Origin of the sequence: Lactiplantibacillus sp. C232 (genome assembly GCF_023806725.1) — a bacterium.
In the GTDB taxonomy this organism is placed as follows: Bacteria; Bacillota; Bacilli; order Lactobacillales; family Lactobacillaceae; genus Lactiplantibacillus; species Lactiplantibacillus plantarum.
The window spans coordinates 230,686-288,356 of record NZ_JAMSKZ010000001.1 but is presented as its reverse complement, the minus strand read 5'-3'; the positions used below and the strand labels follow the sequence as shown (position 1 = coordinate 288,356).

The 57,671-nt window shown below is 45.0% G+C and carries 60 protein-coding genes, 1 tRNA gene and 1 other annotated feature (1 of these 62 running past the window's edge); of the genes, 16 read left to right on the top strand and 45 right to left on the bottom strand.

The genetic code is table 11. The features are described 5' to 3' along the window. Positions 1–238, bottom strand: the 5' portion of a protein-coding gene (locus MZO41_RS01430; protein ID WP_003645165.1) for a TetR/AcrR family transcriptional regulator. The gene continues 392 nt to the left of window position 1, outside the view; 238 of the gene's 630 nt are visible here — the first part of the coding sequence; it begins with the start codon at positions 236–238; the stop codon falls past the left edge of the window. A gap of 403 nt (positions 239–641) precedes the next feature. Here MZO41_RS01430 and MZO41_RS01425 point away from each other — a divergent pair, with 403 nt between their 5' ends. Further along, positions 642–797: a hypothetical protein gene (locus tag MZO41_RS01425; RefSeq protein ID WP_003640341.1), complete on the top strand. Its 156-nt coding sequence runs from the start codon at positions 642–644 to the stop codon at positions 795–797. A 90-nt stretch (positions 798–887) separates the two neighbouring features. Here MZO41_RS01425 and MZO41_RS16755 read toward each other — a convergent pair whose 3' ends face one another. Then, entirely contained in the window at positions 888–1,013 is a 126-nt protein-coding gene (locus tag MZO41_RS16755; RefSeq protein WP_015380266.1) for a hypothetical protein, read from the bottom strand. A gap of 476 nt (positions 1,014–1,489) precedes the next feature. Here MZO41_RS16755 and MZO41_RS01420 point away from each other — a divergent pair. The 3 genes from MZO41_RS01420 (at position 1,490) to MZO41_RS01410 (ending at position 2,590) form a co-directional block, all read left to right on the top strand. Further along, positions 1,490–1,563, top strand: a tRNA-Arg gene (locus MZO41_RS01420). Between the two features lie 430 nt (positions 1,564–1,993). After that, complete coding sequence (locus MZO41_RS01415; RefSeq protein ID WP_003640338.1) at positions 1,994–2,194, top strand: hypothetical protein; 201 nt, start codon at positions 1,994–1,996, stop codon at positions 2,192–2,194. Positions 2,195–2,251: 57 nt separating this feature from the next. Beyond that, positions 2,252–2,590 carry a hypothetical protein gene (locus tag MZO41_RS01410; RefSeq protein WP_003644310.1) on the top strand — a complete coding sequence of 113 codons (339 nt, stop codon included), beginning with the start codon at positions 2,252–2,254 and terminating at the stop codon, positions 2,588–2,590. Between the two features lie 47 nt (positions 2,591–2,637). On the opposite strand, the gene MZO41_RS01405 is transcribed toward MZO41_RS01410, so the two are convergent. The 7 genes from MZO41_RS01405 to MZO41_RS01375 form a co-directional block, all read right to left on the bottom strand. Then, positions 2,638–3,177 carry a dUTP diphosphatase gene (locus MZO41_RS01405; protein WP_003644309.1) on the bottom strand — a complete coding sequence of 180 codons (540 nt, stop codon included), beginning with the start codon at positions 3,175–3,177 and terminating at the stop codon, positions 2,638–2,640. Between the two features lie 16 nt (positions 3,178–3,193). Then, complete coding sequence (locus tag MZO41_RS01400) at positions 3,194–4,150, bottom strand: hypothetical protein (protein WP_003640335.1); 957 nt, start codon at positions 4,148–4,150, stop codon at positions 3,194–3,196. Beyond that, positions 4,140–5,075: a hypothetical protein gene (locus MZO41_RS01395; RefSeq protein WP_003640334.1), complete on the bottom strand. Its 936-nt coding sequence runs from the start codon at positions 5,073–5,075 to the stop codon at positions 4,140–4,142. The genes MZO41_RS01400 and MZO41_RS01395 overlap by 11 nt, the downstream gene beginning before the upstream one ends. 134 nt (positions 5,076–5,209) lie before the next feature. Next, complete coding sequence (gene glnA, locus MZO41_RS01390; RefSeq protein WP_003640333.1) at positions 5,210–6,556, bottom strand: type I glutamate--ammonia ligase; 1,347 nt, start codon at positions 6,554–6,556, stop codon at positions 5,210–5,212. 43 nt (positions 6,557–6,599) lie between these two features. Continuing rightward, positions 6,600–6,980 carry a MerR family transcriptional regulator gene (locus MZO41_RS01385; RefSeq protein WP_003644308.1) on the bottom strand — a complete coding sequence of 127 codons (381 nt, stop codon included), beginning with the start codon at positions 6,978–6,980 and terminating at the stop codon, positions 6,600–6,602. A gap of 111 nt (positions 6,981–7,091) precedes the next feature. After that, positions 7,092–8,027, bottom strand: a complete 936-nt coding sequence (miaA, locus tag MZO41_RS01380; protein ID WP_013355494.1) for a tRNA (adenosine(37)-N6)-dimethylallyltransferase MiaA — start codon at positions 8,025–8,027, stop codon at positions 7,092–7,094. A 4-nt stretch (positions 8,028–8,031) separates the two neighbouring features. Then, on the bottom strand, positions 8,032–8,766 hold the full coding sequence (locus MZO41_RS01375; protein ID WP_003644307.1) for a glycerophosphodiester phosphodiesterase: 735 nt from the start codon (positions 8,764–8,766) through the stop codon (positions 8,032–8,034). A gap of 99 nt (positions 8,767–8,865) precedes the next feature. Here MZO41_RS01375 and MZO41_RS01370 point away from each other — a divergent pair, with 99 nt between their 5' ends. Beyond that, entirely contained in the window at positions 8,866–9,042 is a 177-nt protein-coding gene (locus MZO41_RS01370) for a DUF3042 family protein (protein ID WP_003640329.1), read from the top strand. 49 nt (positions 9,043–9,091) lie between these two features. Here the strand turns inward: MZO41_RS01370 and MZO41_RS01365 are convergent, their stop codons facing one another. The 8 genes from MZO41_RS01365 to MZO41_RS01330 all read right to left on the bottom strand — a co-directional run bounded on the left by MZO41_RS01365 (position 9,092) and on the right by MZO41_RS01330 (position 15,554). Continuing rightward, the gene (locus tag MZO41_RS01365) at positions 9,092–9,505 is read right to left on the bottom strand and encodes a rhodanese-like domain-containing protein (RefSeq protein WP_003644306.1); all 414 of its coding nucleotides are present in this window, start codon (positions 9,503–9,505) and stop codon (positions 9,092–9,094) included. A 227-nt stretch (positions 9,506–9,732) separates the two neighbouring features. Then, complete coding sequence (locus tag MZO41_RS01360; protein WP_033098974.1) at positions 9,733–10,368, bottom strand: Type 1 glutamine amidotransferase-like domain-containing protein; 636 nt, start codon at positions 10,366–10,368, stop codon at positions 9,733–9,735. A gap of 270 nt (positions 10,369–10,638) precedes the next feature. Continuing rightward, positions 10,639–11,601, bottom strand: coding sequence for an ROK family glucokinase (locus tag MZO41_RS01355; protein ID WP_003644304.1), 963 nt, complete (start codon positions 11,599–11,601; stop codon positions 10,639–10,641). Between the two features lie 17 nt (positions 11,602–11,618). Further along, a complete protein-coding gene (locus MZO41_RS01350; protein ID WP_003644303.1) occupies positions 11,619–11,840 on the bottom strand; it encodes a YqgQ family protein in 222 nt (73 codons plus the stop codon). Positions 11,841–11,858: 18 nt separating this feature from the next. Continuing rightward, complete coding sequence (locus MZO41_RS01345; protein WP_003645172.1) at positions 11,859–12,542, bottom strand: rhomboid family intramembrane serine protease; 684 nt, start codon at positions 12,540–12,542, stop codon at positions 11,859–11,861. Next, complete coding sequence (locus MZO41_RS01340; RefSeq protein ID WP_003645173.1) at positions 12,529–13,095, bottom strand: 5-formyltetrahydrofolate cyclo-ligase; 567 nt, start codon at positions 13,093–13,095, stop codon at positions 12,529–12,531. Before MZO41_RS01340 ends, MZO41_RS01345 begins: the two co-directional genes overlap by 14 nt. A 147-nt stretch (positions 13,096–13,242) precedes the next feature. Continuing rightward, a complete protein-coding gene (gene rpmG, locus MZO41_RS01335) occupies positions 13,243–13,392 on the bottom strand; it encodes a 50S ribosomal protein L33 (protein WP_003638573.1) in 150 nt (49 codons plus the stop codon). A gap of 125 nt (positions 13,393–13,517) precedes the next feature. Next, positions 13,518–15,554, bottom strand: a complete 2,037-nt coding sequence (locus MZO41_RS01330) for a peptidoglycan D,D-transpeptidase FtsI family protein (protein WP_013355492.1) — start codon at positions 15,552–15,554, stop codon at positions 13,518–13,520. Between the two features lie 199 nt (positions 15,555–15,753). On the opposite strand from MZO41_RS01330, the gene MZO41_RS01325 reads away from it, so the two are divergent. Beyond that, complete coding sequence (locus MZO41_RS01325; RefSeq protein ID WP_003640320.1) at positions 15,754–18,399, top strand: YfhO family protein; 2,646 nt, start codon at positions 15,754–15,756, stop codon at positions 18,397–18,399. A 116-nt stretch (positions 18,400–18,515) separates the two neighbouring features. Here MZO41_RS01325 and MZO41_RS01320 read toward each other — a convergent pair whose 3' ends face one another. Next, on the bottom strand, positions 18,516–18,818 hold the full coding sequence (locus tag MZO41_RS01320) for a HesB/YadR/YfhF family protein (protein WP_003644301.1): 303 nt from the start codon (positions 18,816–18,818) through the stop codon (positions 18,516–18,518). 184 nt (positions 18,819–19,002) lie between these two features. Here MZO41_RS01320 and MZO41_RS01315 point away from each other — a divergent pair, with 184 nt between their 5' ends. Both MZO41_RS01315 and MZO41_RS01310 read left to right on the top strand, forming a co-directional pair. Then, on the top strand, positions 19,003–19,458 hold the full coding sequence (locus MZO41_RS01315; protein WP_003640318.1) for a LytTR family DNA-binding domain-containing protein: 456 nt from the start codon (positions 19,003–19,005) through the stop codon (positions 19,456–19,458). Further along, positions 19,459–20,181: a LiaF transmembrane domain-containing protein gene (locus MZO41_RS01310; RefSeq protein WP_003640317.1), complete on the top strand. Its 723-nt coding sequence runs from the start codon at positions 19,459–19,461 to the stop codon at positions 20,179–20,181. 1,063 nt (positions 20,182–21,244) lie between these two features. Here the strand turns inward: MZO41_RS01310 and greA are convergent. From greA to MZO41_RS01270, 8 genes are all read right to left on the bottom strand, one after another. Next, complete coding sequence (gene greA, locus MZO41_RS01305; RefSeq protein WP_003640314.1) at positions 21,245–21,727, bottom strand: transcription elongation factor GreA; 483 nt, start codon at positions 21,725–21,727, stop codon at positions 21,245–21,247. Positions 21,728–21,837: 110 nt separating this feature from the next. Next, complete coding sequence (gene udk / locus MZO41_RS01300; RefSeq protein WP_003640313.1) at positions 21,838–22,467, bottom strand: uridine kinase; 630 nt, start codon at positions 22,465–22,467, stop codon at positions 21,838–21,840. Between the two features lie 18 nt (positions 22,468–22,485). Then, positions 22,486–23,691, bottom strand: coding sequence for an endolytic transglycosylase MltG (mltG, locus tag MZO41_RS01295; RefSeq protein ID WP_003640312.1), 1,206 nt, complete (start codon positions 23,689–23,691; stop codon positions 22,486–22,488). A gap of 146 nt (positions 23,692–23,837) precedes the next feature. After that, a complete protein-coding gene (gene pheT / locus MZO41_RS01290; RefSeq protein ID WP_003644300.1) occupies positions 23,838–26,255 on the bottom strand; it encodes a phenylalanine--tRNA ligase subunit beta in 2,418 nt (805 codons plus the stop codon). A gap of 8 nt (positions 26,256–26,263) precedes the next feature. Then, positions 26,264–27,310, bottom strand: a complete 1,047-nt coding sequence (locus MZO41_RS01285) for a phenylalanine--tRNA ligase subunit alpha (protein ID WP_003644299.1) — start codon at positions 27,308–27,310, stop codon at positions 26,264–26,266. Positions 27,311–27,363: 53 nt separating this feature from the next. After that, positions 27,364–27,591 (bottom strand) — a binding site (T-box leader). 46 nt (positions 27,592–27,637) lie between these two features. Beyond that, positions 27,638–27,997 carry a winged helix-turn-helix transcriptional regulator gene (locus MZO41_RS01280; protein ID WP_003638562.1) on the bottom strand — a complete coding sequence of 120 codons (360 nt, stop codon included), beginning with the start codon at positions 27,995–27,997 and terminating at the stop codon, positions 27,638–27,640. Between the two features lie 22 nt (positions 27,998–28,019). Continuing rightward, positions 28,020–28,529, bottom strand: a complete 510-nt coding sequence (locus MZO41_RS01275; protein ID WP_003640309.1) for an HD domain-containing protein — start codon at positions 28,527–28,529, stop codon at positions 28,020–28,022. Positions 28,530–28,629: 100 nt separating this feature from the next. Then, positions 28,630–29,397 (bottom strand): TrmH family RNA methyltransferase, encoded by a 768-nt coding sequence (locus MZO41_RS01270; protein WP_003640308.1) that lies wholly within the window; start codon positions 29,395–29,397, stop codon positions 28,630–28,632. A gap of 231 nt (positions 29,398–29,628) precedes the next feature. Between MZO41_RS01270 and MZO41_RS01265 the strand changes: the two genes are divergently transcribed. Next, a complete protein-coding gene (locus MZO41_RS01265) occupies positions 29,629–29,901 on the top strand; it encodes an acylphosphatase (protein WP_003640307.1) in 273 nt (90 codons plus the stop codon). Between the two features lie 63 nt (positions 29,902–29,964). Next, positions 29,965–30,888, top strand: coding sequence for a membrane protein insertase YidC (yidC, locus tag MZO41_RS01260; protein ID WP_003640306.1), 924 nt, complete (start codon positions 29,965–29,967; stop codon positions 30,886–30,888). A 147-nt stretch (positions 30,889–31,035) separates the two neighbouring features. Here yidC and MZO41_RS01255 read toward each other — a convergent pair whose 3' ends face one another. Next, positions 31,036–31,614: an SdpI family protein gene (locus MZO41_RS01255; protein ID WP_003640305.1), complete on the bottom strand. Its 579-nt coding sequence runs from the start codon at positions 31,612–31,614 to the stop codon at positions 31,036–31,038. Between the two features lie 370 nt (positions 31,615–31,984). Between MZO41_RS01255 and MZO41_RS01250 the strand changes: the two genes are divergently transcribed. Then, positions 31,985–33,166, top strand: coding sequence for an exonuclease SbcCD subunit D (locus MZO41_RS01250; RefSeq protein WP_003640304.1), 1,182 nt, complete (start codon positions 31,985–31,987; stop codon positions 33,164–33,166). A gap of 2 nt (positions 33,167–33,168) precedes the next feature. Beyond that, entirely contained in the window at positions 33,169–36,354 is a 3,186-nt protein-coding gene (locus tag MZO41_RS01245; RefSeq protein ID WP_013355488.1) for an AAA family ATPase, read from the top strand. A 134-nt stretch (positions 36,355–36,488) separates the two neighbouring features. Here the strand turns inward: MZO41_RS01245 and MZO41_RS01240 are convergent, their stop codons facing one another. The 5 genes from MZO41_RS01240 to gnd form a co-directional block, all read right to left on the bottom strand. Beyond that, a complete protein-coding gene (locus MZO41_RS01240) occupies positions 36,489–37,457 on the bottom strand; it encodes a UbiA family prenyltransferase (RefSeq protein ID WP_003640302.1) in 969 nt (322 codons plus the stop codon). 370 nt (positions 37,458–37,827) lie between these two features. After that, on the bottom strand, positions 37,828–39,471 hold the full coding sequence (locus MZO41_RS01235) for a HAMP domain-containing sensor histidine kinase (protein ID WP_003640301.1): 1,644 nt from the start codon (positions 39,469–39,471) through the stop codon (positions 37,828–37,830). Then, a complete protein-coding gene (locus MZO41_RS01230) occupies positions 39,471–40,157 on the bottom strand; it encodes a response regulator transcription factor (protein ID WP_003638551.1) in 687 nt (228 codons plus the stop codon). The genes MZO41_RS01235 and MZO41_RS01230 overlap by 1 nt, the downstream gene beginning before the upstream one ends. Before the next feature lie 190 nt (positions 40,158–40,347). Continuing rightward, complete coding sequence (locus MZO41_RS01225; RefSeq protein WP_003640299.1) at positions 40,348–41,697, bottom strand: replication-associated recombination protein A; 1,350 nt, start codon at positions 41,695–41,697, stop codon at positions 40,348–40,350. Between the two features lie 168 nt (positions 41,698–41,865). Then, positions 41,866–43,302 (bottom strand): NADP-dependent phosphogluconate dehydrogenase, encoded by a 1,437-nt coding sequence (gene gnd / locus MZO41_RS01220; RefSeq protein ID WP_003640298.1) that lies wholly within the window; start codon positions 43,300–43,302, stop codon positions 41,866–41,868. A 394-nt stretch (positions 43,303–43,696) separates the two neighbouring features. Here gnd and MZO41_RS01215 point away from each other — a divergent pair, with 394 nt between their 5' ends. Next, on the top strand, positions 43,697–44,659 hold the full coding sequence (locus tag MZO41_RS01215) for a cation diffusion facilitator family transporter (protein WP_003640297.1): 963 nt from the start codon (positions 43,697–43,699) through the stop codon (positions 44,657–44,659). Between the two features lie 114 nt (positions 44,660–44,773). On the opposite strand, the gene MZO41_RS01210 is transcribed toward MZO41_RS01215, so the two are convergent. The 11 genes from MZO41_RS01210 to MZO41_RS01160 all read right to left on the bottom strand — a co-directional run bounded on the left by MZO41_RS01210 (position 44,774) and on the right by MZO41_RS01160 (position 52,135). Further along, positions 44,774–45,358: a PepSY domain-containing protein gene (locus MZO41_RS01210; protein ID WP_003644295.1), complete on the bottom strand. Its 585-nt coding sequence runs from the start codon at positions 45,356–45,358 to the stop codon at positions 44,774–44,776. Positions 45,359–45,648: 290 nt separating this feature from the next. Further along, positions 45,649–45,828, bottom strand: a complete 180-nt coding sequence (gene rpmF / locus MZO41_RS01205; protein ID WP_003638547.1) for a 50S ribosomal protein L32 — start codon at positions 45,826–45,828, stop codon at positions 45,649–45,651. A 59-nt stretch (positions 45,829–45,887) separates the two neighbouring features. Beyond that, positions 45,888–46,442, bottom strand: a complete 555-nt coding sequence (locus MZO41_RS01200; RefSeq protein WP_003640295.1) for a YceD family protein — start codon at positions 46,440–46,442, stop codon at positions 45,888–45,890. Positions 46,443–46,566: 124 nt separating this feature from the next. Beyond that, entirely contained in the window at positions 46,567–47,718 is a 1,152-nt protein-coding gene (locus MZO41_RS01195) for a nucleotidyltransferase (RefSeq protein WP_003640294.1), read from the bottom strand. Between the two features lie 14 nt (positions 47,719–47,732). Further along, positions 47,733–48,467, bottom strand: a complete 735-nt coding sequence (locus MZO41_RS01190) for a class I SAM-dependent DNA methyltransferase (RefSeq protein WP_003640293.1) — start codon at positions 48,465–48,467, stop codon at positions 47,733–47,735. After that, entirely contained in the window at positions 48,464–48,820 is a 357-nt protein-coding gene (gene rsfS / locus MZO41_RS01185; protein WP_003645187.1) for a ribosome silencing factor, read from the bottom strand. Before rsfS ends, MZO41_RS01190 begins: the two co-directional genes overlap by 4 nt. A gap of 17 nt (positions 48,821–48,837) precedes the next feature. Then, complete coding sequence (gene yqeK / locus MZO41_RS01180; protein ID WP_003640291.1) at positions 48,838–49,455, bottom strand: bis(5'-nucleosyl)-tetraphosphatase (symmetrical) YqeK; 618 nt, start codon at positions 49,453–49,455, stop codon at positions 48,838–48,840. Continuing rightward, positions 49,439–50,074: a nicotinate-nucleotide adenylyltransferase gene (locus tag MZO41_RS01175; RefSeq protein ID WP_003640290.1), complete on the bottom strand. Its 636-nt coding sequence runs from the start codon at positions 50,072–50,074 to the stop codon at positions 49,439–49,441. The genes yqeK and MZO41_RS01175 overlap by 17 nt, the downstream gene beginning before the upstream one ends. Positions 50,075–50,086: 12 nt before the next feature. Beyond that, the gene (gene yhbY, locus MZO41_RS01170) at positions 50,087–50,401 is read right to left on the bottom strand and encodes a ribosome assembly RNA-binding protein YhbY (protein ID WP_003640289.1); all 315 of its coding nucleotides are present in this window, start codon (positions 50,399–50,401) and stop codon (positions 50,087–50,089) included. 70 nt (positions 50,402–50,471) lie between these two features. Beyond that, a complete protein-coding gene (yqeH, locus tag MZO41_RS01165) occupies positions 50,472–51,608 on the bottom strand; it encodes a ribosome biogenesis GTPase YqeH (RefSeq protein WP_003640288.1) in 1,137 nt (378 codons plus the stop codon). Then, positions 51,605–52,135, bottom strand: coding sequence for a YqeG family HAD IIIA-type phosphatase (locus MZO41_RS01160; RefSeq protein ID WP_003640287.1), 531 nt, complete (start codon positions 52,133–52,135; stop codon positions 51,605–51,607). The genes yqeH and MZO41_RS01160 overlap by 4 nt, the downstream gene beginning before the upstream one ends. Positions 52,136–52,827: 692 nt before the next feature. Here MZO41_RS01160 and MZO41_RS01155 point away from each other — a divergent pair. After that, positions 52,828–53,310, top strand: a complete 483-nt coding sequence (locus tag MZO41_RS01155; RefSeq protein WP_003644293.1) for a hypothetical protein — start codon at positions 52,828–52,830, stop codon at positions 53,308–53,310. A 3-nt stretch (positions 53,311–53,313) separates the two neighbouring features. Continuing rightward, positions 53,314–54,627, top strand: a complete 1,314-nt coding sequence (locus MZO41_RS01150) for a glycosyltransferase family 2 protein (protein ID WP_003640285.1) — start codon at positions 53,314–53,316, stop codon at positions 54,625–54,627. A 224-nt stretch (positions 54,628–54,851) separates the two neighbouring features. Here the strand turns inward: MZO41_RS01150 and MZO41_RS01145 are convergent, their stop codons facing one another. Both MZO41_RS01145 and MZO41_RS01140 read right to left on the bottom strand, forming a co-directional pair. Next, a complete protein-coding gene (locus MZO41_RS01145; RefSeq protein WP_003640284.1) occupies positions 54,852–55,598 on the bottom strand; it encodes an aspartate/glutamate racemase family protein in 747 nt (248 codons plus the stop codon). Positions 55,599–55,973: 375 nt separating this feature from the next. Then, a complete protein-coding gene (locus tag MZO41_RS01140; protein ID WP_003644291.1) occupies positions 55,974–56,321 on the bottom strand; it encodes a winged helix-turn-helix transcriptional regulator in 348 nt (115 codons plus the stop codon). Between the two features lie 164 nt (positions 56,322–56,485). Between MZO41_RS01140 and MZO41_RS01135 the strand changes: the two genes are divergently transcribed. Further along, positions 56,486–57,517, top strand: coding sequence for a zinc-binding alcohol dehydrogenase family protein (locus MZO41_RS01135; protein ID WP_003644290.1), 1,032 nt, complete (start codon positions 56,486–56,488; stop codon positions 57,515–57,517). The last annotated feature ends 154 nt before the right edge of the window (positions 57,518–57,671 follow it).

The window sequence follows — 57,671 nt, the reverse complement described above, 5'->3', positions numbered from 1 at the left end:
CTGAAACCGTCACGATGGCCGTTTCAAACAATTCACTTACCAAGTCATCTAGGGCCTGATCAACAAATGCTGGCTTGTCTTTATAGTGGAGATAAAATGTTCCGCGGGTAACTGCTGCCGTACTAGTCAGTTTTTGTACGGAAATGTTATCGACTGTTTCTGTCTGTAATAGTGTAATTAATGCTTGTCGCAAGCGCCGCCGAGTTTTATCGACACGCGGATCAACTTCATGACTCATATCTGCTCCCTACTTTCATTTCATAATTAATATAACATTAATTACTAAGAGCGTCTAACAGATGATAATCAGCCGGACAAATATTTAGATTACGTCTAAGATGGTTCTCAGTGATCTATCTGGCCCATTCATTCGACTGACACATGATTGATATGGGGCTCACCTACCTGCCACTATCATACTAGCTGGTTAGTCCTTACATGCCTTAGCATCAATTCAAAGCTAAATTGATCTTTAGAAACGCTGTAAAGGATTTTATCTTGACAACCGACCAAAATAACCGTTATACTAATAATGCAATTTTTGGGAAAAGTCTGGCTTTTCCTGTTAATTCGGTTGCAATGTACACTATTCTTGTTTAATATAGTCGTTATTGGACTAATCAAAGGAGGGACATACTCTTATGACTGTTGTTGCAAAACCATATAACACATGGGCATCACGTCGGCCAGTTGCTGGGAAGCAAAAGCGCATTCGTCGCGAAAAAGAAGTTGCTGCTATCCAACGTTGGGCTGCCGGCAAGACTGACACCATCGAAAAAACACCAAAAATTAAGTAATTAAAAAAGAACTGCTCATCTTGAATGAGCAGTTCTTTTTTAATTGATTGATTGTATAATGCCAATGTGCAAGATAAGAACTCCCGTTGACTAACGGTCATTACGGGAAGCAGTGAAATGCTTACTGCTTGCATTTTCTTTGGCAACAAAGTTTGAATAATATTGAATGCCACCAGCGATGGCGATGATACCGACGATTGCAAATACTGAACCCATAAGAATTCTCCTTCCTTGTTACATGATTATTATCGTTTTGTTACAGTAACATTTCAAGCGAAATAAACTATTTTAGTCAGTTTTGTTAATTTCTTTATCTTTTCTTAAGTATTTTAGGAGATATTGGTTCTTCGCCGTCGCCATTTAACAACCCCGTCTTGCAAAAATTAAATTAATGATGACCGGACTTAGTTACCGCTATTACAGCGTTTATATTGTGTCGTTCTTCAAGCATTAATTGGTATTCATGAAAACAATTTCCTCGTTCACCAGGCTAACTTCATTTTTGACTTTCACCATAATGACCAATTATCTCAGCAAAATGTGCTTACTGTAATTTAGTGCTTTTTCATTACAAATATTACATTTTTACATCATTCTGCTTACTCACGCCTTTTTTAACTGCTGCACATCGGTGAAAAATTAAATAAAAATTGACACTCTCCAGCTTCTTAACTATAATTAATCTTGTTGTTGTCACGGTAGCTCAACTGGATAGAGCATCCGCCTTCTAAGCGGAGGGTTGTGAGTTCAAGTCTCACTCGTGACATACCATCGATTCGGACCTGCCATTTTAAAATAGAGAAGCTTGTTAAACCAACATTTAGCAAACTTCTCTATTTTTGGTTTCTAATAAATTTCGGCAGCCAAATCGTATTCGTGCTTATTAAATCAGCCAATTAACGGCATAGATATTAAAAAGGTCAACAACTACCTAAACTGAGCATCCACATAAAAAAACAAAAGTATTAGGTTCACAGCTTGTATGAGTGAAAGAGCATTTGCCGCATTGGACAATATCACCCTATTACCTAAAAATTGCATTCTATCCAATTAATTTGGTGGAAGACAAACTGAAAATATCAAAATTGTAACAGTCGTCGTTTATAATACCAATTTACAATCAAGACACCGTCCAATCCACCACAACCTTGGTGTAGTACAATCAACGTATCTAATACTGTCTGGGGGAATCAACAATGCTTTTACGCCATGGCTTAACCAGTAACATTTATCTGAACGATTACTTAACGTTTATTCAGCAAGGGCGTGACACCTTTGAATTTCATCATAACTTATTAGTCGCACAGCACCATTACCACCTAGTCATCAACGCCCACCATGCCTTTAACGCTTTCTACGCTGAACAGAAGCGGCTGGCCGAGCAGCTGATGGACTAAATCAATTCTCGCATCCCATCCTAATAGTGCGTATAATATGTTTTGAGGTGAAACATATTGAAACTTGAAGCAATTGCCGGAAATATCGCGCATGCCATCAAAGATCGTTCAACTGACGGGCCCTACGTACTCGCGGTCGAGTTTACGGACAAAGCCACCAAGGGAAAGTCAGCCACTGGTTGTGTCATCGTCCGGATGCCAGATCACCAGCACTATACGATCACCAGCAATGACTTTCGGTATATGGATGCGGACAAAGATACTTTAGCTGAGGAACTCGGGGCCTTCTTTGAATGCGACGATGATCTTGATCAACGACAAACATTGATCGACCAAGTTAATGACTTAGTTGCACAAGACGCCGATAACGACGCGCAATTAATGACAGAGGCTTAAAAAAATAACCTAGTTACGTGATCAAATCGCGCAATTAGGTTATTTTTTTAATAGTTATTTGCTTGTCGTTGCTCATTGACATGATTTTTGGCCGTAAACGCCGTTTGTATCTCGTCCTGAGTAAAACCAAAATCAACTAGCCCAATCTTCAAGAAAACGTGCCAAGCGTGCTGGTAGCTCTCCTGACGATGGTTAAAGTAAGCATCATAGAGGAGGTGCTTGATCGCCAAGTACTGTTTATTCAAATCAGTCGCCGGCTTAGCCGCAATCGTAGTCAATTGCTCAGGCGTTACTGGAATCAAATGCGTCCACTGTTGAATCGCTGAGACAAGGAAGAAGAAGTCCATCGCATCTACGTATTCGTTCAGCAGCGTTTCGCGGTGTGTCTTATCAGGATCCGCTTTGCCACGATGAATCTTCCAAACTTTGAACCATTCCGACGTATTAGCCATTTCTGCCAATTCGACGTCCAGTGAGACCATCGCATTTTGCAACCGTTCTTGTGGCCGCCAATGAATCTGTTGACGGGCCGTAATATCGCGGTCTAAACGAATCGACTGTTGTAATAACGTTGTTAGTTCTAACATCTAATACCCCCGTTACTTAAGCAAATACTAATGGATCCGCTTTTATTTCTAGCGAATCGATATTTTCTAAGTACCAATCACGCATGAACCCAAAGTGTAACAACACGTCAAACCACGAAACTGCTTGATCAGGATCATGAACAGTCAGGACCCATTGTTGACTACCGCCAGCTTCAGCTGCATCAAAGATATCAACTGTCAAACCAGCCCGCAGTTCAATTTGGGCACCATGTCCTTGCTGTGAATTACGCAACATGTGCTCATTCTTAGCCGCACTGACAAACAATTTGTCAACGATTGCCCGATCTAAATTAGCCGACCGCAGTTCATATTTAGCCGCGTTAGCAACGTCCAAAATATTAAAGTCGACGTTAAAGCCAAAATCATCTTGTAAGCAATGTCCAAATTTAATTAGCGTTGCGAGAACCGTATTAATTTGGTCAACCCCAGTCCCCTTCAACAATAATTTATTAATAAATAAATTCGTAAACGCCGAACTATTAAACCGTAACAAGCGCCGTTCTAAATGAATATAAAACAAGTTTTCGCCAGTTGTTTGTTCACGATAATATGCACCACCGTTGCCGTTGTTCACCACTTGATACAAGAAGGTGTAATCATCCGTTAGCGCCCCGTAAACGTGATACAGCGCTTCAGTATGCCGTTGAGAATTCAGCACCGCTTGTTCATCACCATGCATGCCCAATAACCGACTCATGAAGATCAAATAATAATCGGCATTCTGATATTGATGGGGAAACGTCACGTAAGCCGTATCCAGTTTAAAGTCTGCTAGCTGTTGTGCCGCTGCTAACAGTGTCTCTCCGTCAGTTGTATCAATCAGTTGGTCCATCAAGGCCGTAAATTTTTCACCATTAGCGAGTCCTTTTTTTAAGCCCTCATTGAACGTACTCAGCTTACCGTGAGTGCTCAGTGTTGCCGTGTCCATCTGCTTGTCCGTATTATTCGCCATCAGCCGCTACCTGCGCCTTCCCAATCAGCGTGGTCAAGTAGTCAACATAAAGACTACGGTTACGCTCATTAAAATTCTCAAAACTCTTAAAGGCGTTTTCAATCGCTTGTTTCTCATAAGCTAAAATCGTATCTTCCTTAGAAAGCGTTAAAATCTTAGCTTCGTTATCCTTCATGGTTGCATGGGCATTATTAGCTTGTTCGTCTTCATCGGCCAACTTAGTTAACTGGTCAATAATTTGCTGCCGTTCTTCTTTGATCCGACCAGAATCAAATAGTGAGTTACGTTGCCCATTTTCCTTTAGTTGCTGCCGCAATTCTTCTTTTTGCGCATCACGGTCTGATTGCGCGTCAATCAGTTTCTGTAGCTGATCGCTACCAGCTGAGATCTGCTGAATACGATCTGTATTGAAACGTTTGTGCGCGGGAGCCAGTTCAAACGTCTTTTGTAATTTATTGTATTCTTCCGAACTAAATTCAAAGGCGACTTTCAAAACGTTCAATTTACCAAACCGGCGCCGATCCCACCAGTTACCAAAGTAAATCTGAAATTCGCCGAGTTGGGTTTCTTCATAATAAAAGAATGGGTACTCATGAGCCAAATAATCAATTAACTTGGTACTCAAGTAGTGACTGATTGCCGGATAGACATCCGTAATTAAATCCACTTGGGCGTTACGGGTTGGATCCGGTTCCTCGTTAAGTAAGGCTTGGTGATAGTGGTCACCATCGATCAATTCGTAGATCAACCGGTCGTCACCAGCCGTAATTGCTTGGCGCACCGTAGTTACATAGTCTAACTTTTGTTGAAGTCGCTTCGTAAGCGCGCGCGTAGGTTGATCTTGTTTTTCAAGATCAGGCTGATTTTGTTTTTCCATAATAATCTCCTTGCAATCAATAATAATTGAAAACTTGCTGAATTGCATTGCTGTTCCTAATGTTACCGAAAATTAGTGCATTAATAAAGGTTAACACCACTAATTTACCAATTTTATAACAAAAACGGCTAGTTCGCCATTTAAGGTGCCCTAACCGTCGTATTTTTATCTCAATTAATGGTTTAGTACAATTCCATGTACTGATCACGTTCCCATTCACTAACTTGTTGACGGTATGAAGCCCATTCAAGCCGTTTAGCTTCCAAGAAACTCTGATAAATATGTGGCCCTAACGCCTTCTTCATCGTCGGATCTGTCTGGAACTCTTTCAGCGCATTGTGTAACGTTGACGGTAAGTCAGCGATACCAGCTGCAGCCCGTTCATCTTCATCCATAACATAGATATTACGATCAACACTCTTTGGTGGTTCAATACCGTTCTTGATTCCGTCCAAGCCAGCTTCAAGAACCGCTGCAAAGGCCAAATATGGGTTAGTTGAAGCGTCCACACTCCGTAATTCAAGGCGCGTTGACAAGCCCCGTGCACTTGGAATCCGAATCATTGGTGACCGGTTAGATGCTGACCAGGCCACGTAAACGGGCGCTTCATATCCAGGAACTAAGCGTTTGTATGAGTTGACTGTCGGGTTAGTGACAGCAGTGTATGACCGGGCATGCTTCATCAAACCACCTAAGAAGTGATAAGCGTCTGATGATAATTCTAAGCCATTCTTATCATTAGCATCATAAAAGGCATTGCCTTGATCATGGAACAAGGACATGTTCACATGCATCCCAGAACCATTGACACCGTTTAACGGCTTAGGCATAAAGGTTGCCCACAAATTGTATTTCCGTGCGATGGTCTTAACGACCAATTTGAACGTTTGGATATGATCGGCTGCAGATAAAGCATCCGCGTACTTAAAGTCAATTTCATGTTGACCAGGTGCAACTTCATGATGGCTGGCTTCAACGTTAAAACCAAGTCGTTCAAGTTCAAGTGCAATGTCCCGGCGGCAATTTTCACCCAAGTCCATTGGTGATAAGTCGAAGTAACTTCCCTTATCATTCAATTCGGTCGTTGGTTCACCCTTTTCATTCATCTTGAATAAGAAGAATTCAGGCTCAGTCCCACAGTTAAATGACGTATAACCTGCTTCGCGCATATCGTTTAAGACACGAATTAAGTTGTTCCGTGGATCCCCTTCGAACGGCTTACGGTCAGACGTGTAAACTTCACAGATAATCCGTGCAATTTTACCATGTTCCGTGTTCCAAGGCATGATCAACCAAGTTGATAAGTCAGGATACAGGTACATGTCACTTTCTTCGATCCGAACAAACCCATCGATGGATGAACCGTCAAACATCAACTTGTTATCCAAGAGTTTGTCGAGTTGTGAAACTGGAACTTCAACGTTCTTAATTGTGCCGAATAGATCAGTAAACATTAACCGTAAAAAATTAACGTTTTCTTCTTTGACGATGCGGCGGATATCGTCTTTTGAGTAGGACTGTTTTGCCATGAAAATCGCTCCTTAAATTGATTGACTAACGAATGCAAACATCTTAGTGTGCCGGATAATTGGGGCCCTTGTCGGACTGCAAGCCTCCGAGATTCAGGAATTCATCATGAAGGATTCGGCGCACATCGCGATCAGTTAGCGGCTTAGCCAAGTCAGCTTGCTTCTGCTCAGCTCGCTGTTTTTGGAGCGCATATATTTCTTTGATTCCAGCCATATTGATGCCATCTGCTAAGTAATCCTTGATTTCAAGCAAACGATCAACATCATTCAACGAAAACATTCGCCGATTACCGGCATTTCGTTCCGGCGTAATCAATTCTTGCTCTTCATAGTAGCGAATTTGCCGCGCAGACAAATTGGTCAGCTTCATAACCGTACCAATTGGCAAGACGGCCAACGAGCGACGGAGTTCCTTTTCCTTCATAACGACCCTCCTCTTTAATACAGACTTAATATTAGCAATGTTATCATCGAATGTCAATCATTCATGTTAGAAAATATCACACGTTTTATCATAGGTATACCAATTTATAATTTAGCTTAACCAACTAGCTAGCCGTTGGTCAATCGAGGCCCGTAATTCAGGGTGTTCCAATAGATTGATCCAGTCGACCGACATCTTGTTACGGAACCAAGTCAACTGACGCTTCGCATAACGACGTGAGTCCTGTTTGATCTTAGCAATTGATTCGTCACGCGTCTGCTCCCCATTAAAGTAAGGGAACCATTCGTGATACCCGATCCCCTTACCAGCCGGTAACATGGCGCCACCTTGGTCAAATAGCCACCGCGCCTCTTGTTCCAATCCGGCCGCTACCATTTGATCGACACGTTGATTGATCCGAGTATACAGCAGCGCTCGCTCCGCGGTCAGACATAAGGTATAAGCATCCAGTGTGTCACCGTGCGTATCCGCCTGCTCAGAAAAAAGCTGACCAGTTGTATGCACGTACTCCAACGCCCGTACGACCCGTACCAAGTTAGCGGGCGCAATTGCGGTGGCCGCCTGCGGATCACGCTGTTTCAACGCCATCCACGCCACATCCGAACCTTCGACAGCGGCACGATCAAACCAAGCTTGACGATACGCCATATCAGGTTCATTATCCGCTGGTCCAAACTGATAGCCCGCCAACAAGGACTGCAAGTAAAAGCCAGTTCCACCCACAATAATAGGCAGTTTACCCCGAGCACTAATATCAATGATCAACGCCGTCGTCCGACTGACAAATTCAGCGACTGTAAAACGCTGATCAATATTTTTGATATCGATTAGATGGTGGGGAATGCCCGCCTGCTCTTCCGGCATTATTTTAGCCGTACCAATATCCAAGTGACGATAGACCTGCATTGAGTCTCCTGAAATGATTTCACCATTCAGCTGTTTAGCCAGCGCTAGCGATAATGCCGTCTTACCGACTGCTGTTGGTCCCGCGATTAGTAATACTTTATGTTTAATTACTGTTGTCACTCGTTTAACCTCCTTGTACCTGCTTACGAATTCTTCGTGCTAATCCAGGGTAGTCGGTAATCAGTCCCACAAACCGATGACGATAACAGAACCGCATATCGCGTTCCGTGTTGACCGTCCATGGCCGCAACTGCACTTTTGGCAATAAGAGCCAGTGAACTCGCACCCAACGAATATCCGGATGATAACCGAGAACAATGTGTTGCGCATGAAGCCGCTTCGCAGTTTGAACCTTAGTCTTGAACAGGCTATCCGATTCGACTTCGGGCTGTAAAACATGCAACCGTTCGATCGACTTTCCGTAGAAGCTCGAATAAATTAGCGTAAACGGAACTTGATGATGGTTAAAATAATCCGCTACCAAGTCTTCGATCCCCTCATAATGAATCTTATTAGTTTTGATTTCCAGATTAAAAATACCAGTAAAGTTGTATTGAATCAATAATTGAACCACTTCATCTAAAGTCGGAATACGCGTTCCCGCATAGGCTGATGCATACTTAACACCAGCGTCCAATTGCTTTAACTCGTCCAACGTGTGATCCACAATCCGACCCGTTCCGTTAGTCGTGCGGTCGACGAGCTCATCATGCATAATAATCAGTTGCCCGTCTCGCGACAAGTGTACGTCAGTCTCAATGCCATCCGCACCATCCTCGATAGCCGCAATAAACGCTGGTAACGTATTTTCCGGCCTGGTCCCCTTGCTACCACGATGAGCAATAATTTGAGTAAGCATTGCGTTTCACCCCACTTTTTTAAAAATTAGATTGAATTGATTGCTATCTCCGCATAAAACAAGCATAATAAAACTAACAATTGCTAGGAGGTTTTACTAATGAAATCATTTACCCGTGGCTTCTTGTTTGGGGTCGTCGCAACTGCTGGTGCCGTAATTGGCTCCGTCTTATCATTTAAGAAGCAAGTTGTTGATCCAATCGAAGACCAAGAAAACAAATTCGAAGAAAACCGGAAAAAGGCGATGCGCAAGAGTCGCTCAGCTCACAACGGTTAATTAAATAAAAAATGGTGGCCGAACAAGTTGTTGTTCTAGCCGCCATTTTTTAATACTTCGCTTTTTTCGTCTTACCTTCCCAACGTGCGTAACCGGGTTTTAAAATGTATAGCTGTGAATAACCATTCTTAGCTAATATGACGACAGCCCGTGTACTTAACGTATGGGTTTGATCGTAAACGTAGATTGGCATATCCTTGCGAAGTTCGTTCATCCGAACTTTCAAACTGTTGAACGGAATATTCCGAGCCCCCAGAATATGACCAGCGTCAAACTCTTTCTTTTCACGCAAATCAATCACTTGTGCTTTACGCATTCCCGCCTGAAACGCTTCTTCGTCCAACATCGTGGACACCTGACGCCGTCGAATGTAACTATACAACTCATAAATAAAGTAGGCCGCGATTATGATAACTAACACGATGTTAACATACGCCATGCCGCTCAATGCACCTAAAACCACGTTATCCCTCCTAATTTCTACTTATCTATTTTACACAAAACCGCTTACTTTTACTAGGGGTAAGCAGGAAAAGCCGCGATTAAACTGCTGACTAATCCTGAAGTCCCACTGATTGCTTTATGGCCGTACTCACCCACGGTTTAAAGAAATCCATTAAAACGGTCGGGGGCCTGAGACCCGCATTTAACCACGCTGTTAATTCAAAACCAAGCATCGCGGTATCACATTTATGAATCTGAATCGATCATCTGAATCTGACTACCATGCACCAGTAATCCCTGATTGTTAGTCAACCGTTTGACCGTAACGCCCGTCTTATGTTCCCAGTCAGTGATCAACTGCGGCAATTGCGGCTTTACTTCACAATGAACATCATAATGCGGATAAATACGGATCGTCGTCGCATTGATGGCTGTTGTGTTTGCCAGTTGCTCGGTGTTGTCCTCCGGGTATAAATAGGCGTACAGGTCTAAATCCGGGCCTAACAAGATAGCCCCGGCGCTAATACCGTAGATTGGCTTGCCCGCCAGCGCGAGAGTCCTCAGTCGTTCCAGCACGTGCGTTTCACGCAGATTCTTCAACAGTAAAAACTCGTAGCCACCATTCAAAATAATGACCGTTGCCGTATTCAATGCGGCCAAATCATCCGTCAATACATCTAGGAGCTGCACGTGCGCATATCCAAGCTGCTGAACCGTTTGTTGTAGTGCCACCATTTGGGGGTGATTTTTACCCGTGCTGACCGAATTGACAATAATCACAATTCTCGCACTGTTCTTAGCCACCGGCGCCACTAAAGTGAAAAAGGCGTCCGTTACGGCCACAGTGCTAAACGCCCGTGAAGACAATAATAACTTTACCATCCTGCTTCTCCAATCAATTCTGTCATCTAATTCAATTCACGCTAGTCGATCCGTATCCCTTGTGCCAAATCGCGTAACAGTTCATACGCCGTTACAACAACATACCGACATGAAACTAAAATCGCGCATAGTCTGAGGACATGAGCCCAAATCAGCATCGGCAATTGGCGCTCAGTTTTTAACCACAACCTAATCAGCACAGTTTTTGGAGCTTAGTATAAAAAAGAAGCTCGGACATTACTTCCAAGCTTCTTGACGATTGATTTTAACTTAAATAAACCGTTGGGCCAATGAACCTGCTCCGATAACACCAGCGTCGTTACCTAAGACCGCTAACTTCAAAGCAGTCGTGTCGCGAATCGTTGGGAATGTGAATTGGTTAAAGTAACTGATGACTTGATCTAATAAGAAATCACCAGCAGCTGAAACCCCACCACCGATAATGATTGAAGATGGGTTCATCGTGTTCCCGACATTAGCTAATGCCAAGCCTAAGTAATAAGAAACCCGATCAACAACGCGTTTAGCCAAGACATCGCCTTCTTTAGCTAAATCGAAAGTGATCTTTGAACTAATTTCTTCACCGTTGTCTAATAATTGTTTCAACTTAGAAGCACCAGAGAATTCTTCTGCCATATCGCGAGCAACGTGAACGACACCAGTTGCAGAAGCGTATTGTTCCAAACAACCTTTCTTACCACAAGTACACATGTAGCCGTTTGGTTCAACCGTTACGTGACCAATTTCACCGGCACCACCGGCAATACCATGGAGTAAACGGCCATCGGCGATGATCCCACCGCCAACACCAGTTCCAAGCGTTACAAAGACAACGTCACTACCGTTTTCGCCAGCGCCCTTCCAACGTTCGCCAAGTGCAGCAACGTTAGCGTCGTTATCCAGCGTAAATTTGATGCCAGTCCCTTTTTCGATTTGAGCCTTAACTGGTTGTAAGGTCTTCCAGTTTAAGTTGTAGGCACCGATAACCGTACCATTATCCAAATCAACGGTCCCGGGAGTCCCCATTCCAATTCCGATAAATTGAGAACGGTCCATCTTATATAACTCAATGTGGTGGTTGATGGAATCGATGATGTTAGGCACAATGTGGGCCCCTTCATCTAAAATCGTGGTTTCAATACTCCACTTTTGTTGAATATCACCATTTTCTGTTAAAATGGCAAACTTAGTTGTCGTCCCACCAAGGTCGACTCCGATTAACTTACGCTCCATGTTGCTAAATCCCTCCATTAGTCATGCGCCGCGTCTTCACGGGCGCGTTCTGCTTCTATCCGGTGCTCATGGCTCAATACGAGCTTCACGCGGGCATACATCTTCGGGTCAATGACACCAGCTTGATAGAGATGATCGATCTCAATGGCCATTAACTCAATATCCCAAATTCGCTTGCCTACGTACACGTACACGCCAAATTTTTTAAGTAATTGTTGGACGTCGTAAAGTGTTTTCATGTGCATATCCTCGATTAATTATACAGTTAAATTAGCATTTGTAAAACCCATTTTTAGTAAAGCTAACCAGCCAATGACTAGAATAACCGTTGCCACAATTCGTTTCAGCGGCGCAATCTTGCCAATTCGTGGTACACCCAGCAGATAGCCTAACAAAAAGCCACCAACTAGACCCCCGACATGTCCCCAGATATCAATGCCATTCGAGAACATATCGAATACTAAATTCAAAACGGTTAGTAGTAAAAATTGGTTCGTGAGCTGGCGAATCACTGGATTTTCCCAGAACGATTCCCCAATCGTCAAAAAGGCACCAAAGAGTGCGAAACACGCCGTACTGGCCCCTACTGACTGATTATTGGATAACGCGAAACTCATAATGTTACCACTAATGCCACCCAAAATATAAATTGCCAGCATCCGCCAATGACCATACATTGCTTCAATTTGCATGCCCATAAAATAAATAACGACACCATTCAGTGCAATATGGGTAAGTCCCATATGTAAAAACATCGGCGTCACCAATCGCCACCACTGGCCGGCCGCAATTGCTTGATTGTTCTTAGCACCTAGTGAATTAAAAATCAGCATGGCGCCGTCGCCCATCAGCCACTCGACTAAGAAGACTGCCACAGTAATTCCAAGTAGCACCTGCGTGATAGCCGGTTCAGTTTGCCACCAGCGTTTAATTCTCATCATGTTGTTCATCCCCTGCTACCAAGAGTTCGTCTAACAAGACGTCATATTGATCAACCGGCCATTCAGCGTGTTCAAAAGCCATCTCGTCATAAGCCAGTGTCAACTTCTTACCCGGATAATCAGCGAGGTAACGATCGTAGTAGCCACCACCAAATCCAATCCGGGCGTGCCGGTCACGGCTGTACCCAAGACCAGGAACTAAGATCAGATCGATCTGTTGCTTGGCGACTGGTTCACCCGTGACGGGCTCTGGAATTCCAAAAGTCGTTCGCTCAAGTCGATCAGTCGCTTGGTAAGGATAAAAAGCCATTTGACGATGCGGCAGCGTTTTTGGAATAACCACCATTTTGCCCTCCGCCCAAGCTTGTTCAATAAGCGGGCGCGTCGCTACTTCGATGTCACTACTAATTGTCATGGCAATGACCTGAGCAGTTTGCCATGTTGGGCTTGCAAATAATTGGGTCTGTAACGCCTGGTTTTGCCGTTGCCGGTCAGCCGGCGTCATTTGGCTTAATCGCCCAAGCTGTTGCTTACGAAATGCTTTTTTCTCCACGTACGGCACCCCCCAAAATAAAATTGGTATAAAAAAATCTCATTCATTAACATGTCAAATTGAAAAACCAATTTGGCAGTTGCCAACAAATGAGAAACCCATTGTCTGATGACAATGTTACAGAAAAAACAACAGGAGTCCCCGTTGTTATTTTGTTTCACGATGTAATGTCACTTTGTGTTCCCGTGGACAATACTTCTTAAATTCAACCCGGTCCGGATTGTTCCGGCGGTTCTTTGAAGATAAGTAGTTGCGTTCATGGCATTCTGTACATTCAAGTGTAATGTGTACCCGCATGTTGTTGACCCTCCAAACTCATTCGCATATTACAGGGCCGGAACCCTTAACTTGAACTACTATACCATTAATGATTAAAAAATACCAGTATCAATTAAGATACTGGCACGAAAAAAGCTGATTTTTTACTTGTTATAATACTTCCAAAAGGCCTTATAAATCTGTGTGGCAGTTGTCGTGTTATAAGCACCGTTGGTTGCAGTAATCCCAGGAAAGGCAATGGCAATCACTACCTTAGGATTCTTATAAGGTGCATAAGTGACTAAACTCAGTGTTTCGGTAGAAGTGGTGCCATGGAAAGTTTCAGCAGTCCCAGACTTTGCGGCAACGGCTGGTGAAAGGTTCTCCAGTGCGCTCCCAGTCTTATAGGTACTTGTCCCATGGACCACATCCCAATACCCTTGGTGTACGACATCAAAGTATGAGGATGGGACGTCAATGGTATTCAGGACACGTGGCTTAACATTAGTCTTAACAGCCCCTTGGGACCCGTTAGATTTAGTCCCAGTAATAGCGGAAACGATGTGTGGTGCAATGCGTTGCCCACCATTTGCCATTGTCGCAATGTATTGCGCCAGCTGAATAGTCGTGTAAGCATCGTAGTTCCCGTAGGACAAGTCTAACGCTTTACCAATATCCTTCTGTGCCGAAGAACCTTGGTAACCTGAGGCTTCACCCGGCAAGTCGATCCCGGTCTTAACACCTAAGCCAAACTCGTTAAAATAACCACGAAGTTTAGAGAAGACCGAATTAGACATCGTCAAGGCTTTCCCAGACGCATAGCTGAAGTTACCTTCCTTCATGGCTAATTGCATCATATAGGAGTTAGAAGAAACTTCCATGGCAGTCGAAGCGTTAAGACTCAGACTAGTTCCACCATTCTTGTTAAACCATGACGACTTGGTGGCCGTTCCGGCTAACTTGATCGGCGTATCGGTCAAAGTACTATTCGTGGGTGTAATCACACCATCTTGCAAGGCACCCATGACCGTAGCACCCTTAACGACCGACCCCATAACGAAGGATTGGTTGATGGTTCCCAACGCATTTTCAGTCACTTTACCAGTGGATAGATTCCGGCTGGCACCTGCTAACGCATAAATGGCACCAGTGCTAGGGTTCATTACAACAGCATAGGCTCCTGGCGAGTAGGCATTGCTACTCCCCACCGTTTTGGCTTCAGACATAATGATACTTTGAACCTTTTTCTGGAACTTCGAATTAATCGTCAGCTGAACGTTGTCACCCTTCTGGCCACCGTACTTCTTAATCTCCTTTTGAATGACCCCATCCTGCGTCTTGACCTCAGTCTGTGACTTGGTTCCACGAAGGACATTTTCGTACTGCTTTTCCAATTGGCTCTGACCAACCGAATCATCACGAGAATAGCCTTCTGCCAGCAAGGTTTTAATGCTATCACTCGGTAGCCCTTGCTTTTCGGTCGTAACTGTCCCGAGCACACTACTCAAGTCAGTCCCATTAGGATAACTCCGAGTCCAACTCGTTCCGACCTTAACTCCTGGCATTTCGGATTGGTGCTCACCGATTTCAGCAAGCTCCGTACTCGTCACACCAGTCGATTTGATATTGACCGTTGACAGCGAGTACGCCGAACTCATCTTATAATAAATCGCCGCCGCATTCTTTTGCGTAGACGTTAAATTATTAATGATATGTTTTTCCGCATAGGCGACTTCCCGTGCGTACAAAACATCATCGTCGCTAGACGTTTTAACCTTCTTAGCAACCGACTTTAAATTAGCCGCCCCCGCTAAGTAATAATCAGCCAAGTTCCGATCCGTTAATGTATCCGTTGGAATGGTTAAGTACTCACCTAACTTATTCGCCACTTCGTACATCTTAGTCGACGCAACTGACAGCCCCTTCGTGTATTGAATCGCTTGGTGGGATTTGTTTCCCACTAAGACCCGACCGGTTGAATCATAAATCGATCCCCGTTGAACGTTTCCCGTTGCCGTCGTATTATTGGCTGAATTCACTGTACTTCGGAACTTCTGTCCGTAGTCAACTTGTAAGTAAGCTAACTGCGCAATCAACGCAGCAAATAACAAGAAAACGATGAAAAACAAGAAGTTCAGCCGAAATGGAATATGCGACTTGTTGGGATCACGATTTATCGTAATTTTCTTAAACAATTTCAATTCTCAGGCGCTCCCATTCTTAATTTGGTAAACATTTCGCAAAAATTTACCAGATGATACTAGCAATCCTAGATAAATACCATACTTATGTTATTCTAAACGATAGACATAAAAATTTCAGCCGTTATTACGGATTTTAATGTTTTTTTGATTATTTTTCTGTTTGGCTGTGAATTATTAGAGATTGAGGTGGCAATTTTTGAAACTCCGTCGTTTTTTTGACAAGCGCACATGGCCATTATGGATCAGCTTTTGGTTACCTTTACTGATCATGACCGGTTATTTTATTTATCGGCACATGGCTCCCTTTGGATCAAGCAGTCTGTTAACGGTCGATTTAGGCCAACAATACGTTGACTTGTTTTCCTATTTCCGGCATACCCTACTGCACGATCCGAGTGCTTTCTTCTATTCCTTCTCCAAAACGATTGGTGGCGAGATGGTTGGGGTCTGGGCTTATTACTTAATGAGTCCCTTTAATTTAATCTACTTACTATTCCCTGGTCAATCAATCACTACCGGCATTTTTATCGTCACTGTACTAAAGTATGGTTTCGCAGGGCTATCCTTCGCCTGGCTACTAACTAAAACGCAGACGCAAAAGGGTTGGTTGGTGCCAACTTTCAGTACCGCATACGCACTGATGGGCTGGATGGTCGCCAATCAGCTCAACATGATCTGGTTAGACACGGTCGCCATTTTACCATTGGTCATTTTGGGACTGGAACGCTTGTTTACAACTGGTAAAGTCCGTTACTTCGCTGGCTGGCTGGCCGTCATGCTAATTGACAACTATTATATGGGCTACATGGTCATTTTATTCAGTTGTTTATACTGGTTGTATGGCGCAACTAAGTATTGGCAAAACGTGAAGACCTTAGCAACTCACGCCCTCAAATTTGCTTGGGGTGGTCTGCTAGGTGTCGCATTCTCCGCATGGTTGCTATTACCAACTTTCTGGGCGCTCATTCAAAGTAAGGCTCAATATAATGTGACCAAGGTTCATTGGAAACTTGAATACGCGCCCTGGAAAATGTTAGCTAAGTTCGTCACCGGTACTTTCAACTTCGATCAGATGCCATCCGGTCAACCGAACTTTTACGTGGCATGGTTAGCAGTTCTCGCCTTTGTGCTCTTCTTCTTACGGCGCCAGTTCAAATGGTCCGTGAAGTTGAGCGCCTTGATTGTAACCGCGACGCTTATCTTATCATTTTGTTACGAACCACTTGATTTATTGTGGCATGCGGGCCAATTTCCAGTTTGGTACCCTTACCGCTTCTCCTTTGTCTTTTGTTTCTGGGTCGTCTGGATTGGTGCCCAAGCACTGACAGACAAAATAACGATCAAACTGTGGCAAGCGCTAACGATGCTCGCATTGCTGGTCGGTTTGTTTACAACCATTTACTTGAACATTAAGAAAGTCACCTACGTCACCCAAGCTAATCTCTTAATTACAATTGGCTTGGCAGCAATTACATTGATTTTCTTAACGTTGCCTAAGGAACGACGTCTCATTTATCAAATCGTCGCGTTAATTTTAGTTGCGACTGATATGTCGATCAACGTGGTCGCTTCATTAAATAATATTTCCTACGTGTCACAAAGTGAGTTTGGTAAATACACGCAAGTCCTTGACAATGCCGTCAACAAAATTAAAGCTAGCAACAATCGTTTTTATCGAATTGGTAAGACGTTTACACGAACTAAAGACGATCCGATGCAGGCGGCCTATAACGGTGCTGATCATTTCAGTTCGACCTTCGAAAGTATTATCCCTAACTTTTTCGGTTCAATTGGTCAGCCGGATGGGGACGGTGTGGTCGCCTACACCAACGGGACCATGATTACCGATTCGTTACTGGACATGCAGTACTTTATGGATAAAACAGTACCGACATCCCAGACTGATAACGCGAACTATCGTAGCTACATTCCGGTCACCAGTACCAAGAAAGATCTGACGAATTACCAAAAATCGGCAAAGCTCAGCACTAACAAAGTCACGACCTACAAAAATCCATACGCCCTGGGTCTTGGTTTCGCAGCGTCTGACAAGATTACTAGCTTGAAAGTCTCCAAAACAACTGGCGATCCGATTGCCCGGCAAGAGTTGATTTACCAAACCTTAGCAAATCGTTCAACCAGCGGCTTGATCAGTGCCGAAAACTTTAACGAAGTGGTCTTCCAAAACGTTAAGAAGGTCACGACGTTAACTGGCGCCGTCTTGAACAAACAAAATTTAGCGAAAACGGGGTCGGTTTACTTTAAGTTCACGCCGACAACCAATGATTCCTACTACATCACACTCGGGCAAAATCTAACTACTTCGAATGCGAGTTACTACATTAACGGTAAGGAACTCAAGCAGTACCCAACTTACCGGCACACGATCGCTGTTAACGTTGCATCAAATAGCAAGGGCAAGACCGTGACCTTCGGGATTCAGATGAAGAAGACTTCTCTCTGGTTACAAAACTTCACCCTCTACAAGTTGGATAATACCCAATTCAAGAAGTCGGCGCAGAAACTCCAGCAATCCCCTTGGAACATTACGGCCCACTCAAGTCGTAAGATTACTGGTACAATCAACATCAAGCATCGTCACCAAGTTTTGATGACGACCATTCCTTACTCCAAGGGTTGGCATGCCACTGTTGATGGAAAATCCGTCGCAACTAAGAAAGTGATTAATACCTTTGTTGCTGTCCCATTAAGTAAGGGCAAGCATACGGTCACCTTGACGTATCGACCGCCATTCTTAATCACTGGTAGTCTGATTACTGGGATTAGTGCCCTCGCAACGGCTGGTTGGTTTATCGTCCGGCGTCGACGCCACCACGCCTAGCCCGGTTCACAGTCAAAGATGTGGTCAGCAAAAATCAGCGTTACCTGAATTGTTAATTCAGGTAACGCTGATTTTTTGTCCAAATATTAATCGCTATTGGCAAGCACTCACCAGAACTACTCGTTATTGGGCGTGTAGTCATACTTCGGGCCGTCATTTTGTTCATCATAATCAACTGTGAGATCATAGCCCTTAAAGAACCATTCATCACGGTCGTTGACATAGTAATTGACACCATCCTTTTCAACCATGGCAATCGGTTGATGGGGTTCGTCATCACGCATGATCCCGATTGAGAAGCCACTGTGAACTGCTGTCTTGCCATAAGTTTTGCCGTAAAAGCGCACCCCATTACCAGTGGTTACACCCATGTCATCATGAAACCACTTACTGGCCAAATCTGTAATTGTTATTTTCATTACTAACACCTCATCATTGAAATCGTTTACAGTAATTGTGCCCTTTTTGCCCATAAAACGCAACATTGACAGTCGATGAGCAAGCCAATGACCAGTTGCGTTCCTGAAATGACCGCTAAGGGAGTCTTTATTTACAGCGTCATTGTTTTGTGGTGTACTTAAACTACTTAAGGAGGTGAAACCTATGCAAGTGAACATTGAAACGGAGCCCGACACCTCAATTCCAACCGTCACACTGCATGTTCCAGTCGACTACCCCGAAACGGCCGCCCTCACTGCTGCTCTCAAAAATCTTTCAATTGAGGCCGCTACGTTAACCGTTTCACAACGTGGTCAACTCGTACAGTTACCGCTTACTTCGATCCTATTCATCGAAGCAACTGGTCACCAGGTCGCCGCCCATACGCTGGATAATGTTTATCGTGTTCCCAAGTCGCTGACCGCTGTGGGCACAGGCTTACCTGCTTACTTTCTTCGCGTCTCCAAATCTGCCATTGTCAATACCAAACAAGTCTATTCCTTAACCAAGACATTGACCGGGAACTTGATTGCGTTTCACCACTCACCTAAACAACTGTACGCTTCAAGACGCTACTATCGCCAACTCAAAATAAGTCTTGAACAGAAAGGACTGTTATAAATGCATAAAAATTGGTTTTGGCCCGTCTTCTTAATTGCCAGCGCCGTTGTTCTTATCGTTAGTCAACTCGGTCTCTTCACGCTCCACGTCAGCATCTGGAGTCTCTTGTTAACATTGATTCTAGTTGCGGCTTTAATTAGTAGCCTTCGTTACTTGAATATGCCGGGCGTCGTCTTCGCTATCGCATTCTTAACCATGATCTATGCGCAACCACTTGGAATCACTAAGCTCGTACCATGGACAATTTTAGGGGCTGCCGTATTACTCAGCATTGGTTTGGGTCTTTTGATTCATCCCCGTTATCAATATCATTATCGCTATCACAACCATGATCATGCTCATTACAATCATCATAACCACGATGACGTCCATGAATCAACGAGCACAATCAACGATGACCATGTTAATTTAGATCTCTCACTAGGCAACAGTATCCGCTACGTTCACAGCGAAAATTTTCGTTCTGCGGATCTGAACGTATCAATGGCTGGTGCCAAAATCTACTTCGATGACGCTGACATCAAAGAAGGCCGAGCAACCATCAATGTCGACGTTTCATTAGGTAGCCTTGAGTTATACCTCCCTCAAACTTGGCAGCTACAGGAAAATCTCAGCAACTCAATGGGCCACATCTCATCGACAGGTACACCGACCACTGCTGGCCCGGGTGTCATACTAACCGGCAGCGTCTCGCTTGGTGAATTACGAATTATCTATATCTAACCCTACTTTGCTGTCGGCCATATCCTGATCAATCTGTCATAAATCATGATTAAAACATGCCAGTTGGTTGGATTACTGTTCATCAGCACTTGCGCGTCCTATTCCGACCTCCGGGGCTGGGTGCCAATTGCTGGAACGCAGCCGACGTCGATTTGAGCTAACGCATAACCCGCGTCATCTCAAATACGAGTCTTATTCTAAGCCGGAAGCAACCCACTTCCAGCTAAGAATAATTTGGCTACTGAGCATTGTCACCCAGCCCCTCCGGTCTCAAGCCTGTGAGGGGTCACGGGTTGAAGCCGAGCATTGCCTAGCCATCGGATTAATGCGGTTTTGGCATTAGTCCGTTGGCGTAGCACGCACAGGCTTCAGTGGTACCGAGCACATTTCGGAAACCCGCTCGAATGGCTGATAAACGGCCACTTAACTTGGTGCAATTGGTCGTCGACTATTTTAATACTGGAACCTTAAGTACAATATCACTCTCAGTCTGACAGTTGATTGACAAAATTACCGTTTTTGAAAAGCAATGGCCAATTTATCAAAAGTTGGGTACCTCACCGTCTGCCATTCGAATACTATCCCGACTGGAAGGCGTTTCTGACAATGCCCAGTGGTGAAATTTCACTTAGCAAGCGTCCTTTGCTTGGTTAGTGAAAGGCCAGTATTTGAGACGTGGTGTTTCGGCTCAAATCTGTGCCCACCACGTTCCGGCAATTGGCAGAAATGCCTGGAGGTCGGCGTAGGACGAACCCACAACAAAAGTCTACGCGAGTTCGAGCTGTTTCCAGCGGGTCTAAGCTGGCTGTTTTCGAACCTACACAACTGGCATGTTTTAATCATAGTAAATGCTAAAAAAATGTAACACGTCCAATTTACTCACCCGTTTACCTGCTTTGTGCAGATAAGCGGGTGTTTTGCTTGAATTCCGAACTCACACGCAAACGTGCTTGTTCAGTAACGTTCGTTAAATAGTGGCTGGTAATCAGTAATCGCGCTTCTAAACCACCAAAAAAGACTGTTTCAAGGTATCCGCTACCTCAAAACAGTCTTAAGCATAAAATTACGCGTTTTCAACCTTCAAAATTTTAACCGTCATGGTACCGGCTGGAATGTTGATGGCAACTTCTTCATCAACGTGATGCCCAATCAAGCCCTTGGCGATCGGGGAATCATTAGAAATCTTGCCAACCATTGGATCAGCTTCGGCAGCACCAACAATGGTGTAGCTTTCTGGTTCTTCATCAGGTAATTCTTTGAACGTCACGATTTTACCAACGGAGACTTCCGTTTCGTCAATCTTGTCACTATCGATGATTTCAGCATATTGAAGCATGTGTTCAACCGTCTTAATCCGGTTTTCTAGCAAGCTTTGTTCATTCTTTGCTGATTCATACTCAGAGTTTTCTGATAAATCACCGTAGCTACGTGCGATCTTAATACGATTAATAATTTCTGGACGTTGATTAATTCGAAGGTCTTCAAGCTCTTTTTCCAGCTTGACCTTGCCTTCTTCTGTCATTGGATATGTCTTATCTTCAGCCAATGTGTTTCACTCCTCAAATACGCAATATAGTTATCAAAAACCAGCCTACCATTTCAGATTTTAAAAGTAAACTCTTAAATCTAAAATAGCGCTGGTTAAGACGTTATTTTTTATAAAATTGAACGAACTTTAGTTGTCAATAAATCAATGGCAACTTCATTTTCGCCACCTTCTGGCACAATTAGATCGGCATAACGTTTCGTTGGTTCCACAAACTGATGATACATTGGTTTGACCGTCGCCAAATATTGACCAATCACAGAGTCTAGTGTCCGGCCCCGCTCTTTGATATCACGCTGAATGCGCCGAATGATTCGAATATCATCGTCGGTATCGACGAACACCTTAATATCCATCAGGTCGCGTAAACGCTGATCATCTAGGATCAATACCCCTTCGACAATGATCACATCACGCGGTTCTTGATGAATGGTCTTGTCGCTACGCGTATACTGCTCGTAATCATAGACCGGCTTTTCAATTGGTTGATAGGCCAGCAACTGCTTGATTTGCTTAATCATCAAATCTGTATCGAAAGCCAGTGGGTGGTCGTAATTAACGGCATGGCGCTCAGCCATTGTCATTTCACTTTGATCATTGTAATAGGAATCCTGTTGTAAGATCAACAATGATTGACCAGATAATTGGTTGTAAATTGCATTGCTGACCGTAGTTTTACCACTACCGGAACCACCAGTTACCCCGATGACTACTGGTCGGCGATGTTTATTTTCAGTCATTTAAGTTACGCCTCATTCTTATTTTTCAGCGGCTTCGTTGTGCTTCGAAACCTTCTTGATGTTTGCCGCGTGACCCGCAGCATCCTTTGCATAATAGACATCACCAGTCTTCAAATCTGCTACGAAATACATGTAACCCTTGCTCCGTTGTGCAGGATCTAAGACTGCCTTGATCGATGTTAAACTAGGACTGTTGAACGGTCCGGGGCCGTAGCCTAAGTTCAACCGTAAGTTATACGGTGAATCAGTCTGCAAATCTTTATTCGTTAACGTTGACTTGTTAGAATTGATCGCATAGAACACTGAAATATCAGAATCCAAGCGCCACTTAGCATCTAACCGATTCAAGAAGACGCCAGCAATCAACCGCCGATCTTTCGTCGTACTGCCTTCACGTTCAACTAAGGACGCTAAGGTCATTACTTCTTGCACGGACATCTTCGACTTCTTAATTTGCGCGTAGTATGGTTCAAGCTCATCATTAGTCTTCGAAACCATCTGCGTTACTAATTGTTTCAAAGTTGTTTTCTTACCAACAACATAAGTTGCCGGGAACAAATAGCCTTCTAAACGATAGCGAACTTGCTTAGCACTCATCGCTGAATTCAACAATTGTGGATACTTCTTGGCCAATGATTTGATGAATGTTTGATCCTTCATTAAGGCTAGAAATTCTGCCGACGTGAAATCAGTTTGTTTTTGAACCGTCTTCGCAATCGTCTTAATCTGACTACCTTCAACGATTAGGACTTTACCACTAGAACTCTGAACCGGTTCCGATGAACCACCTTTATTCAAGGCCTTCGCGATTTGAGCAAGTGACATCGAAGGCTTCAACTGATAGTAGCCCGCGTGAAAGTTTGATAAGTTGTGTGCTTTCGTCCAGTATTCAAAGACAAAACCACTCTTGATCACCTTTTCGCGCTGTAAAATATCGGCAATTTTCTTACCATTAGCACCGTACGGGATATCAACTTGAACGACGCGATTGTCGCTACTGTCATATGGTTGCGTCGCATTATCAAAATATCGATAACCCAATACCCCCACAATAATTAAAAGTACGACTAAAATACCAACAACGCCACCAATAACGTGTTTCGAAAATGATTTCCGCTGTTTTTGTTCTGAACGATTAGGTTCATTTACCCCACGATCTTGTGAATCGTTTTGATCCTTCTGATCTTGGTTATCCTGGTTGTTATTCAAGACTCGCCCCTCCATTTATTGATTAATCTTATCAATTATACAAAACTGTTGCCCAGTTTGCACTAGTTCGCCATTAGTTTTATGGTTTTTTAGGATCTTGGACACACATTAAACGCCGAATGACTTCAAATCATTCGGCGTTTAACAAGACTATCAACAAACTAACGAATTTCAGCACCTAATTCATCCGTTAAGGCTGTCAGTACTTTTTCAAATGCTGTCGTAACATCATCATCGACTAACGTTGCGTTTTGGTCTTGATACGTTAACGTATAAGCTAGCGACTTTTTACCCGCTGGCACGTGACTCCCATTATAAACATCAAAGAGTTGAACGTGCCGTAAATGCGCGCCGCCCTTCTTGTTGATCAAGGCAACCACGGTTGCGTTGGTCACATCGTCATCAATCAACATCGCCACGTCCCGGGTGATACTTGGGAACTTGGAAATCGGTTGATACTGTTGACGCGCTTTTGGTAAGGCAATCAACGCCGTTAAATCCAGTTCAAAGACATAAGTTTCCCGAATCTTGTAGGCTTTGGCAGTCGTTGGATGAACTTCACCGACGAAACCGACTAACTGGTCACCAACGTAAATATCAGCTGTCCGACCAGGATGCATCTCTGGATGTTCGGCCGTGGCAACGTAACTAACGGCATCTTGCAACGCCAGACTCTTCAGATAACCAGCCACGATACCCTTAATCTGGAAGAAATCAACGGGTTGTTCGGCAACGCCCCAGCTCTTGGGAACCATGGAACCCGTAATAGCTCCGGCAATGTGTTCAATTTCCTTCGGCCGGACTTGTTCAGGTTGACTGTAAAAGACCCGTCCTTCTTCATACAATGCCACATTGTGTTCCTTACGAGCATTGTTATAAGCTAAATCATCCAGCAAACCAGAAACTAGACTCAAGCGTAGCGTGGTCCGTTCTGAACTCATTGGAAAGTCTAATTTAGTGACGTCACTAGCATGAAGCGCAAAGGCCTTCGACTTAGTCTCCGTGGTCAATGAGTAACTGATGGCTTGCGTGAGGCCAGCACTTTCCATTAACTTACGTGAGTCACGAATCACCTGTTGGGTCTCATTAAGCTTACCGATTGTTGGTTGGCCCGTTGGTAGGGTCGCTGGTAAGTTATCATAACCGTATAGCCGGGCGATTTCTTCGATAAGGTCAGCCGGAATATGGATATCCCAACGCCGTGATGGCACCGTAACCGTGAACGTTTCATTAGCAACGACCGTTGGAAAGTCCAATCGTTTAAAAATATCACTGACCGTGTCCAATGACAACTCAGTTCCTAAGACGTGGTTGATCCGTGCTAAGTCAATGGTTACTGTCGTTGGTTGCACATCCTCGTCACGACCGATGACCATACCACTAGCAACTTGACCATCACCAAGTTCTGCAATCATGGCTGCGGCAGCGTCTAAGGCCGTTGCGGTCATGCCGTGGTCAATGCCCCGTTCGTAGCGCATTGAAGCTTCGCTGTGTAAGTCATGATTATGGGCAGTTTTACGAATCTTAACTGCATCAAAAACCGCACCTTCCAACGCAATGGTCGTAGTCTGATCAGTGACTTCGGTCGCTAGGCCACCCATCGTCCCAGCCAAACAAATTGGTTGATCGCCACTACAAATCAACAGATCACTCGTTAGTAATTCGCGATCTTCACCATCTAACGTCGTTAAATGCTCGCCAGCTTTCGCCAACCGGACGTTAATTTGACCGTCATTCAATTGATCAAAGTCAAAAGCATGTAGCGGTTGTCCATATTGCATCAAAATGTAGTTCGTTGCGTCAACGACGTTATTGATTGGCCGCATACCAGCATTCCAAATTCGAATTTGGAGCCATAACGGACTTGGCTTAATCGTAACGTTTTTAATTAGACGCATTTTGTACATTGGGACATCATGTTCGTCGGCAGCGACAGCCACATGTAGATCATCCGCAGCCACCGTCGTAGCATCTTCATGCAAATCAACTTTCGGCATCGTTGGTTGTTGGTCGTAAATGGCAGCAAGTTCATGCGCCGTACCATTCATACTAAGCATGTCACCACGGTTAGGGGTAACGGACATGTCAATAATTTCATCATCCATCCCTAGGTATGAAAAGACCGGATCACCTGGCGTGGCATCGTCAGGCAGAATGAAAATACCATCCGCAACTTCTTTTGGAACTAACTTTTCATCAAAACCAAGTTCGTCTAAGGCGCACAGCATCCCATTTGATGGAACTCCCCGCATCTTACTCTTCTTGATCTTAGTGTGACCACCAATCCATGAATTGGGTAACGCCACGATCACCTTTTCGCCAGCCGCAACGTTAGGTGCCCCACAAACGATTTGCAAGGGTTCTGATTCGCCTACGTCCACTTGACAAACGTGGAGATGATCAGAATCTGGATGTGGCTCACACGTTAAGACGTGCCCCACTACAACTTTTTTCAATCCTTCACTGGGACGAATAACACCGTCAACTTCAACGGCCGTCCGTTCAATCTTTTCTGCTAATTCATCGGCCGGAATGTCCAGCTTCAAATAATCGCGTAACCATGTCGTAGAAATTCTCATGTGGACGCCTAACCTTTCTTATAGAACTGTGACAAGAACCGCACGTCATTCAAGTAGAAGTTGCGGATATCGTCAACACCGTATTTCAACATTGCAAAGCGGTCTGGTCCTAACCCAAAGGCAAAACCACCATATTCTTCTGGATCAATGCCAGACATTTCTAACACGTGGGGGTGAACCATGCCGGCACCCAGTACTTCGATCCAACCCGTTTGCTTACAGATTGCACAGCCCTTGCCATTGCAATTAAAGCAAGTTACATCAGCTTCTACGGATGGTTCCGTGAATGGAAAGAAGCTTGGCCGTAGCCGAACATCGAATTGATCGCCAAACAAAGTCTTGGCAACCAGAATTAAGGTGCCCTTCAAATCAGCCATCGTAATATGCTTGTCCACGACTAACCCTTCAATTTGATGAAATTGATGGGAATGAGTTGCATCATCCGTATCACGCCGATAAACGCGGCCAGGTGACAAGACCTTCAGCGGTCCTTTAGAAAAATCGTGATTTTCAAGTGACCGCGGCTGATCAGCAGACGTCTGCGTGCGTAGTAGCACGTCTTTGGTAATATAGAACGTGTCTTGCATGTCACGGGCGGGATGGTCCTTCGGTAAGTTCAACCGTTCAAAGTTGTAGTAATCTTCTTCAACTTCATCACCATCAACAATTTGATAGCCCATTCCCATAAATAGATCTTCCAATTCAGTAATAATCTGGGTAATCACGTGAGGCTGACCTTGTGGAACTTCCCGACCCGGTAACGTCACGTCCAGTTTTTCGGCAGCCAATTGCTCATTAACGGCTGCTTGTTCCAGTTCTTCACGGCGTTCATCAATCGCAGCCTGAATCCGGTCACGAACTTCGTTGGCATAAGCGCCCACCTTTGGCCGTTCTTCCGGGCTTAAGTCGCGCATTCCGCGCAATACTTCTGTAATCGGACCCTTTTTGCCAAGTAAATCAACTTTGACTTGGTTAACCTTTTTCAAAACATCGGCGGATTTAATATCGGCCAAGCCTTGATCGCGTAATTCGGTTAATCGATCTTGTAAACTCATATGCTGCCTCCAATTTTTAGTTGCGTTGCGGACAAAAAAAGACCCCATCCCTGAAAAGGGACGAGGTCATCGCGGTACCACCCTTGTTTGCATAGCAGTCACTATGCACACTCACTACCCGTCATAACGGTCGGGATACCGGAAAATTATTTGTTTACACAAACGCCCAATTTCAGCTCAGAGAGTGAATTCGTCAATCTTGGTCGCCAGGGTGCTTTCAATCGGTGACACCCGTCCCTACGACGCCGTAACTAACTACTATTTCTCGTCAAGGCTTTTATCTACATTGTCAGTTTATGGCAAAGTGCCCTGCACGTCAACCCCGTATTAGGATTCGGCCGGGCTGAACCACTTATCAGACCAGTTATGGACCGTATCCATGACCTGTCGTAAATCTTGCCCCTTCGTAGTCAAGCGATACTCAATCAGGGCAGAGTCACAATGGGTTACCCGACTCACAATGCCGTTTTCTTCCAATTCCTTGAGACGAACGACCAGCACCCGATCACTGCACTTAGGAATCCGGCGTGCCAGATTCTTAAAGCGTTGGGGACCGTCTTCCAGTAAAACATCGATAATTAAACCGTTCCACTTTTTCCCTAGAATTGAGAACGTCTTTTCAAATTTTGGACACAGTTCGAAATCCACGTTGGATTCTGTTACCGTGTCAGCTAGCATTTCTGACATGCAATGACCCCCAATTATTGAATTAACCGGCGGAGACCTTGCCTCGGAACCGATCTAGTTGTTTGGCCACTTTCATACGTAATGGTCCAAAAAATTCATGTTCTGCTTCATAATCATCAACTAAAGAGACGAGCAAACTTTCACGATATTTAGGCACAGCTAAAGTTGCACCAAACATATGCTTCAAAATGATATCTTTTTCCATCGGCGTTAATTTCGTTAACTTTTCAGCGTTACGTAACGCTACCCGCGGATGAATAAATGCGTGCGAGCCGAGATCAAACTTGGTTTCACGCCAGTCATAATAAAACAAATCATGCAATAATCCACCACGCGCCACTGCCGTCGTATTTAGATGCCATTTCTTCGCTAAAACATAACTATCATATGAAACTGCAATCGAATGATCCAATCGATTTGAATGGTGGTGCTGTGTAAACTCAGCAAGCCGCTGAACGGCCGGCTGTGCTAATAAATCTTCGACGATCGCCACGTATTCAGAATCTTGTTGCCACGCATTATTAGTTTTCATCTAAAGCTCCCTTTGCTAATATCTACGGCTATTCTACTAAAAAGCCAGTCATTTTGAAAGTATTTTACCTGGATTTTAGCATTTTCTTACTAATTGTAAGTTAGCGATATAAACCGAACATTAAAACGCCAGCAGCCACGGCTACATTTAACGATTCTGCTTGCCCCTTGATGGGAATGTATAAGTTTTGGTCTGTCCGTGCCAATAATTCCCGACTCATTCCATTACCTTCGTTTCCCATGATCAAGCCAAAACTAGCCGGCGCGTCAATATCTAAATACCGGGCTGCCTGTGGATTTAACTCTGAACCGTAGACTGGTGAACCCTGCGCCTGCAATTGGTCAACCAACTTGTCGAGATCAGTACTAATCAGTTGTAAATGAAACTGACTCCCCTGCATAGCTCGTTCAACTTTGGGTTGATGGATGTCCACCGTCCCGGTACCGAAAGCGACGCCGGCAAAACCCGCAGCATCCGCAGTCCGTACCATGGTTCCAATATTTCCGGGATCTTGAACATTATCGAGCAGTAACCAAGGCCGCGTTAAATCTAATTGTGATAGATCTTCAATTGCAGCAGGCAGGGTCGCCAGCGCAAACACCCCCTGCGGCGTCACCGTCGCACTGATATGTTTGGCGACTTCATCAGAGATTTCAATGACCGCTGGAAAATGAGTCAAATCCGGTTCGGTCGCCAGTTGCTTGGCAGTAATGAGCAAGGTCTGAATCGCGACGTGTGCTTTAACTGCTTCGTTGACTAAATGCCAACCATCTAGCAAGTATTGTCCCTGTTGTTTGCGTCCCTTCTTTGTTTGGAGCTTTTTCCACGCCTTGACGTGCGCATTTTGTAATGAATTAATTTTTTCCATCGTCAACTTCCTTTAATTAATCGGTTGAAACATCAGCCGGTCTTGTCAATTCGGGGCACCCTGTATCATTCGAAAGTGTCCGTTTTATCCCAAGTATAGCATATCGCCCGTTGAACATTTCCATGCTATTATATAAGTAATACAGATTGTACTAATTATGCTAACACAATACAATCAAGATGCTAGTCACAGGTTAGACTAGCTGAACAAGTTAAGTAAGGAAGTGACACAATGCGTGCAGTAACATTAAAAGCAATCGGCCGGGTCCAGGGGGTGGGCTTCCGTTGGGCCACTAAAGTTGCCGCTGACAAATGCGGCGTGAACGGAATCGTTCGTAACCTGATGGACGGCTCAGTCTTTATTGAAGCCGAGGGTGAAGATCAACGAGTGCAAGTCTTTATCGACGTTGTTCGGCAGTCGCCAACCGATTTTGGCAAGGTCAAGCACCTCGAAGTGCATGAAGTTGAACCACAAAACTATCACGATTTTCGGATAACCAATTGAATTCCCCCGACATCTTTAGTATCATCATCATTATATGACTTTAACAAAGGGGATTATTAACTAGTGAAATCAAAAAAAGGCCTTACGCTCACCATCACCTTAGGAACGTTAGCACTGTTTCTAAGCGGTTGTGTGCAAACGACCAAAGCTGGTAAACCATACGGGTTTGTTTACGAGTACCTTGCAAAGCCAGGGCAAAACGTGATGGAATGGTTGTCACAACTATTCGGTAACAACTACGGTTGGGCAATCATCGGCTTGACGGTCATTGTGCGACTCGTTTTACTGCCAATGATGATTAATCAACAACGTAAATCAACCTACCAACAAGAAAAAATGTCCGCGGTTCGGCCACAGATGGAAAAAATCCAGGCACGGCAAAAAGCAGCGACGACTCAGGAAGAAAAAGCCGCAATCAGTAATGAGCTCATGCAACTTTACCGTGACAACGGTATTAGCATGACTGGTGGTATTGGCTGTTTACCACTACTGATTCAACTGCCAATTTTCTCCGCCTTGTACTACGCTATTCGCTATTCGCCTGAATTATCTAAGGCGACCTTTATGGGGATCTCCCTTGGAAAATCCAGTCTGATTCTAGCCATTTTAGCCTTTTTATCCTACTTGGCACAGGGTTACCTATCCATGATTGGTTTACCTGAAGAACAGAAGAAGACGATGCGTCTCATGCTCATTATGAGTCCGGTCATGATTTTATTTGTTTCCATGTCCGCTCCCGCAGGTTTAGGACTTTACTTCTTCGTTGGTGGTTTGTTTGCCTGCTTGCAAACACTGATCATCAACTTCTTCCGGCCACGTATTCGGCGTGAAGTTGAAGCAGAACTCAAAAAGCACCCCATCAAAACACCAACACCGACGCAACCAAAGCCGATTAATGCAACTGAATCCAAGCCTAGTCATCCTCGTCCGCAAAATAATGCGGGGCGTGGTCGGAATGCCGGTAAACAACAACGACACCGTAAATAACCACTGAAGCTTAATCAACACTAAAGCACCGTCATGAAAATTCTCATGGCGGTGCTTTTTACGTTGCACCTAACCGGCACACAGCCGTCACCTTAACTGATTTTGCAAACATTACCACGGGATGCCAATTAACGCTGCCAGGCCCGATCAGATTAATTTCTTACTTAACCGGTAGGAATAACCCACGGTCAAAATCACGACCAACACGATAATCGTAACAAAGGCATTGAGAAATGAGTCTGTTGACATCTTTCCCATCGCTACTAACAGCGGTCCTGAGATTCCAAATAATCTGCCTGCTAGCACGTTAGTCCGATGCCAGTTTTCTTCTGACAAATAGGTCCACGGAATCCGGATTCCAACCAAGCGATTACGAGAAGTATATGCCATCGGTAATGCGACAATCGAGATGATTATCGCAATCAGCGCAAAGCCAAGCGTGGAAATCCGGTTGAAATCAATAAGTAACAAATAAAATAAAACGGTCAAGTTAATATCAGCACCGAGATACGTTCCCTTGCGCCAGTTGGGATTCTGTTTACAGATCAAAATTAAACTAATCCCAATTAAAAATAACCCACCAACCACGGCCAACGGTGCATTACGAACTCGCCACACGGGCGCACCACTGGCCAGTTTGATCACTGCTAAGATGACCAAATTGATTAAATTTACCATGATAAACAATTTAACCCCAAGCGTCTGTTGCCATTTTTCTGGAATCATGAGTAAGCCCCCATTTTAAACTGCTAACCCAATGAGATTGCAGCACCATAATTATTCTAATACCGAGTCCGACGTTATGCGTGATGCGTGACTAAAACACGCAATCGCTGAGAGCAAGGATGACCAGCAAATCACTCACCCGTATGTTGCAATCAATAATTGCTCAACTAGTTAAGCGCAATTATAGCTGAATTGCATAATAAGGGGTAGAACTTGCCCACTTTCAAGTTTGTCCGCCAACATTCCAAACTAAATCAAACGTATTTCGTCAAAATTAATCTACTTTGGGCAGACGACACTTCGAGACCTGAAATTTTATGTAAATATGCGATAATGGAAATTAACAATTCAAACTCAAGGAGGAACTCCCATGAAGTTACTACATACAGCGGATTGGCACATCGGCCGGACGCTTAACGGTTATTCTTTGTTAGATGAACAGGAAGCAGCGTTCAAGCAAATTCTAACGATTGCATTGGCTGAAAAAGTTGATGGTATCGTGATTGCTGGGGACATCTACGACCGGGCCGTTCCGAGTACCGATGCGGTCACTTCACTCGACCACATGCTGCAGGCTATTAATATCGAGCATCACCTACCAATCTATGCCATTGCTGGCAACCATGATGGCGCCAAACGTCTCAACTACGGTCGTGAATGGCTAGCCTATAATAATTTTCATATCAATACGTTACTAGCCGAGGCCTTCACGCCCATCGAGACCCCAACGGCACAAATCTTTATGTTACCGTTTTTTGACCCCATTGACGCGCGGGTCTACTATCAGCAACAAGGTTTGCCCGAAAAACAAGTCAAGGCGATTCACACCATTCACGATGCGATGCAACGCGTGGTTAGTGACCTCGTTACCACCTTTGATCCTGAAAAACGGCACTTGTTGATTACTCATTTTACCGTTACACCCAAAGCAGATGACGACTTGGAATTAACAAGTGAAACAACTTCCAAAGTGGGCGGTTTGGCGACGCTGACCACCGATTTATTCGCAGACTTCGACTACGTGATGCTGGGCCATATTCACACTCGGTTAGCCTCACCCGACAAAGATCGAATTCGTTATGCCGGTAGCCCCGTCAAATTTAACGTCAAGGAAGCCAACCCTAAGTTCCATGGCAAAGGTGTTGAAATTGTGACAATCACACCCACTGCGATCACCCATGAATTCAAGCCAATTCAGCCGCAAACTGACTTGGTTACGTTGCGTGCGCCTTGGGAAACGTTACTTGATCCCAACTTTTATCAGCAACAGCCGTTAAAGCAGGCTTGGTTTGCGATCACCGTCCAGGAATTCGACCGTAGTAAGCATCTGAACGTCCGGGCGCAACTCGAACAAATCTACGGCACAATTGTCGAACTGGACTACGAATCGAACCACCAAGCCACCGCCATTAGTGGCCCAAAAAACATGAACGAACTGAGTCCTGATGCCATTGTTGGGCAATTTTTCCACGCGATTACTGGTAACCAGCTCTCAACGACACAACAACAACTCGTTGACCAGATTTTCGTCAACTTAAGAAAAGAGGATTAGCCGTGAAACCCGTTTATTTAGCCATGAACTATTTTGGCCCCCACGAACATTCAATTATTGATTTTAGCAAGCTAGAAAGTACCCCGATTTTTCTGATTAGTGGTGATACTGGGGCCGGTAAATCAACTATTTTCGATGCCATGACTTTTGCCCTCTTTGGCAGTACGACGAATGATGGGACGGATGGTCGGGCAGCCAAAGAGATGCGCAGTCAGTTCGCCCCCGCTGACCAACCGACAAGCGTCACCTTCTACTTTGAGCAAGGCAATCAACTCTATAAGATTGCGCGCTCCCCTGAACAATACTTAGCTAAGAAAAAAGGATCTGGACTGACGAAAAAGAATAGTACGGCCAAATTAGCTGTCGTTGATCACGTTGGTGGCGTGGAGATTGAGAGCATTGCAACCAAGCCGGCCGACGTTGGTCCCGAGATCACGACCATCTTGAATTTGACTGCTGATCAATTTAAAAAAATCATTCTACTCCCCCAAAATGACTTCTCGGAATTCTTAAAGTCAAAAACGACTGACAAGGAAAAAATCCTTAAAAAGATTTTTGGAACGCAACTTTATTCAGACTTTACTGCGGAACTTAAAGCGGAGTATCAAACCGCCAGCAAGACTGGTGATCAGTTTGTCGCCGATTTGCGGGTCGCACTAGCCTCAGCAACTTGGAATGATGCGGAACAGGCTCAACTTCAAGCAGTTCCGGACGATCAAAAAATTCCACTACTACGAGCATTTGTTACGACGCGTCAAAGTGTTTTTGACCAAGCACAGCAAACGACTAGTAAAATCAATCGGTCTGTTAAAGCGGCCGAAACGACCTACCAGCAAGCACGCGATCGCCAACAACAATTTGACCGGCTCACACAGGCGCAAGCTGATTATCAAACTAAAGTTGAAGAACAAACACCGGCAATTACCATAGCCAAGCAACAGTTGCACGCGTTAACTTGGGCCCAGCCCCTACAAGCCACCATGCAAGCCCTCACTCAACAAACACGTGACCAAAAGCAATTGACACTTGACCAGCAAGCAGCTATGGATAACGTGCAACAAGCGCAGGACGACTATCGCCAAGCGCAAGCTGCAGTTCAACAATTACATGACCAAAGTGAAGCTAACCATCAGCACCAGCAGCGCTTGGAACAATTGGCCACGTTGATTCCACAAGCGCAACGCGTTGAAAGTCTCATCGCACAGCTCGCAAAGCTCAAGCCGAGTGTCGCTGATCTGAAGGCGACTTTTGAACAGCACCAAACCGTAATAAAGACATTAACAGCCAAAATCACCACCCAACAAGCGAACTTGCCATCTATTGATGACTTACACGCCACTAAAGATTTGCTGATTAAACAACGAGAACAGTTCGTCGACACCCTGACACCACTTGATAGTCAATGGCGAGGTGCGCAACAAGAACAGCAGCGCGTCACCAAGCAACTGACTGATTTACGGGCGCAGCTTGCCCGCGATGAACAGAATCAGCACAATGCGCAAGTCCAATTTGAACAACAACGTGGTCAACGCCAAAGCTTAATGATTGCCCAATTACAACAAGAACTCGTTGACGGCCAGCCCTGCGTGGTCTGTGGATCAACCGATCATTCACAGATGCCGTTCACAACCATCGTTGCAAATGAAGCTGACTTACGACAATCCATGCAAGCCGTTGACGACGCTCAAAACGCGCTGGCGGCAGCCAACAAGCAAGTGGAAGCAACTCAACAACGTGTCGAACAGGCTGAAAAAGAAGTTGACCAGGCTACGCAGCAAGTAACCACCGCCCAAACGCAACTAACTTCAACTTACCAACAGTTGATTGAAACCAACGGACTAGCACTAAAGTCACCCTACGATTTGACCGCAGTCAGGGCTTTTTTCGCTGAGCAACTCGCCACAATTACGAAGAAGCTTGAGGCAGCCCAACGAGTGGTTCAAGCTATTGAGAAATATACTGCTGAACTGGAAGCACAACAAAAACAGGCCCAACAAACGGAGTTACAGTTAGGCGAACAACGGGCCTTATTGCGCAATAAAACAGCCGATTTGACGGTAGCTCAGGCAGCCATTGGTACGGACTTACAAGTCACAAGCGCTGACCTGCTGGCCGAAAAAGCGCATCTCAATCAGATCGTCGCGACCTACCAACAACGCCTAGAGGCCGCCCAAGCCACCGTTCAAACCAGTCAACTTACTTTATCAAAACATCAAACTAAGCTCGATGATTTAAACGACCGGTTGAAGACAACACAGGCCACGCGCACGCAGCTTGAGCAAACAATCGCACAGGCCTTAGCTGCTCCAGAAGCACCGACTCATGACCAAACTGTACTTGAAAATTGGTTAGAAGAACTCGCCAATGGTCGACTGACCGCCCTGCAAGTCCAAATTGCCACCTATCGGCAAGACAAGGAGCGTCTGACAACCGAAATCAAGCAACTGCAAACCGCCTTAACGAACGTTGAACGACCGAATATTACGGGTATCCAAGCTCAGCTGGCCGACCTGCAAGCTCATAAGGATCGGGCACTGCAATCCCAAACCGTGGCGGAACAAGCCTTAACCGACGCGCAAAGTTGTCTCGAAAAAGTCCAACAAATCATGCACCAGCAAGGCACATTTGCAAAGCGGTTCGCCGAAATTACAAGCCTGTATAATATCATGACTGGTAAAGATGGCAACGATCACAAGCTCAAGTTAGAGACCTACGTTGTCCAAAACTACTTGCAACGCGTCTTAAACTACGCCAATGATCACTTTATCAACCTGCTTTCCAATAACCGCTACACATTTGAACTAGCTGCCGAAGCGAGTGATAACCGCAGTGACCACGGCCTCGATATCAATGTTTACGATAATGAAACCGGCAACTCGCGTTCATCCAACACGTTGTCCGGTGGTGAAACCTTCATTGCTGCTCTGTCGATTGCACTCTCGCTCAGTGAGGTCGTTCAATCTTCGGCTAATGGCGTCCAAATCGACGCACTGTTTGTCGACGAAGGCTTCGGCTCTCTGGATGATGAAACTTTGGAAAAAGCGATGCAGGCACTCGAAACAATTGGTGAAAACCGAATGGTCGGTGTTATCAGTCACATTGAATCAATGAAACGAACGATTGGCCAACAAGTTCTCATCAAAAAGATGGGGGATGGCCGCAGTACCGTGCGGTTGATCAGTAAATAGCCGCCGAAAACAACCGCAGTACATGACTAACAAGGTCTAAAAAACAGCGACACAAAAAATGGCGGCCGTCATTCAGCAATTATGCTGGATGACGGCCGCCGTTTTTGTGAACCATCCCAATTAATCAGACCGGATTAAAAGAAAATACCCAGGATCAATCCAAGTAATTGCATGCCTTGAAACATCATCAAATTTTGTGGTGCCGTATTAAAGGTGGTTTCTTTCACTTGCACCGCGTTAAAGGCCCGAATATTCTTCAAAATTTTTGGTAAAACGAGCAACACTGCCAGCTGATAAATCGGTAGTATTTGTAAAACAACACTCATCAGCACTGGCAAATAACCTAACAGCGCTAGCGTATCGTAGACCCGTAGTGACCAACGATGACCAATATAGTACGGAACCGTATAACGTTCATTGCGAATATCCTGTTGTAAATCTGAAATATTATCAGCTAACATGATATTCGCAACCAAGAAAATCCCTGGTAGCCCCACTAAAATCATGACCAATATGTTCTCTAAGTTCCCCACAATCGCAAACTGCGGCCAAGCAAACTTAAAGCCCGCCAGTACGGGGGTCGCGACGTTCATATAAACACTCAGAAAGAAAACGCCAAATCCTTCGACACATCCTGACAGTAATTCACCCAACGGGAAGCGCGAAAACGGCACCGGGCCATAGGTATAGAAGATAGCCACACCAATCGCTGCAGCGCCCATGAACAGTAACAATAGGTTTGTTCTGACGACTAGCACTAATCCTAAAATAATTGCAGTTGCTAACATCGCTAGCATCAAATTCAATGATCGTCGTGGTGATAGGTGCTCACGGCCAACAATGTTATAAGTATCCCGATAATGTAAATCCTTAGCCAAGTAGTAATCCTGCACGTTATTAAACCCCGTCACAAACAATGCAATCGCTACTTGTGCAACTAAGTAAATTAACGAATTGATCCAATTAAACGCATGAAAATAATAGATTGAAAATAAAATACCAATAAAATACGGCACCACACTAGCTGCCTTGGCATTTAGCCGAATGAATTCCAAAAAAATTTTGAACGTCATTGGCCGATAAGTTGGTTCGTTCGTCAACAACTTCGCCCCCTGATTAAATTAACTACTCTTCCACTATACCAAAAAAGGTTACTTGTGAAAATGGTTTCATGATGAACATACCAACAAATATCGGTCAGCTTAAATATATTTCGAGTCGGATCAATCTGAATCAGGATTAAACCCAGCCTGCTGGTGTACAACCTATTCGTCGTTTAATCAGCATCTTACTGCGCCCTATCGAACTGTCAGTCGATGCTCAATATTGATCCAGGCCTCCCTCAAAATCACGATATGATCCCATAGGCCGCGGCTTTAAAATTCATTACAGCGCAATTATCCATACTGAAAACGCACATTCAAGTTAAATTAACTTGAATGTGCGTTTTAAATTCATAAATGACTCGATTACCTAGTGGTCGTGCTCATGATCATCCAAGGGCGCTTCATCTTCATCACGAGTAGCTGGTCGGATTCCGGCTGGCAGTTCCGACTTGGCAATCTTTTCAACATCATTCGTTTCAGCCTCGGCCTTAGCTAAGAGCTTCGCGTCCCGTAGAATCGGTAACTGGAACCGAAAGATCGAGCCCTGGCCCACCACAGATTCAACACTAATATGACCATGGTAACCTTCAACTAACCGTTGCGCAATGGATAATCCTAACCCGTTACCACCCTTATCACGGCTACGCGCCTTATCAACCCGATAGAAACGGTTGAAAACCCGATCGAGATTGTCCTTAGAAATACCCTCACCAAAGTCTTGGACGGCGACTTCAATGTAGCGATAATCCGTGGATAATGATAAATGGATTTCTTTACGTCGTGTCGAGTACTTGACCGCATTATCCAATAAAATAATCAGAATTTGCTCGAGGTGATTACGGTAAATCTGAGCATACACCGGCTTTTTAACATCATCATCAAACGTAAAATGAAAGTCGGGATGAATCATCGTAAAATCGTTAAATGCTTGCGTCACTAACTTCTGAACGTCCGACGTCTCATGGCTAAAATTGATTTCCAATTGTTCAGCACGCGATAAGTCCAACATTTCTTGAACTAAGCTCTGCATTCGCTTGGTTTCTGACAAACTAGCCGCCAATGATTCCGACAACACTTGTGGATCATCCTTGCCCCATCGATTCAGCAACTCCATATGGCCCTGGATAATTGCCACCGGGGTCCGTAATTCATGGGAAACGTCTTCAACAAATTGCTGCTGTTGATTAATATAGCGTTGCATCTGATCAAGCATATCATTGAATACAACTGCTAAATCCGACAATTCATCATTGCGTTTAAGATCGGGCACTCGCGAGTCAGTTTGCGGATCATCATTGACCGCATTAATCGTCTGTTTGATTTTACGCATTGGCCGTAATAGAAACGCAGCTAAGAAGTAGCCCAGTAGCGTGGCACCAAAAATAGTGATCATTGTCATTACAATAAAGATCCAGATCAAATTCTGAGTCGTTGAATGGTATTCCGCCAAATTATCAGTGACCTGGGTGTAACCGATCAAACGGTGATTGCTAGCCGCATAAATGGGCGCCCGCCCAACTAATTCAGCATCACTTCCTCGGCCAATCAACACCACCTGACGCGTCTTATTCTTAGAGAACTCATGTGCATCCTTGCGGGATAGATAGAGTGTGTTCCCGTGTGGATCATAAACCGTCACAGCTAAGTTTGTGCGGGATAAGGCTGTTAAATCGGAATCTGAAAAGATTTTACTTTGCAGCACACCATGCTTACGTTCACTCATGGTAGTTGCCGGTTCAACGCTCGCCTCGGGTTGCAATTTAGCGGCCACCGACTTAATGGTCAGCCCTTTCGACTCCGTTCGCAACGATTGTTGCACCGTTGTAACAGCACTAGCCACGTTCCGTTGTTCTTGGTGCAATAAGAGGTTCGTGAAACTCTTATAGACCAATAATGAAAAACAAATAAAAATGAGCGCGGACCCAATTGCGGTCCCGAGCGCCCATTTCCATTTTAATGACCAACGGCGCCGTGGTTTAGGCGTCACTTGATTCGTATCAGCGTCAGTCATTAAGAACGAATCACGTATCCAGTCCCACGAACAGTTTGGATGTAACTCTTTTCTCCTGGTCGGTCAATCTTGTTCCGTAAGTAACGAATATAAACGTCGACGACATTCGTTTCAACTTCTGATTCGTAACCCCATACTTTGTTTAGTAAGACATCACGAGCGAGGACAACGTTAATATTTTCCATTAAAGTTAATAACAGTTCATATTCACGCTTCGTCAAGTTGATGACTTCGTCGCCACGTTTAACGACTAAGTTTTCCTTTTCAATCGTCAAGTCTTTATAAGTGACGGTCGTTTGTTTAGTGCTTTGTTGTTCACTTTCCAAATCGATTCGCCGCAATAGTGCTCGTAAGCGGGCAAGTAATTCTTCGATAGCAAATGGCTTAACAATGTAATCATCTGCCCCATGATCCAGGCCGGAAACTCGATCAATCACGGAGTCACGGGCCGTCATCATAATGATCGGCGTGTTCTTGACTTCACGAACCCGCCGGCAGACTTCCAAACCGTTCAGTTCTGGTAACATCAGGTCTAATAGGATGGCATCAAAATCTTCAGCTAACGCTGCGTCTAACCCTTTACGGCCGTTATATTCGACTTGAATATCATAGCCTTCGTGTTTTAATTCTAATTCAACGAAGCGTGCGAGGTTTTTTTCATCCTCAATAATTAATATTCGACTCATTTACTTTTAGTCACTCCTAATATTCAACTTATCTAAAAACCGTACGAATCAGTGATTTATCACCACTAACCTGCATTAAGCTAGTACAACATGTTATTTTAACATGAAAACGCTGAATTTCCTACACCCCAACCAGGGTCTGCTCCTCACCCAAATCTAATTTTAGTGAATTCTCATTAAATTGCAATCTTTATGTCTCATCATCTGACGGTTCGGTTTGCGGATGTTGCTGGTGCCACTGGCGAATAGCAGCTAGGCGCTGTTGCCAGGCTTTCTCCTGTCCCTGGCTAGTCGGCTCATAGTACCGGTGCTGTTTTAACTCAGGTGGCATCGTCGTCATCGTGGTTAATTTGGCCGCTGTATCATGGGCATATTTGTAATCAGAACCATAACCTAAATCTTTCATTAATTTTGTCGGTGCGTTGCGAATCTGTAAGGGGACCGGTAAATTACCCGTCGCTTTGATATCTGCTTGCGCTGCCGATTTAGCCGCGTATAATGCATTGGACTTCGGTGCTAAGGCTAAATAAGTCACTGCTTCCGTCAAATTCACGTCACACTCAGGCATACCGATCAACTGGCACGCCTGAAAGACTGCTACCGTCAGTGGCAATGCCTGCCGGTCAGCTAGCCCAATGTCCTCACTCGCAAACCGAATCAAACGCCGAGCGATATACAGCGGATCTTCACCGCCGGCTAGCATCCGCATCAACCAGTAAATCGCCGCGTCAACATCACTATTACGCATTGATTTATGTAACGCGGAGATAATATTATAATGCTCCTCGCCATGCTTATCGTAGCGCAACGACTTAGTATTGATCAGTTGCGATAACCCGGCCGTAGTAATCGTAACGTGCTTGCCATCGCGGTCACCGTTCAAAACAGCCATTTCTAACGTATTGAGCGCCATACGAGCATCACCATTAGCAAATTCTGCGATCAACCGTAGTGTATCAGGCTGCATCGTAATCTCAAGATCCGGAAACCCCTTCGGATTCTGCAAAGCGCCCTGTAAGACAGCTTCTAATGCATCAGGCGTCAATGCCTTTAAGACCAATACTTTGCACCGTGATAATAGGGCCGCGTTAATTTCAAATGAGGGATTTTCCGTCGTCGCACCAATTAACGTGATACTGCCGCGCTCAACATATGGCAAAAAGGCATCTTGTTGGGCTTTATTAAACCGGTGAATTTCATCAATAAAAACAATGGTCTTTTCACCAAAATCTCGATTAGCCTCCGCTTCATCCATGATTTGCCGAATTTCTTTAATGCCACTCGTCACCGCGCTAAACGTAATAAAGTGCGACTGGGTCTGTTGCGCAATAATTTCGGCCAGCGTGGTCTTACCGACTCCCGGTGGTCCCCAAAAAATCAGGGATGGTAACTGATCTTCTGCGATTAATTGTCGTAATAGTTTACCCGGGCCAAGTAGATGCTCTTGGCCCTTGAAATCCGCCAGCGTCACTGGCCGGACCCGGTAAGCCAACGGACTACTACTAGATTTATCCGGGTTAAATAATGATTCTTGTCGCATGGCGACCCCCACTTTCGCGTTTATTCATTACTCTCAATTTTAACGCAAACGTACGTTCTAATCCACTCAAACCAACGATCATTACCGCACAGCCACCCACAGCACAAAAAAACTGCGCCTAATCACGCGTAACGTCATTAGACACAGTTTAGTTCATTCAAAATGATTTTATTGTTCTTCGTACCAACTGTAATGGTATAACCCTTCACGGTCAGTCCGTTCATACGTATGCGCACCAAAGTAGTCCCGTTGCGCTTGCAACAAGTTAGCAGGTAACACTTCGGCCCGGTATGAGTCGTAGTATGACAATGCCGCACTAAATGATGGTACCGGTACACCAGCTTGGATTGCTAAGCTAAGCACTTCACGTGTTGATTGTTGATACTTGGCGGCGATGTCGGCAAAGTAGTCGTCCATCAATAAGTTATTTAAATCAGGCTTCTTATCAAAAGCATCCGTGATGTTTTGTAAGAATTGGGCCCGGATGATACAACCAGCACGCCAGATTTGGGCAAGTTCACCGAACTTCAAGTCCCAACCATAATGTTCAGAAGCGAAACGAAGTTGTTCGAAGCCTTGCGCATAACTCATAATCTTACTGAAGTAGAGGGCTTGACGAATCTTCTCAACCAATTCTTTCTTGGCTGGCAAGTCAACGTCAGCGGTTGGGCCAGCTAATTTCTTAGAAGCGGCAACCCGTTCGTTCTTCATCATTGAGATGTAACGCGCATAGACCGCTTCCGTAATAACGGATTGTGGCACTTGAACGTTCAAGGCATCTTCGGAACTCCACTTACCAGTTCCTTTGTTGTTCCCACGGTCTAAGATCATGTCAACGATTGGCTTAGTCTTATCCGCACCTAAATCATCCTTACGTGACAAAATGTCAGCGGTGATTTCGATCAAGTAACTGCTCAATTCGCCTTTGTTCCAGTCCGTAAAAATATCGGACATTTCATCAACGGACAAGCCCGCGACGTTGCGCATGATATTGTATGATTCATCGATTAACTCTTCATCACCGTATTCAATCCCGTTGTGGACCATCTTAACGTAGTGACCAGCACCGTTCGGGCCGATGTAAGTCACACATGGTGCACCGTCTTGAGGCGCTTTAGCAGAAATCTTTTCCAAGATTGGGGCAACTAAATCATAAGCTTCCTTTTGACCACCAGGCATCAATGAAGGGCCTTGTAAGGCACCTAATTCACCACCGGAAACACCCATACCAATAAAGTTGATTCCGGATTTATCTAAGCGGGCGTTACGCGCCATCGTGTCATTAAAGTTGGTGTTCCCACCATCAATCAAGACGTCGCCTTTATCTAATAGTGGTAATAATTCATCGATAACGGCATCGGTTGGCTTACCAGCCTTAACCATCATGATAATCCGTCGTGGCGTTTCAAGTGAAGCCACGAAGTCTTCGATCTTATAACTTGGTACTAATTGCTTGTCAGCATGGTCCTTAACGACCTTTTCAGTTTTGGCACCAGTCCGATTAAAAATCGCAACCTTGTAGCCGCGGCTTTCGATGTTCAACGCCAGGTTCTTACCCATGACGGCCATCCCAATGACACCAATTTGTGGTTTTTCATTACTCATTAGTTTATTGCCTCCCAATTTTTAATACGCAACTATCGTACCAAAAAACACGCTGTTAATAAAGTAAATGACCGCAAATTTTAAAATTAATTTCATATAATTTATCGCGGGAAGAAATTAATTTTCATAGAACCATCCAACAAGGTTACTTGCTTTTCAAACAGCACCAACTGACAAAGTTAAAAACACCGTGCTAGGCTTACAGTAAAATAAACGGATAACCTTCATAGATCGGTTCGTGGTGTTTAGGCTAGTGTCCTCATTGTTATTATGACGTTCCGCACTTTTTTTATTCGTACATGCCCGCTGGTGGCCACTTTTACCAGAGAGACACCCTAGCACCACTAATCCTGACCAGCAGTCCAATTCAAGATAAGTAAGGAGGCCCCTAATCATGTCTATCCAACGACTGCCAGATTGGCATCAAATTGAACAACCCGTTGTTATTTCGCTTAAAACGGCCCGTCACCATCTCTGGGGCAACGTGGCCGTTTATTTGGGCTTATTTATTATCGAGCTTCTAGGGGCACGCTGGGGCCACTCACAGGCCCTACGTGCGGATGCCTTTAATAATTTATCTGGAATTTTTTCGACCGGGCTACTCATGACTGGTCTATTCATCGCCAGTCGCACGCACGATGACGATTTATTTGGCGCACCCATCGCACCCACGGAGCAGCAGCAATTAGGACCCCGAATCCAGCAATCCCGCTTTCGTTTTGAGACGATTTTTAATTTACTAGCCGGCACCATCATGGCTGCCATTGGAATCGACATTATTATCAAAGGCGTAATGACATTCGCCACCCGTACCCCCTTCAAAAACCTCAGCAGTATCGCCGGCTTGGCCGCCGGGTTTTCCTTCGTGGTGCTACTGGTCTTATGGGCCTTCAATCATTATTGGAGTCGCAAACTTAACAATGCTGCCCTGACCGCAGCGAGCCGTGATACCTTCACGGACGCGTTGACCAGTCTGACTACCGTTCTTACGATCCTTGTCACGGTCAAGCTCCACCTTCAGTGGTTCGATAACCTGATTAGTATCGGCTTAGGGCTATACATCCTCAATACTGGCACCAAAATTTTTCGAGAAAGTAGTCTGAACCTAGTTGACTATTTCGACCCTTACCTTGAAGGTCGCTATCAACGGCGAATTGCTGATTTAACTAGTGTCCGCAAAGTCATTTTTCTCAAGGCTCATTATGATGGTAATCTCATCATGCTGCGAGCCACGATCGTTGTGCCACCTCGGATGACGGCGATTGAAATCACACGTCTGATTGAAACCATCAATCAAATCATGTGGCAAGAATTCGGTGTGATGGAAACGGACGTGATGATTACGACTAGCTATTGATCAAATCAGTGATTTACAAAATAGGCGATACGTTTAGCCGGCTGACCATTTCAAGACTAGTTGCTGACAAAATGAGGCTACATACCGCCCCTTTTCACCAGCAACCACGTGGTACTAATCGTCGTGCTCAGTTTCCAAAATATGACCTTCATAGGCATCAATCTTAATATCGACTTGCTGCTTTCCTTGATGTACCTGGACCTCCCAGTAAGTGGTGCCATTGTCCTTATCGAGCTTGAGTTCGCTAGCATAGCCACCGTTACGATCATGGATGGCAATCGCCACCGCTTTACTAGGACTGATTACCTTGTTAAGATTCAGCCGGTCACCCTCAGCGTCAGCTTGATCATCTTGATCCAGCATCTCAGACTGCTTACTGATGACCTTCCCGGTTCGCCCATTGAGTTGTAATTCATGTTCCTGGGTGCCGCCAACGCCTTCCAGCGTGTAAACCGGTCGACCGAGTTGGTCTTCTAACTCAATACTCGTCACACTGGCGTCCGGATATTGTTGCTGAAACTTTTTGATGGCTGCGGCTAATGACACTTTCGTTTTGGCTGTCACACTTTTGGTCGAATTACTTTGGCTGCTAGTTGATTGGCTTGTCGCCTTATTTTGCGTCGACTGTTGGGTGCCACATCCAGCTAACAGAACCACGGTGAGCAGTGCTAACCCGATCCCATATTTTTTGCTCATCATCTCCATAACCCCCTTGTCGCTGCGTCAGTAACACTTATTATGAAGCCGTACCCATTATTTGATAGTCTTAGTATACGGAAGGGAGACGCCTCATCGCAATCAATATGCAAGGCCACTCGCTTGACCGCGCTGGCAGCTCAGTCAAACCTTATTTCAAGAAGTGCTGGTCCCGACTCAAACTTAATTGAAGACAACAAAAAAAGCCCACCTAAGCGGGCTTTTTGATCGTATTATGGTAACGAAAAGTTCCATGCGCCATGGCCGCAATGCAACTTTTCACCAACTAACAATTAGTTGTTTACTTTTACGACTTGCTTGCCGTTGTAGTATCCACAACTTGGGCAAACACGGTGTGATACACGTAATTCGCCACAATTTGGGCATGGTGCCAAATTTGGTGTAGCCAATTTAATATGACCACGACGGTTGCGTTTACGCATCTTAGATGTTCTTCTTGCTGGTACAGCCATCAACCTACACCTCCTTCAAGTGAATTCACATAATGTGTGTTTTGATACGCCTAGCTAACTTAATCCTTGTCTTCCTGATCAGGGAACAGGTTTTTTAACTTAGCTAAACGCGGATCAACAGTTTTAAGTTCTGCAGCTTGCAACGCTTGGTCGTCCTCGGAGAGAACTTCCCAGCCCTTACCAGTTGGCATCGGGGCGCCGTCTTGTTCAGCTTCAGAAAGAATCTGCATGGGGATGTGAATTAAAATATTATCCTCCACAGCGACATCAAAATCTAAAATATCATCTTCAGGTAAAATAATTACCGTATCAGTTTCTTCGTCAAAACGACTCAGATCGGTTCCCTGAGGAACATAATATTCCGTCATTTGAAAAGCCAATGGGACATCCACTGGCGTCAGCGAGCGACTAGACGGCAATGTTAACATTGCGTCAATCTTCGCCGTGATTAACACATTATCCTTATCATAACTCGCTAACCCAGTTGCGTGAACTGACTTAACATCGATAATTTCTGGATAACGGCTCATCAAGGAGTGTTTTAAATCCAATGCTTCATCAAACTGAAGTGGCGTTTCACGGTATGTTTTAAGCTGTGAAAGTGACCATTTCATTTAAAAACCTCCTAATGCAACGTGATAAATTATACCTGTGTAAAAATCCTTTGTCAATGTTTTTTCCTTGACAGTCCAAAATGCCCGTCATTAGACCTAACCATATCAAGAAAGCCCGCCGCGGTCAACCAATTGTTACCGGTAACCGCCATGGTTGTCGATATAAATCTTGCGATTGCCCATTAATTAATTGATAGACGCGCCCCGCCCGATAATCGAGATTCAGAGCATGCTGGCGTAAGTCTTGATTGATTTTCGTATACAGCGGCAACGGGAGCTGTTTCTTCACTTGATGCAAATAAGCCTGCCCCTTAGGTGTGAAGCCTAAGACGCGCAGATAATTATGTGCCTGTGCTTTCTGGACTTCTGCCTGAGTAAGTTGTAGTAGTGCGGCTGTCGCCACCCGCTGCAATCGTGTATACGTATAGCGTTTTGACTTGACCTGATGAATAAAGTCATCAAAAGTCGTGGCGTGTTGGGCCATCGCCTGCATCCGGTATTCCAAGCCTTCCGCCATCTGATCATACTGTCCACTACGGGCAACGTCAACGGTCAGCAATTGATACTGTAAAAACGGCCAAAAGTCGCTCCAGCGCTGCAGTCGTTGCGTAGTCAGCGCCGTGAACGTGTCGGCCGGGACAACTGGTTTCAGCGCCGCCCAATCCTGTGCAAGTGCCGCTTGGCGCACCGCTGTCCCACTGGCGTAGCGACTATCGGCCGCAATTGTCGTCGTCGCGTGATCCGCTTGGCGACGCTTGATCGGCAGTAACTGCATCGGATGTGCCAGGGTCTGATTGGCAGCGTAATAACAGAAGCTCAGCATATCATTGGCTGCCGTCAACGTCACGCCCGTGGCAGCTTGCAAGGCCGCGTTAAACTGAGTGGCAAAAGTCTCATTATAATGGGTAAAGTCGCCCTGTTGCGCCGCAATTGCCGTGGCCAACCGTTGAAAGTCCAGCTCAGGATGTTCCGCACCAAAAACAACACTCGTACAGTCCAGTGCACTGAGTAGTTCAATACCACCCCGTGCAAATAAATGGGCAGGTTGGGTCGCAAAAAACACGGGCAGTTCAATTACTAGATCCGCCCCATTTTCCAAAGCCAGCTTCGCACGTGTCCACTTGTCTAAAATGGCCGGTTCACCGCGTTGCAGCCAATCACCACTCATCACAACAATAACACAGTCGGCATTGGTCAACTGTTGTGCTTGCCGCAAATGGTAGCGATGCCCATTATGCAACGGATTGTATTCAGTTATTAACCCGACTGCTTGCATTCTTGTTCCTCCTACTACTTACGACACTTGAAGAACCACCGCGTGGTCTGATCATCCGGTTGTTGGCGGCCAAAATCGGCGCTGACCGTGACATGATTAAAACCGGCTGCCTGCAGAGCTTGTTGATAATCAGCCAACACATAAGTTTGTTCTTGATGTAATTCACTGACCTCGTCGAAGGCCTGCTTATCATCATTATAAATAAAGAACGTTAAATCGTGCTCAGCACTGTGCGGCTGTTCACCGGCATAGCTTGTCCACATAAAAGCCCGATCCTCATCGCGATAATTGTACATATAACCAGGATAGACCTCATCCGTCTGATAAGGTGTAATGACGTCGAATAAAAATTCGCCGGCCGCTGTCAAATGTTGAGCCACTTGTTCAAATGCACGTTGGACTGTCGTAATATCGGGCAAATAGCAGAACGAATCAGCAAAACAGGTAACCGCATCAAAGGTCCCAACTTCAGATAAATCGAGCATATCCCCTTGTAATAGCGGTAAGGTCACGGCTGCCTCGTCCGCATGGCGCTGTGCCAGTGCTAACATGTTCTCCGACAAATCTAAACCGGTGACCTGATAGCCGGCTTGGGCTAACAACACCCCTAAGCGTCCCGTCCCACAAGCTAATTCGAGCAACTGACCATCTTGGTTAGGATACTCACGACGGACAAAATCCAGCCATTGCTGGTACATGGCTGGATCAAAAAGTTCGTCATAAAGTTCGGCAAACGTCTGATAAATCATGCGTTTACCCATTGTGCAACGTCGACGATGGGCGCATCAGACCATAATTTTTCCAAATTATAGTGTGCCCGCGCATCCTTTTGGAAGACGTGCACGATGACGTCACCGGCATCGATCAAGACCCATTCGCCCGCAGTCCGACCTTCGACGCTCTTAACGTCCGAACCGGCCTTGCGCACAAAGTCCACGATATTATCAGCAATCGCTTGAACTTGGCGCTTGGAATCCGCGGATAAGATGACAAAATAGTCCGCCATCAAACTGACTTCCGCGACGTCTAAGGCCACGATATCGTCGGCACGCTTATCGTCAGCGGCCTCAACAGTTAATTGTAAAAGTTCCTTGCTATCCATAAAACTCTCCCTTAAATTTAATTGGCAAATTGAGGGGCCACACCGCCGACCCACGCGTTATAGGTTGCTAACGTTTGTGGGTAGACTGGCGCACCCTTCTGAATCAGATAATCTAGTGTATGTTGAATCTGGAAACGAACACCGTCAGCCAACGACTTGGCCGTCGCTTCACGAGCCGCTTCAACACCGGGGAAGTCCCGGGCTGGTTCAATAAAATCGGCCATGAAGATGATTTGGTCCAGTTTAGTCATATAAGGCGCACCGACCGTGTGTAACCGCACCGCATTCAAAATTGGCTCATTGTAGATGTGCAACTCATCTTTGATCAGTTCAGCGCCAACATAGCCATGCCAGACCCCGTTCCCATACGAAACCAGGTTGGGGTCCATGCCATGCGTCTTAATGAGCTGAATAAATGTTTGATCATCGCGTTGCTTGGCGTAGTCGTGTAATAACCCCGCAATTCCAGCTAACTCGACATCAACACCGTTGTCAGCAGCTAACTGCCGCGCAGTCTCCTCGACCCGTAAGCAGTGTTGATAGCGTTTGTCAGTCAACTGGGCGGCAACTTTTGCCATTAGCTCCTCGTGACGATATGGAACAATCGCTTCAGTATACTCAATCGTTTTGCTCATACAAATGATGCTCCTTAATATAAGCGGCCACGGCTTCCGGAACCAGATAACGGACCGAATGCCCATGGCTGATTTTTTGACGAATCTGAGTGGAACTAATATCGATCAACGGTGCGTCGACCCAAATAACCGGATATTGACTCGTCGTTGGGTACCCGGTGCGTTTGATACCAACAAAGGTGACTAATTTAACTAGCTCGTCAATGTGATACCAAGTATGCAAATAATCGACCATGTCGCCGCCAATGATGAAATAGTACTGCGTGTCCGGATGCTTAGCTTTCAAAAACTTCATCGTTTCGTAAGTATAGCTTTTGCCACCCCGCTCGATTTCCGCCGTCTCCAACCGAAATAGTGGATTATCAACAATGGCTTCTTGGACCATATTCGCACGATCTTCCACCGCAATCGTCTTCTTTTCGTCGACATGCGGTGGTTGAGCGTCCGGCATAAAGCGAACTTCATCCAAACCCAGTTGATCACCAACTTGCTGGGCCATGATCAAATGTCCCAAATGCGGTGGGTTAAACGTGCCACCTAAAATACCAACACGGCGATGCGGAATTGCCGTCACCGTTTCCGTCAGAACTTTTGTCGCTGTTTGATTAACCGTCTGCACCCGTCATTCCTCCTATAACTTAGCAACTTCCAATGAATAGTGCTGGTCTTCTTCATGACTAGCTGGCAAGTATAAGACTAACACCCGGCCAATTGTTTGAACGACCGTAATCGCGGTTTTCTGTTCAATTGCAGCTTTAACTTCAGCCGTTGTCACATCAGCATTTTGTAAAATGTTGACTTTAATTAATTCTCGCTTATCCAGCGCACCCGTTAATTGGGTCAACCATTCGTCAGTCAAGCCGTTTTTCCCGACAGCAAATAGTGGCCGCATGTGGTGGGCTTCACCACGTAAATAGTGTTTTTGTTTTCCACGTAAGTTTTCCATTAAGTTTGATTTACTCCTATAATTTTCTGTTTGATAATCGCGAATCAGATTCTACTCCGACCACAACTCATCAACGCTTGTTGATCATAGCTGGGCGCGTCAAGACTGCAACACCCTTTGGTGCCCAGGCCGCTACACGCGTATCCGCAGCCACCGTGACCCATCCGAGGCCTTCAAAGACAATATCACTGATTTCCGTCACTTTGAATTCGTGGCGAACTAATGGTGGAAAGTCAGCGACAGCATCGCCAGTTGGGGGGGTAATCAGTTCACCCACATGCTTGGTATAAAAGTTGTCCGCATTCTCGGTCCGGGTTCGGTGCAAGGTCAAGTTATTATCAACGTAGACCGTCCCAGTTGCTTTTAACGTATCAACAATATCTAACCGTGCCACCCCACCTAAGAACAAAGTTTGACCGTTGCCTAATTGGAAACCCTTTGGGCGAATCTCGCGTTGTGGTGAGACTAACTTCAGGTCATCGCCTGATAACACGTGGGCCATCTGTTCAGGATGAATAATTCCGGGTGTATCAACCATCATATGACCATCATCCAACGGAATTTCAATCTTGTCTAACGTGGTCCCTGGGAACCGGGATGTCGTGATCAAGTCCTTCAAACCAGTATTATTGGCAATAATCCGATTGATCAACGTTGACTTACCAACGTTCGTGACCCCTACGACATAAACATCGCGGCCACGACGATATTTTTCAATCATCGCCAAGAGCTCATCAATGGAATGCCCCTTCTTGGCACTCGTTAACGCAACGTCAACCGGTTTGATTCCCTGTGCACGAACTTGTTGATTCATCCATTCCCGCAATTTCGTCCGGCGTAACTGACGTGGCAACACGTCTTCCTTATTACCGACTAACAAAACGGGATTATCCCCAACAAAGCGCTGGAGACCAGGAATGATGCTTCCATTCAAATCAAAAATGTCGACAACGTACACAACCAGTGCGTTCGCATCTCTAATCGTGGCTAACAAATGACGAAAATCATCATCCGTTAAGCCAACCGGCACGATTTCGTTATAGTGCCGAAGCCGAAAACAACGTTGACAGTATAAATCCTGTGCGTCACTAGCTAATGATTTTTGTAACGCACTGTTCGGTGTGTAGCCGGCCGCCTTAGGATCGGTCGTTTGAATCGCCGCACCACACCCAATACAGTATAAAGTTTCTTCTGATGTTTCACTCACTTATTAAGGTCCTCCTGAAAATGCATTTCTGGATAAACATGTGCTAATCGTAATTTGATAAATCGTTCAAAGAAACGGTTTATCCGGGTATTCCACGCGTCCGTCTTCACGATTGGCTGTACTAAGATACTGGGCACGCCCGCAAGATGGGCCGCCCACATGTCGGTGATATACTGATCGCCAACCATGACCACTTCATTTTTGTGTAAGCCCAGGTCATGACGCGCCTTACTGATCCCCAGCGGTAGTGGTTTCAGTGACCGCGAAACAAATGGCAGTTCCAGGCTTTGCAGCGCCTTAGCAATTCGCGCTTCGGAATTGTTCGACACCACCACTAACGGAATGCCCGCGTCTTGTAACGCGTGCAGCCACTTTTTCAGTTCCGGGGTGCCATCCGGATTGTCCCATGCGATCAACGTGTTATCAAGGTCGGTAAATACCGCCTTAATGCCCTGCGCTCGTAACTGCGCCGGTGTCACATTGTAGATTGCTGGTATCATCCAAGTTGGTTTAAATTGCTTAATCATCGTTATCCCCTTCGCTTCTCACTGGATTTTTTGGTTATTGGCATAACCCCACTAGCCCATTTTATCATACTATTGGTGAAATACCGGACTAAATCAGGTCTGGAGCCGGAGTTCACTAGGCAATTGTGCTAAATTTTAGTCATCATTATATAATAATTTGTTTTTTGAAAATAAGCAACGAAAATCCTTCCAAGTTGTCGTAACTTGATGACACCACCTGGATCAAATTTGACTAAGTTGATCGCACCCGCATTTATTTGATAGGTTGGGGCCCGAGTAAGACATTGAAAATAGCACTAAAAGTCGCCAGTAAATTCAGCGCTGTTTTGCCGGTTGCCCTTTTCTCGCCAGTTTATTTGCAATGGCTAAACCACAATCTGACATTCAATCGGCGCACTGACCGTTTTGTCAAATTAGATTAACAAAGTATCCCATTAAGTGTATATTAATTAAAGATACGTGGCTTTTACTTATATCATGATACTGATATGTATATTGATTGCACATCAATGCAATCCTCATGTAAGCTTATTGACATGGTTAAATGTTCAGATTGTTCTAAAACTGTTCATCGCAGTTAATGTTAGGCACCCTGGTGTTGTTCTATGTCGATAAACTGACAATATCAGTAATGATATAAACTATATGATCCGCACGATCACTAAACAATATGTCATCTCGGAGGTTCGTTTATGGAGAAAAAAGATGTTATGAAACAATACGTTACCGATAAATATTTTTCCAAGGGGCACTGGTGGACGAAACTTTGGCAAACCCTAGTCGCAATTATTACTTGGATCTGCGTTGCCGTACCTGTCTACTGGACTATCTCGTCAACGTTACTTGCGAATAATCCCCAGTTCATTCACGCCTGGAAATACGAAGAAGGTAAGACGCTGTTCTACTTTTTTGACCGGTTCTTTATTATTGCGTTTATCTTAATCGCCATTGTGGTCATTGTCTCCACGATTCACAATAATCACCGGGTCAAGCAGCATATCAGTAAAGAACGGCAATACAACGAAGACCTGTTAGATATTCGGAAGCGGCAACTAAATAACTTTTATACCCAACGATTCGGGCAGGCCACTTTCCGGCAACACGTCAAGCACTACACGGTTGACCCCGAACAAAATCTCGATGTTAACGAAATCCACAGATTGTATGAGGACTAGCCAATGGAAATAATGCAAACACTTAAGCCCTTCGAAAGTATCTGGAACTTTGTTCTATTATTATTAGTCTCCTACCCGATTCTCGGTGCGTTTGCCTGGTTTATCGGCGTTCTCTGCTACCAGCTGATTTACCGTCATCGCCACAAAGACGATATTGAATTTCAACCGCTAACGCCTGAAGAACAACCCTTTATCACGATCATGATTCCAGCGCATAACGAAGAAGTCATGATTGAACACACAATCAACTATTTAATGAACAATTTAAATTATGAAAAATATGAAGTGCTGGTCACAGACGATGGTTCGACTGATGAGACCCCAGCTATTTTAGAACGTCTCCAGAGCGTGTACGACAACCTACGCGTGGTAACAATCAAGAAAAATCAGGGTAAGGCCCACGCGTTCAACGTCGGTGTCGGCTTTGCCCGTGGTGAATTCATTTTAAGTAATGACGCTGATTCCATTCCAGAACCCGATGCACTGTGGAAATATATGAGTTACTTCATGGGCGAAGAACACGCCAATACGGCAGCGGTCACGGCCAACATGGACGTTCAGAACCGAAGCACGATCATCGCTAAGTCGCAAACCGTAGAATTTTCAAGTATCGTTGGTGTTATCAAGCGGAGCCAAGTCAGTGCTTTAGGTAACATGTATGCCTATAGTGGTGCCAATACAATGTACCGTCGTGACGCTCTGATTGACGTCGGCTTATTCCGGCAAGATCGCGCGACCGAAGATATCAGTATTGCTTGGGATCACCAGTTGAATGGTTGGACGACCGTTTTCTCGCCAGACATTCTATTCTATATGAACGTCCCCGAGAATCTAGACGCCCTTTATCATCAACGCAAACGTTGGGCCAAAGGTGGTACCGAAGTGCTGTTGACCAACTTTAAACGGGTTGTCAGTCATCCCGGTAAGTATTTGAAGCAATGGGCTTTTATTACTGATCAAACACTGAGCATCATCTGGTCCCTATTCTTCTTTGTCTCAACACTGATCTTCCTGATCTCGCTCGTCACCTTCTTCTTTACTGGCAATTACGAGCGCGTCTATCATATGTTCTGCATGGCCTTCATCTTCGTGACCTTCGAAATGTTCGCCGGCGTCTTGCAGCTATTGTCCGCATTGATCGTTGACGACCGTGGCCGCAAGTTTAAATATCTGATTTTCATGCCACTCTACATGCTGATTTACTGGCAGGTTAACGCCCTCGCTCTGGTCACTACGCTGATTCCAGCCGTTAAAACCATCCTGGGTTACGGCAGCGGCACCTGGGTCAGCCCAGTTCGGAAGCACCACACTGAATAATCGAGAACACAAAGCGAGCCTTCAATTGAAGGCTCGCTTTTTTGTTGTGCGGGACTGTGTGGAGACGGACCCAACCTTGCATGTGCGAGAATAGGCTAGTTAGCAACGATTTGAGCGCTTACAATTTTACTATTCTTCATGTATACGAAAGTGGTGTTATAACAGCTACAATCACACGTACTAAATAGATCAAAAATCATTTTTATCCAGTTACCTGCACCCTCCTACCGCCTAATCGATGGCCGCCGACGAAGTATCAACGCTGGCTTAGTTGCCTGTGCGCGTTGGACGGTTGCTCGAGCTAGTTCATACTGTGCGTCAATAATTCGTTCAGAATCATATGGCGCAGCATCCTGAGCCACCGACAATTCGGTGCAGCCGAGAATGACGGCGTCACAATCAGCAGCATTCAATAATTGATCAATTAAGCCATGAAATTTGACCCGATCTACAAAATCACGTTGCTTGATGTCGTCATAAATTAAGGTCATCACTTGAGCTTGCTGCTGCTTATTGGGTATCACAGGAATATGTCCATTAGACCGAATAAGTTGTTGATAAAGTTGCGACTCTAGTGTTCCCGTTGTCGCTAAAATACCGATTCGTAACGGTCGCGGTTGCTGTGATCGACAGGCTGCTGTTACCGCTAAGGCCGGCATATTCAAAATTGGCACGTTAGAAAGCGCCGTCAATGCGGGAATGAAGTAATGTGCTGTGTTACACGTCATCACAATAAACATGACCCCTAATTGATTAAGTAGCTGCACATCCGCTTCCAATGATGGTAACGGGTTGGCACAGTTATGATCCAAAATATATGCGGTGCGATCTGGTATCTCAGCATCATTTAAAATGACGTAGTTTAAATAATCCTGGTCACGATGGGTAACGGTCAGCCGGTTCACGGTATGCACAAAGTCCTCCGTCGCCATTGTTCCCATCCCACCAATGATTCCAAAGCAATTTTTCATAATGGCACCCCCATTTAGCGAACGAGATTCACGGCCATGCTGCACTTCATTAAGTTGTTAATAATTATCTAACATGCACCTCCTAACAAGCAACTAATCCACAACCTATCTCAGACTTAATACGGTATCATTGCTTACTGCAAACCCATGATTATTCAAGAAATGCTGCCAAACAGTGATCTATCGGTGTACTTTTTACATCAGACTCCCGTTTTATTAGATTAGAAAACAACTAGGCTAGTAAAAAATCACATCAATTCTTTACTAGCCTAGTTAAACAGTCACTATTAATGCGAGCAAGGCACCAAGCACAATCGCCCCTAACAAAACCGACAACAATTCCTTGAAACTCACACTATGCCCGTTCTCACATTCCTATTGACGAGGTTTTCCATTCACTGAATTATACTGTCGGCCCCACGTCTCCATAGCCATAATCACCGGTTTCAAGGTCTGACCAAATGGCGTGATCCAATACTCCGTTTTCGGTGGCACGACCGGATAAACTCGTTTTGCAATCACCCCGTCTTGAACCAATTCTTGTAACTGGCGAGCTAGCATCCGCCGCGAACAACCCGGCAGTCGTTTTTGCAAAATGCTGAACCGGCATGTTCCTGCCGTAAATAAATGATACAAAATCACGCTCTTCCACTTGCCGGCAATAACTTGCAAGGTACTTTCAACCGGACAACCCGGCGTACAATCGTATACTTGTCGCTGCATCTAACTTCCCCTACCTTAATTAAGTGTCTTGATTGTAGCACAACTTTGCCGTCAGACCGGACTAATAGGCGTGACAAATATGTCCCTATGTGGCAAATAATTCACGTCTTGTTTATTCCTCACTGGTAACCTATAGTAATGTCATGAAAGGGGTTTGATTAATAATGCATGCAATTGGTTTTACCGACCACTTACCTATTGAAGATCCTGCTAGTCTACGAGACGTGACGATTTCAAAACCTAGCGCTCAAGGTCATGACTTACTTGTTCAAGTTCAAGCCGTCGCTGTCAATCCTGTTGACGTTAGCGTTCGTAAAACGGGGCATGAGCACCTCATGCGACCCAAGATCCTCGGTTGGGACGCCACTGGTATTGTGACCGCTGTTGGAGAAGCTGTCACCCTGTTTCAACCCGGCGACCACGTCTTTTATGCTGGCTCATTTAGACGTCCCGGCTGCGACAGTGCTTATCACCTGGTTGATGAACGCCTTGTCGGTCACGCCCCCGCGACATTAACAACCGCTGCCCGTGCGGCCATGCCACTTACTTCGCTGACCGCATACGAGGCATTATTTGAACAACTTCACATTCCTTTTGACCCAGCTAAACCTAATTCCGAAAAATGCAATCAAACCATTCTCATCATCAATGGCGCTGGTGGTGTCGGTTCAATTGCTACTCAGTTAGCAAAATTAGCGGGACTCACAGTTATTAGTAGTGCTTCACGACCTGAAAGTATCGCTTGGACGCAGCAACACGGCGCCGATTTAGTCGTCGATCATCATCATGATTTGGTTAGTGAAGTACATGCTTTAGGTATTAAAGATGTCGATTACATCCTCGGATTAAGCGATCTTGACAGTCACTGGAATGAGATATGTACGCTCATTAAACCCGGTGGCCACATCGCATCAATTACCGAAAATCGGCGTCCAATCGACCTTAAAAAACTAACCAAGAAACGCGGGACATTTGCTTGGGAATGGATGTACTCAAAATCCTACTACCACACGGCCGACATGATTAGTCAGCACGATATCTTAGAAACCATTGCGGATTTACTTGACCGTGGCTTGCTTCAAAGCACGCTATCGCAGACACTACGGCCAATCAACGCGCTTAACTTGCGGCAGGCCCATCAACTTATCGAGCAACATCATATGATTGGCAAGGTAGTTATTGAAGGATGGAAATGAGTTGACGGGTATTACGGCTCGCGCGATAATGATCAACTTTAACTCGCCAAATACGCTGTCCTTTTCTGTCTTTTAGTGCTTACAACTGATGTTGCACTCCCCGGGATTCGTTTAATCTGTTTTCCGTATACACGGGGGGTAATTCCAAGCTATT

Bases quoted from the DNA above. Each gene is read 5' to 3' on its own strand.
- MZO41_RS01425 (WP_003640341.1), top strand. From the start codon at position 642: ATGACTGTTGTTGCAAAACCATATAACACATGGGCATCACGTCGGCCA.
- MZO41_RS16755 (WP_015380266.1), bottom strand. From the start codon at position 1,013: ATGGGTTCAGTATTTGCAATCGTCGGTATCATCGCCATCGCTGGTGGC.
- MZO41_RS01415 (WP_003640338.1), top strand. From the start codon at position 1,994: ATGCTTTTACGCCATGGCTTAACCAGTAACATTTATCTGAACGATTAC.
- MZO41_RS01405 (WP_003644309.1), bottom strand. From the start codon at position 3,177: ATGTTAGAACTAACAACGTTATTACAACAGTCGATTCGTTTAGACCGC.
- MZO41_RS01400 (WP_003640335.1), bottom strand. From the start codon at position 4,150: ATGGCGAATAATACGGACAAGCAGATGGACACGGCAACACTGAGCACT.
- MZO41_RS01395 (WP_003640334.1), bottom strand. From the start codon at position 5,075: ATGCAATTCAGCAAGTTTTCAATTATTATTGATTGCAAGGAGATTATT.
- glnA (WP_003640333.1), bottom strand. From the start codon at position 6,556: ATGGCAAAACAGTCCTACTCAAAAGACGATATCCGCCGCATCGTCAAA.
- MZO41_RS01385 (WP_003644308.1), bottom strand. From the start codon at position 6,980: ATGAAGGAAAAGGAACTCCGTCGCTCGTTGGCCGTCTTGCCAATTGGT.
- MZO41_RS01375 (WP_003644307.1), bottom strand. From the start codon at position 8,766: ATGCTTACTCAAATTATTGCTCATCGTGGTAGCAAGGGGACCAGGCCG.
- MZO41_RS01370 (WP_003640329.1), top strand. From the start codon at position 8,866: ATGAAATCATTTACCCGTGGCTTCTTGTTTGGGGTCGTCGCAACTGCT.
- MZO41_RS01360 (WP_033098974.1), bottom strand. From the start codon at position 10,368: ATGGTAAAGTTATTATTGTCTTCACGGGCGTTTAGCACTGTGGCCGTA.
- MZO41_RS01355 (WP_003644304.1), bottom strand. From the start codon at position 11,601: ATGGAGCGTAAGTTAATCGGAGTCGACCTTGGTGGGACGACAACTAAG.
- MZO41_RS01350 (WP_003644303.1), bottom strand. From the start codon at position 11,840: ATGAAAACACTTTACGACGTCCAACAATTACTTAAAAAATTTGGCGTG.
- MZO41_RS01345 (WP_003645172.1), bottom strand. From the start codon at position 12,542: ATGATGAGAATTAAACGCTGGTGGCAAACTGAACCGGCTATCACGCAG.
- rpmG (WP_003638573.1), bottom strand. From the start codon at position 13,392: ATGCGGGTACACATTACACTTGAATGTACAGAATGCCATGAACGCAAC.
- MZO41_RS01320 (WP_003644301.1), bottom strand. From the start codon at position 18,818: ATGAAAATAACAATTACAGATTTGGCCAGTAAGTGGTTTCATGATGAC.
- MZO41_RS01315 (WP_003640318.1), top strand. From the start codon at position 19,003: ATGCAAGTGAACATTGAAACGGAGCCCGACACCTCAATTCCAACCGTC.
- MZO41_RS01310 (WP_003640317.1), top strand. From the start codon at position 19,459: ATGCATAAAAATTGGTTTTGGCCCGTCTTCTTAATTGCCAGCGCCGTT.
- udk (WP_003640313.1), bottom strand. From the start codon at position 22,467: ATGACTGAAAATAAACATCGCCGACCAGTAGTCATCGGGGTAACTGGT.
- mltG (WP_003640312.1), bottom strand. From the start codon at position 23,691: ATGGAGGGGCGAGTCTTGAATAACAACCAGGATAACCAAGATCAGAAG.
- pheT (WP_003644300.1), bottom strand. From the start codon at position 26,255: ATGAGAATTTCTACGACATGGTTACGCGATTATTTGAAGCTGGACATT.
- MZO41_RS01285 (WP_003644299.1), bottom strand. From the start codon at position 27,310: ATGAGTTTACAAGATCGATTAACCGAATTACGCGATCAAGGCTTGGCC.
- MZO41_RS01280 (WP_003638562.1), bottom strand. From the start codon at position 27,997: ATGTCAGAAATGCTAGCTGACACGGTAACAGAATCCAACGTGGATTTC.
- MZO41_RS01275 (WP_003640309.1), bottom strand. From the start codon at position 28,529: ATGAAAACTAATAATGCGTGGCAACAAGATTCTGAATACGTGGCGATC.
- MZO41_RS01270 (WP_003640308.1), bottom strand. From the start codon at position 29,397: ATGGAAAAAATTAATTCATTACAAAATGCGCACGTCAAGGCGTGGAAA.
- MZO41_RS01265 (WP_003640307.1), top strand. From the start codon at position 29,629: ATGCGTGCAGTAACATTAAAAGCAATCGGCCGGGTCCAGGGGGTGGGC.
- MZO41_RS01255 (WP_003640305.1), bottom strand. From the start codon at position 31,614: ATGATTCCAGAAAAATGGCAACAGACGCTTGGGGTTAAATTGTTTATC.
- MZO41_RS01250 (WP_003640304.1), top strand. From the start codon at position 31,985: ATGAAGTTACTACATACAGCGGATTGGCACATCGGCCGGACGCTTAAC.
- MZO41_RS01235 (WP_003640301.1), bottom strand. From the start codon at position 39,471: ATGACTGACGCTGATACGAATCAAGTGACGCCTAAACCACGGCGCCGT.
- MZO41_RS01230 (WP_003638551.1), bottom strand. From the start codon at position 40,157: ATGAGTCGAATATTAATTATTGAGGATGAAAAAAACCTCGCACGCTTC.
- MZO41_RS01225 (WP_003640299.1), bottom strand. From the start codon at position 41,697: ATGCGACAAGAATCATTATTTAACCCGGATAAATCTAGTAGTAGTCCG.
- gnd (WP_003640298.1), bottom strand. From the start codon at position 43,302: ATGAGTAATGAAAAACCACAAATTGGTGTCATTGGGATGGCCGTCATG.
- MZO41_RS01215 (WP_003640297.1), top strand. From the start codon at position 43,697: ATGTCTATCCAACGACTGCCAGATTGGCATCAAATTGAACAACCCGTT.
- MZO41_RS01210 (WP_003644295.1), bottom strand. From the start codon at position 45,358: ATGATGAGCAAAAAATATGGGATCGGGTTAGCACTGCTCACCGTGGTT.
- rpmF (WP_003638547.1), bottom strand. From the start codon at position 45,828: ATGGCTGTACCAGCAAGAAGAACATCTAAGATGCGTAAACGCAACCGT.
- MZO41_RS01200 (WP_003640295.1), bottom strand. From the start codon at position 46,442: ATGAAATGGTCACTTTCACAGCTTAAAACATACCGTGAAACGCCACTT.
- MZO41_RS01195 (WP_003640294.1), bottom strand. From the start codon at position 47,718: ATGCAAGCAGTCGGGTTAATAACTGAATACAATCCGTTGCATAATGGG.
- MZO41_RS01190 (WP_003640293.1), bottom strand. From the start codon at position 48,467: ATGATTTATCAGACGTTTGCCGAACTTTATGACGAACTTTTTGATCCA.
- rsfS (WP_003645187.1), bottom strand. From the start codon at position 48,820: ATGGATAGCAAGGAACTTTTACAATTAACTGTTGAGGCCGCTGACGAT.
- yqeK (WP_003640291.1), bottom strand. From the start codon at position 49,455: ATGAGCAAAACGATTGAGTATACTGAAGCGATTGTTCCATATCGTCAC.
- yhbY (WP_003640289.1), bottom strand. From the start codon at position 50,401: ATGGAAAACTTACGTGGAAAACAAAAACACTATTTACGTGGTGAAGCC.
- MZO41_RS01160 (WP_003640287.1), bottom strand. From the start codon at position 52,135: ATGATTAAGCAATTTAAACCAACTTGGATGATACCAGCAATCTACAAT.
- MZO41_RS01155 (WP_003644293.1), top strand. From the start codon at position 52,828: ATGGAGAAAAAAGATGTTATGAAACAATACGTTACCGATAAATATTTT.
- MZO41_RS01150 (WP_003640285.1), top strand. From the start codon at position 53,314: ATGGAAATAATGCAAACACTTAAGCCCTTCGAAAGTATCTGGAACTTT.
- MZO41_RS01145 (WP_003640284.1), bottom strand. From the start codon at position 55,598: ATGAAAAATTGCTTTGGAATCATTGGTGGGATGGGAACAATGGCGACG.
- MZO41_RS01140 (WP_003644291.1), bottom strand. From the start codon at position 56,321: ATGCAGCGACAAGTATACGATTGTACGCCGGGTTGTCCGGTTGAAAGT.
- MZO41_RS01135 (WP_003644290.1), top strand. From the start codon at position 56,486: ATGCATGCAATTGGTTTTACCGACCACTTACCTATTGAAGATCCTGCT.